This is a genomic window from Campylobacter concisus (assembly GCF_003049085.1).
GTDB classification, from domain to species: domain Bacteria; phylum Campylobacterota; class Campylobacteria; order Campylobacterales; family Campylobacteraceae; genus Campylobacter_A; species Campylobacter_A concisus_H.
The window spans coordinates 167,005-224,675 of record NZ_PIQX01000004.1 but is presented as its reverse complement, the minus strand read 5'-3'; the positions used below and the strand labels follow the sequence as shown (position 1 = coordinate 224,675).

The following is a 57,671-nucleotide window of genomic DNA, read 5'->3' as shown; positions in this document are numbered from 1 at the left end:
ATATCATAAGATGATGAAAGATGATTATGAGTCCCAAACAAAAACTTATAAAAATGGCAAGGTTGTTAAAAACCATTGGCGAGATAACATGGTCGGCTTTTCCGAGGTGGTCATAAGCTTTGGTACTAAGCGTGATAAAGAGCCAAAAGAGGGGCTAAATTCTACTGAAGTAAATTTTATAAACGCTAAAGTTTCGCTAGATAGAGTACAAAGATTTGCAAATTTATACTGTGCGAAATACAATGTAAAGTGTCTGCTTATAGCTGAGCATAATGACGAGAAGACTAGGCATTACCAGCTTATTTTTACAAATTACCTATTTGAGGAGCATAAAAATATTAGATTTGATGGTAAAGGAAAGACTAGTGCCTTTGGTAGAGGGCTACAAGAAATGGGCGCAGAAGCATTTGATGGTATTGCAAATCGTGGATTAAAAGGCAGTAGACTTAGACATAAAAATTTAAAGCAAATGCACCAAACAGAAAGAGAGTATAAGAGTGAAAAAGAGTTAAGAAATAGCATTAGAAAGCTTATAGATAAAGAAATAATAGATCATGCAGAAATAGTAAACAAATTTTTTGGTGACAAAATTGATTATTTTAAGTTAAAAGTTGACAGCAAAAAGGCTTTATTAGATGCTCTTACAAATTTAGTCCTAGAACAAGCAAGAGAAAAGATAAAAATAGTCACTAATGCCGAGTTAAAACAAAACATCGAAGTGCTAAAAGAGCAACTGTTAGATAAAAGTGAAGTATTGGCAAGAAATAGAGTGTTAGAGCAGTTGAATAGAAATCTGATGCAGGAAAATGAAAAACTAAAAGAGACTAACACTGCTCTAAATAATCAAGATGAAACTATAAGAGACCAAACCTTGCAAATAATCGATCTTTCATCCAAGCTAAATCAAAAAGAAAATGAAAACGAAATGTTGCAGGATGAATTAAAAAGCCTCAAAGCCGATAAAGACCAAATAGATGTTCTAAAGCAAAAAGCTGATCAAAGCGATATATTGCAAAATAGGCTTAATGAGACTTACAAAAAAATAGAGAGTGTAGAAATGACAAATCGATTCTTATTACAAAGAAAAAGTGAATTGGAAATGTCGCTAAGCAATGAAGAGATCTTAAGAGAAGACAATAATACAAAACAAAATTTGATTGATGAGCTACAAGTCTCTATAAAAGGCAAAGATCAAAAGATATCTGAGCTTGAAAACAAAATTACCCAAAAAGATAGCAAAATAGATGCCCTAGAAAACAAGATGACTATCCTAGAGAGCTTTAAAACGAAGGCTATAAATTTCATGTCCAAAATAAGTCGTTTAATACCAAATTTTAGTAGCATGCTAGACAATGAGCCTCCAGAGATAAAAAATGAGATAAAAAGTAGGATGTATAGTAGGAATGAAATAGATATGTAGTGTAATTTTTCTTTGAGATTTAGATTAAATTTTTAGATATAATCTAATATTTTCTAAACTTCTCATAATTTTTATTATAAAGAAGTTTCTAAGGGCTTCAAGATGACTGAAGAAGACGTAAAACTCAAATTTATAACACCCGCCATCGAACAAGCTGGTTGGGATAAAATGAGTCAAATTTCTATGGAGTATCAAATAACCGATGGCAGAATAAATTTGATAAACAACGTCGCAAAAAGGGATAAGGTCGGTATTAAAAAAGCCGATTATGTCCTAAGTTATCAGTTAAATTTGCCGCTTGCCATCGTAGAAGCGAAAGATGATAGTCACGGTGTTAGGCATGGACTAGAACAAGCCAAAATGTATGCACAAATGCTTGATGCTCCATTTGCATATAGCTCAAATGGCAGTGGCTTTGTGGAATTTGATTTTTTGTCCGGCTCTCAGCGTGAGTTAGCTCTAAATGAATTCCCAACTCCATATGAGCTTTGGCAACGATTTTTGAAATATAAACATTTTTCATCAAGAGCTTTTAAAATCATACAGGAGCCATATTTTTATGACCAAGGTGCCAAAAAACCAAGATATTATCAGCAAGTAGCCATAAATAGAGCCATTGAAGCCGTTGCTAACGGCAAAAAGCGACTAATGCTGGTTATGGCGACAGGTACCGGTAAAACCTATGTAGCTTTTCAGATTATTCATAGGCTATATCGCGCTGGCGCAAAAAAGAAAATTTTATTTTTAGCAGACAGAAATATCTTGGTTGATCAAAGTGAAAGCGGCGATTTTAAACCATTTGGTAACAAAATGACTAAGATAAAAGACAAACTACTTGATAGTTCGTATGAAATTTATCTATCGCTTTATCAACAGCTAGTAGACGAAGACGGCAACGAGCCGTTTCGCGAATTTAGCCCAGATTTTTTTGATTTAATCATCATAGACGAGTGCCACCGAGGATCTGCCAAAGAGGACTCACAATGGCGTAAAATTTTAGACTATTTTAAATCCGCTACCCATATCGGCCTTACGGCCACGCCTAAAGAGGATAATGAAATATCAAATAGTTCATATTTTGGGGAGCCTATCTATACTTATAGCCTAAAACAAGGTATAAACGATGGCTTCTTAGCTCCGTTTAAAGTTATCCGTGTTGGTATTGATGTGGACTTAATGGAGTATAGGCCGCCAGAAGGCATGCTTGATGATTACGGCAATGAGATACCAGATAAAATTTACAACATAAAAGATTACGATAGAAATTTAGTTTTAACTAATAGAACAAAGCTTGTAGCTAGTCGCGTAAGCGAATTTTTAAAAAGCACCGACCGCATGGCTAAAACTATAGTCTTTTGCGTAGATATAGAGCACGCACAAAGGATGTGTGAAGCATTACGAAACGAAAATAGTGATTTAGTAAGACAAAACCCCAACTATATCGCCCAAATTACCGGCGACGTACCGAACGTAAATGCTATGGTAGAGAGATTTTCAAGACCAGACGAGATATATCCTGTTATAGCTGTTACGTCAAAGCTTTTAACAACCGGAGTTGATTGCAAAACATGCAAAGTCATTGCGATAGATAGTTGTATAAACTCCATAACCGAATTTAAGCAAATCATAGGCCGCGGTACGAGGCTTAGGGAGGATTTTGGCAAGACGCATTTTACGATTTTGGATTTTAGGGGTATTAGCCGTCTTTTTGCGGATCCTAAATTTGATGGAGAGCCGATAAAAGAAGACGATTTACCAGCAAAAGAAAAATTTATAGAAGAAAAACCGCCAAAGCCAAAAGAAGATAAAGAAAAAAGCGGTGAAAGAAAAATCGTGATCAATGGTACTGAAGTCAAAATATTAGACGAATTAGAGCAAATTTACGATCAAAACGGCAACCTAATTGCCAGTGACTTTAAAGACTTTTCAAGGCAAAACATCTTAGCTAAGTTTAAAAGCCTTGAAAATTTCATAACAAGCTGGGACGCGCAAAGTAAAAAACAAGCTATTATCAATGAGTTAAAAGATCACGGCGTATTGTTAGATGAGCTAAAGATAAAGCCTGAGTTTGCGAATTTAGATGAGTTTGATCTGATCTGTCATATAGCTTATAACAAACCACCGCGCACTAGAAAAGAGCGTGCAGACGGCGTCAAAAAGCGAGACTTTTTGAGCAAATATTCTGATAAAGCAAGAGTGGTTTTGTTAAAACTTATTGATAAATACGCAGATAACGGAATAAGCGACCTAGAAAACATAAATGTACTAAAAAATGATCCGTTTAGAGATATGGGTGGGATGCTAGAAATAGTAAATGAATTTTTTGGTGGAAAAGAGAAGTATTTTGAAGCCATAAAAGAACTTGAAAAAGAAATTTACGCAGCATAAGGACGAAGATGAGTTTAGGAAATTTTATAAAAAGACTACAAGACATTATGAGAAATGATGCAGGTATCAACGGAGATGCCCAAAGAATAGAACAAATAACGTGGATATTGTTTTTAAAAATTTACGATGCAAAAGAGAGCGAATGGGAGATCGATGATGATAACTATCGCTCTATTATGCCAACAAATTTGCGTTACTCCAGCTGGGCGATAGATAACAAAGACGGCAAGGCATTAACTGGTGACGAACTTTTAAATTTTGTAAATAACGAGCTTTTCGTAACTCTAAAAAATATAACTATCACCCCACAAACCACTACTCGCCAAGCCATCGTAAAAAAGGCATTTGAGGACAACAATAACTACATGAAAGACGGAGTTTTGCTTCGTCAAGTGATAAATGTGATAAACGAGCTAAATTTTGAAAATTTCAAAGAGAGGCACGCGTTTGGCGAAATTTATGAAACGATATTAAAAAGCTTACAAAGCGCTGGAAACGCTGGAGAGTTTTATACGCCACGCGCCGTGACAGACTTTATGGCTAAGATGATTAAGCCTAAAATCGGAGAAAGAGTTGCGGATTTTGCTTGCGGAACCGGTGGATTTTTAACGTCGGCCCTTAAAGAGCTAGACTCGCAGATACAAACTGCAGACGAGAGAGAAATTTATAAAGATAGCGTCTATGGTATCGAGAAAAAGGCGTTGCCATTTTTGCTAAGCGCGACAAATTTATTATTGCACGACATAGACAATCCGCAAATTTATCACGATAACGCATTAGAAAAGGACATCAGAGACTATACGCCAGAGGATAAATTCGACGTTATTTTGATGAATCCACCATATGGCGGCAGCGAAAAAGATAACATAAAAAGCAACTTTCCTATTGAGCTTAGAAGCTCAGAGACTGCGGATTTGTTTATGAACGTCATAATGGCTAGGCTAAAATTTAAGGGTCGCGCAGCTGTTATCTTGCCGGATGGATTTTTATTTGGTACCGACAATGCAAAGGTGGCTATAAAAACTAAACTCTTAAACGAATTTAACCTACACACTATCGTACGTTTGCCGCATTCAGTCTTTGCGCCATATACGTCAATTACGACAAATATTTTGTTTTTTAACGCTAGCGAGCCGACAAGTAAAATTTGGTTTTACCGCCTAGATATGCCTGAAGGACAAAAAAATTTCAGCAAGACAAAGCCTATGAAGTTGGAACATTTTGCACCCGCTATCTCATGGTGGGACAATCGCGAAGAGATCAACATTGATGGCTTTGATAAGTCAAAATGCTTTAGCATAAACGAGATCAAAGAGCGAAACTACAATCTTGACCTTTGCGGTTTTCCAAATGAGAGCGAAGAGGTAAAAGACCCGTTTGTGCTAATAGCCGAATACCAAAAACATAGAACCGAGCTAAATACCGGGATCGATAATACGATCTCTAAAATTTTAGAGATCTTAAATCAAAAGGCGTAAGATGACGGCACAACAGCTAAAAAACTCCATCTTAAATTTAGCAATCAGCGGTAAATTAGTACCGCAAGATCCGCATGACGAACCGGCATCTAAGTTAATAGAGCATATTCGCAAGGAAAAAGATAGGCTTATAAAAGAGAAAAAGATCAAGCCGTCAAAATTTGATAGCATTATCTTCAAAGGTGAAGATAATTTACATTATGAGAAGATAGGCAAAGAAACTTGCTGCATCGAAGACGAAATTCCGTTTGAGATACCGCAAAGTTGGAGCTGGGTGAGACTGGGGGAAATTTCATCGCTTATAACTGATGGAACTCACAAAACACCAACATATGTATCAAATGGTATTCCGTTTTTAACTATACAAAATATTTCAAAAGGTTTTTTTGATTTTTCAACAATAAAATACATTAGCAAAGAAGAGCATGAATGTCTTTGTAAAAGGGTAAGACCACAGCAAAATGATATTTTATTTTGTAGAATAGGAACATTAGGGGAAGCGATAAAGTGCACTTTAAATTTTGATTTTAATATTTTTGTTAGTTTAGGACTAATTAGACTACATGATGCCAGATTTGTAGATTACGTTGTAAAATTTATAAATTCGTCTGTTATGCAAAAATGGATAGAACAAAATAAGGTTGGTGGCGGAACACATACGTTTAAAATTAACCTTGGTAGTACGTATTCTATCCTCCTCCCCCTCCCCTCTCTCTCCGAACAAAAACGTATAGTAGATAAGCTTGAAGAGATATTGCCACTTGTTGAAAAGTATAAAGAAGATAAAGAAAAGCTAGACGAGTTAAATTTAAACTTCCCGTCAAAGCTTAAAAAATCCATACTTGACTATGCTATCAAGGGTAAGCTCGTAGAACAAAATTTAGAAGATGAAAGCGTAGAAATACTTCTACAAAAGATAATACAAGAAAAACAAAGACTAGTTAAAGACAAAAAGCTAAAAGCCGATAAATTCCCTCAATCTACTATTTTTATAGGTGAAGATAATTCCCCTTATGAGAAGATAGGCAGAGAAACTCGCTGCATCGAAGATGAAATTCCGTTTGAGATACCTAGTAGTTGGACGTGGGTGAGGTTGGGGGAAATTTGCGATATTATTAATGGTTTTACACCATTGCGATCAAATATGGATTTTTGGCAAAATGGAGATATTCCTTGGTTTACAATTGATGATATGAGAGAATGTGGTAGGCAAATATCATCAACTAGACAATTTATCTCACAAAAAGCTATTGGAGAAAATTCTAAACGTTTGCTTCCACCAAATTCTATTCTACTATGTTGTACGGCTTCGATTGGAGAATACGCCATAACAAAAATTCCACTTACTACCAATCAGCAATTTAATGGCATTGTTATAAAAACTAAATATAAAAATTTTTGTAATGCTAAATTTCTCTTTTGGGTGATGCCGACACTAAAAAGTACACTTTTAAATTTAGCAGGCAAAACTACATTTGAATTTGTTTCTGTTCAAAAAGTTTCTCAAATTTTAATCCCTCTTCCGCCACTACCTGAACAAAAATGCATAGTCGCAAAGATAGAAGAGCTTTTAAAATTCGTAGATATTTTGCAAAGTAGCCTAAAGTAGGCTACCAGTCTATCACACTATCTATTAGCTCACGCTGCTCGGCGGCCGTTCTGCGGAGATAAATTCGCGTAGTTTGGATGCTTGTATGCCCCATCAGGTCAGCTAAAAACGCTATGTCGTTGCAACTAGCTAAGAAATTTTTAGCGAAAAGATGACGAAACGAATGTGGATAAATAACTGACTCGTCAAGTCCGTAGATCCTAGCAAATTTCTTAAGCTCACTAGCTATTCCACGCGGTGTAATGGTTTTACTAAATCTATTTAAAAATATAAAGCCACTTTCTATGCTGCTCTCATCGAGCCACTTTTTTGCCGAGGCTTGCAAGGATTTGGGAATATAAATTCGCCGCATTTTTGCACCTTTTGAGTATATGTCAAAGTAGCCAAGCACAACATGCTCAGCTTTAAATTTAACTAGCTCGCTCACACGCACACCAGTGGTTGCTAAAAATCGCACGACAAAATACCACTTTTTGTGCCCGTCTTTTAGCAGGCAAGCTTTAAAGTACTCATAGTCTGCTTTGCTAATAACGTTTTGTAAAAAACTTTTTTGCTGTACTTTAACAAAACTTAATTGTAGCTTGGGCTTTTTTATACTTTGAAGGTAACAGTTAATCGCACGAAGTCTCAAATTTACAGTCTTTGGGCTGTTGTTTTCTATGAGATAGAGTTTGTAAGCTTGCAGGTTTTGTCTCGAGATATCATCGTAGCGATCCAAAAATTGCTTCAAGGCAAAAAGGTAGGCAAAAATAGTATTTTGCGACAAATTCTTGTTCGTTAGATAAGTTTGAAATTGGGTAATCATAGTAAAGTCTCCTTCACTATGATTGTAAATTTAAGGTTTTAAAAGAGGCAATAGCAACTCAATTTTTTCTACTATCCGTTTTTGCTCTTGAAGTGGCGGGAGGGCTATGACTATAGTTTTTATAGCGTTTAAACTAATGCCGGAAATAATCCCTGACATCTTTTGCATAAAGCTATCTATAAAGATTTGACTTTGTAGGTAGTAATATATAAATCTAGGTTCAATTAGTAGCGGATTAAAACAACATAGTTTATTGCCAAAACATACATCACAATCAAGATGGCCTATCTTTTTACCTGCGCTTCCGCCCTCCACGCAGAGCAAAACACTATTTCTTGGAGCAATCTTAAATTTGCTTTCTTCAAAAGGAATTTTTACGCCATTTTCATAGTCTATCGAACCATCAAAGCCGACATCTTTTGTGGCTATATAGCATCTGCCGTCTTCTAAATTTGTATATTTCGTCAGCTTTTGAGTCTGGTTTATACTATCACCGGTGTAAATTTGGCAAATTTCCCCCAACCTCACCCACGTCCAACTACTAGGTATCTCAAACGGAATTTCATCTTCGATGCAGCGAGTTTCTCTGCCTATCTTCTCATAAGGGGAATTATCTTCACCTATAAAAATAGTAGATTGAGGGAATTTATCGGCTTTTAGCTTTTTGTCTTTAACTAGTCTTTGTTTTTCTTGTATTATCTTTTGTAGAAGTATTTCTACGCTTTCATCTTCTAAATTTTGTTCTACGAGCTTACCCTTGATAGCATAGTCAAGTATGGATTTTTTAAGCTTTGACGGGAAGTTTAAATTTAACTCGTCTAGCTTTTCTTTATCTTCTTTATACTTTTCAACAAGTGGCAATATCTCTTCAAGCTTATCTACTATACGTTTTTGTTCTTGTAGTGGCGGGAGGGGGATTAGAATGCTTTCCCAACTAGTTTTGTTTACTATTGGAGTAGCCGTTCCTGTGGCTTTATCTTGTAGCTGCTCAAAAAAATAAGACGACAATAAGTAATAAAAAATAAATTTATAGCTACTAAAAAATGGTGTTAGCGAATTTATTTGTTGATTAAAGGATACAATTCTATCATTAAAATAACATTTACCTAGAGACCCTCCTATACAAACCATTAAGATAGAACCTTTTTCGACAACCCTCCCTACTTCGGTTCCCTTTTTGCTTAACTTTTCATTATTATAATCTATTCCAGAATTTGTAATGTCAGCAGGCTTAATAAACGGCATATAATCTCCGTAAAAATCTCGCACCTGTGTAGAAGGAGTTGAGCCAGTTTGAGTCGCCCCCATGCTACCTAATCTCACCCATGTCCAACTACTAGGTATCTCAAATAAAATTTCGTCTTTAATAAAACGAGTTTCTTTGCCTATCTTCTCATAATGTAAATTATATTTACTTGACAAAGAATAAAATTATGGTAGAGACCATAAGAACAGTGCGTATTATTTAGTATGTAATAAATTAATAATATTATAATTTCAAAGACAATAAAATACCCAAAATAAAATTTCTAAAAGCATATAGGATGAAATTTATAGGCATTATACTTCTACTACTAACAAGCATATTTTTAATAGCCTGCTCTGCAAATCAAGCAAGCAACAAGATAAACAACTCTGAACTAGAAAATTTAGCTAGTAAATATGGTGGGGTTTATGTGTTTAATCAAAAATTTGTTGAGGAGATAGAGAAAAGAGAAGCTGAGAGAAAAGAGCTAAGCAAATCGCTTGGCGACAAGATAAGGTCAAACCCTAGAAAAATAAAACAAGGGGATAAATTTATAACTATATATGATGTTGATATGACATTGGTAAATGAAAAACCCCCACGAATTCTCTCTAATGGCAAACAATACCATACAATTAACACTTACCAAAAAGCTGTAAATTTATCAAAAACATATATTGACAAGGTGATAAACCATATAGGACAAGAGAATTATTATAAATCTACACCAGATATTAATGTGTGGTCTTTTTATATTGATGATAACAATAACATAGTGCCTATTGAACTAACAGTAACATATAACTACAAAGTCAAAAAATATGGCTTATTTGGTGATGAAGGTAGAGGCTTTTCTTTATCAAAAGGCGAAATACGTACTGCAAAGGGTGGAAATAAATTTATCCTTAATAACAACAAATTTGAAAAAGTGAAATAAAAATGAGCCAAATTTCAACCAAAGAATAAATAATAAAATTTAAAGACTACGCTGATATAGCTGATGCAAGTTATGCAATGCTTCACTGGGTAAGCGAGAATGAGAAAAATGGACTAGATGATCTTTATAGTAAGGTTGGCAAAGACAATGCCCCTGAAAACATTGTAAATTCTTACAAAAAACAAGAGATAGAAAAGCCTGTTTGGAGATATGCAGATGGTATCAAAAAAGGTGATGAGATAACTGAGGACAATCAAACCAAACAGTCAAAGATAAACAATCGTAATTCTGGCAAACCAACTGCCTACGCCCTAACCATAGAAGCTCGTTTTAATCAAGATATGATAATAACCAAACCAAAAGTAAATGAGCAAAGTGAGCCAAAAATAAAATCCATAGATAACGAAGTTCAAAGTTTTATCGCTACACCTGACGACAAACCACCATATATTTTTGTAAATAAAGAAAACTACCACCAAATTTCTCTTCGCACAAAAGACTTTGTCAATCGCTACGAGCTAGTCCATCACATCAAAAATACATCTATCACTGGCTTTAGCTCGACAGTCTTTTATGATAGTAAATTTAAAAACTACATCATAGGCTTTAGAGGAACTGAGCTAGGGTTTAAAGACCTAGTATTTACCGATGGCATGATAGCCCTTTTTGGTACAGGACTAAACCAAATAGCCTCTATGGCTATGCTAAAGAGCGATATGTATAATGCTATAAAAGAGTATAAATCAAACTCAGGTGATACAAGCGAAATTTCTAACCTAGTCTTATCAGGTCACTCACTAGGTGGTCACTTGGCTCAGTCCTTTGCCTTTTTATATACCAAAGATGTAAAAGAGCTATATACTTTTAATGCCCCTGGATTTGGTGGTGCATTTGCTAGTTTAGTCACTATATCTTTAAGATTTGTAAGCTTTATAGCTAAGGCAATAATGAAAGGCGTAAGGTGGGTGGCAAGACTTCTTGATCCGAATGGCTTTATAGGAGGCATCGCAAACTCTATCTTTAAAAAGATAAAGGGTATGCTAGGCTTTAAAGATGACAAGAGTACGCTAAAAGAGTGCGTAGATACAGTCAAAGATAACGAGCAAGCTTGCAAAGAACTAGGAGATAAAAAGGTAAGTTCTAATATCAATAAATCTAGCAAAGCAAGCTCAGGTATAGAGATACATCATTGCGATAGCGTAAGACATAAAATTTATGATAAAAACGATGAGGGACTATTTGACGCTAGTGATGATAGTGGCAAGGATAGCTTAAAAAGAGACTGGAACCAACTCTATGAGCCAAGCACTTCGGTGATATCTGATCTTGGATTTAGATATGGGTTAGGAGCCTTTACTAAAGATGGAAATGAGGCAGAATTTGACTATAAAAATACAGACAAGCTACATCTTATCAATGTCTTAGTCGCTTCGCACTATATAAAACAAATCGTTGAAAGCTTATGCTTAATGGAGTATCTACTAAGCAATGAAAAAAATGAGCAAAAGATAAAAGACAAAGATATAGCAGGTGCTCTAGACTACTTAAATGACTATATACAAAGTCTAAGCTTTAATGTCTACTTCTACAAAATTTCTCTAGGCTATCTACCAAAACTAGGCAGCGAAGATAAAAAAGGCTTAGTATACTTGAGAGCGTGATATATCCTATAGCTCTATATGTAAATGCTCTAGGCTTTGAGGATGAAAAAGAGGCGCCAAATTTAGAAGACCCTGTAAGCTCGCTTTTGTACTACAAAGAGAAAGATAAATTTGTAGATATGATAGATAGGGACGAGATAAAGGCACTAGACGCTAAAGATATAGCTAGTAAGGTAAAAAGTGGCGATGCAGATCTTTTCTTTGCTATCTACTCGTTTAGATACTTTATGCTAAGCAAAAAGGTCGATCTAGCGGCATTTAAAGATCGTATGGGCTATATATCTGACTTTTTTAAGATAGTAAGCTCGCATGTAAATTCTAACTCAAGCGAAAAAAAGCTAGAAGAGTACATAAACGCAAGGCTAGAAATTTATAGAAGTGCTTATGAGCTGAAATTTGAAAGCTTTAAATATGCGGACGACAATAAACACTATGTGGCGATAGCCAAGACAAATACGGAGAAAAAGATCTATCAGGGCATAGTGCTAATGCATAACTTTAAGCTGATAGACAACGTGGCAAAAGACGCCAAAAATGATGTGGCAAAAGAGTACTTAAATGTGATAAGACTTGAGCCAAACGAGCTAATGCATATCAGTGATGGCAAGGTAGATATATTTTTAAGAGATAAGAGTATATTTGACATAAATAAAGTTAGCTCTGATCTGGATATAGACTTTACAAAGCTAAAAACGCAGGTTTATATCATAGACAAGCCACTAAGCACCGCCACCGAGCAATCAGACTATCCACTATACTTTAAAAAAGAAGAGGACGGGGAGGAGTCAAATTCTAACCTGCTAAGCTTTGCTCACCAGCCAAGAGATGAGGATAAAGACAAGGGAAGACTAAGTGTTACCTATAAAAACTCACAGGCTAGCATACTAAACTACTCACTAAAGTCTAAATATAGATCTAAAGCCAACAAACAAAGAGACCAAAGAGTCGCTTGAAAAAGCAAATGAGAGACTAAGCTTAGAAAAGCAAAGTAGCGCTCTAAGTGCTAGCGGTACTGCGTTTGCTAATCCAATAATAGAAGATGACGTGGTAGTTTGCCCACATGGTGGTCACGTGATACTAAAAAGTAGAACAGGCAGAAGCATAAGGTCAGACGATCAAGGTGTGATACTTGATGTGGACTTTATAAGCTCACCAATAGTTGGCTGCTCAGCACATAATCCTTGCACCAATGTAGCATACGTGCCAAGAGCGGCGCTAAGTCTAAAAAGCATGCATAACAACTATGCTGTTATGCAAGATCTAGTACCAGCGTGCCTAAGTAACACTAGCTCACCACTAAGATGCATAAAAAAAGAAAATAGGATAAAGCTAGCTCATAGCGTAGGTAGTCCAACATCTGAAAACAATAATGCTGCGGTGCTAAATCCAAATTTAAATAGTGCTCACATAAGACTTCATGTAAAATCAGCTCTTAATCAAGCAGACAACCTTGCTGTTTGCATATATAAGCTAAATGATGTGGAGCATAAAAACCAAGAGGGATTTAAAGAGATGGAGCTAAATTTAGATGAAGGTAGTGATGTTAAAGACAAAAAGCTAAAAGAGCATCTAAGCCCTCACTTTAGAGAGGATAAATTTAGTATCTCGTCATTTAACTTCAAATACTCGCTCATGGATAAGAATTTCATCTTTATAACGCCTAAATATATAGAGGCTATATACAAAAATACAACGCTTCCAAAAAGTGGTATAGGATTTTTTCAGTTTGTAGATGATATAAGCGATGAGAGTAACCTTATCTATGTCAGTAAATATAATGACGATATAAATACAACAAAAACAGTAGTGGTGGCTTAATAGTCTATGTTTAGTGAAAAATCAAACGCCACCTTGAAACAATCTGTGTGTCTTCTGAAATTTTCGCTACAAAACCTTTAAATATTATTAAGAAAATTTTATCTATTCCTTATAAAAAGCTTAGACATTTTATCTGTAAAAGCTAGTTTTTAGAGATAATGATTTGTCTGAGCTTTTATATTTTTATTCTATTATGAGAATAAAAATATTGGCCGTCTGCCAAGACCTTACAGCAAACTCAATTTGAGTTTGCTAAATAAGTATTATTATACATACTATGAAAAAAATTACTTGATGCTTGTATATTGATAGATGATATTATTTTATGAGTGTGTCAAGAAGGAAAAATGGTTTCTTGGTAACTTAAAATAAAATAAATATTTTTTAATATTAAAATTTATTTTTAATATTTACTTAAATAATAGATATAACGAGTTGGTTTTTTATAATTTCCACACAAGCTCGCATGATTCTTGGTGTCTTTATAAATTTTAAAAATTTATGAAAAAACATGCTAAAATTACCTCAAGCTTAAAAATTTGCTACATAAAATTTTATTTTGCTACAAACTTTAAGCTATATTTTATGAAAGGTGACTGCAATATAATATTGTAGAAACATCGTAGTTTAGGTATTTATGGTGTCACGGGGGAGACTTGAACTCCCGACCTCCGGCTTATGAGATAAATTTTTAAATATCACTTAAAGCCCTGCTACATCACCATTACAAACAACTTTTTCCAATAAGCATTAGTCGAGTGTCCCACTTTTGTTCCACTACAGAAGCATGGTGCATTTAAAAAATCGTAATGGAATTTATTACTACCGAAGTGTCATCACCCCAAAAGCAAGAAAAGTTTTTAATTGTTCAAGAGAGTTGTGTTTCTCCTTGGGGACTTGTTCCATATTAAAAGCCAGAAAATCTGCTAGAATTTATGATAGATATATTTATCTCATAACAAAGGCAGTGGATATGAAGCTAAATCAAGGAATTATAGATTCATTAGTTGATAGTTTTATGCAAGTAAAGGTAGACAAGAGCATAAAAGAGCATTCGCTTTATGATAAAAAGATAGATATTGACTTTGCAGATGCACTAAATCAGCACTTCAAAGAAGCCTTAAAAAACGATAGCTTTCCTGAATTGCTCAAGCAAAGCAATGAGGCTTTGATAAATAAAGCCAAAATTTTATCTAACAACTTAGATGAAGCTATAGACCAAGATGATAAAGCCAGTATAGCTCAAACCTTGCTTGAGAAACATATATTATCACTAAACTACCTTATATCAAAGCTTGATAAAAGCACAAACCTCGTTTCTAAAAAGCTTAAATTTTTAAACAAACAAGATGAAAACCATAGCTTTGAATCAAACAATATAGATAGCTTTCAGGATAATATTGAGACCCTTGATGAGACACATGGACTACCTCTTAATAAAGAAGGCATAAAAAAATTTAACTAAAAATTTCTCACATGCCATAATAACAACTGCCAAGCAACAATATGGACTCAACACACCTATTAAACTAATAAAAACCAAAGATGATGAGAGGAGTGTAGAGCAGATACTAACTAGCGGTAGTCACATCATAGGTAAACGCATAAAAGTAGGTGATAAAAGCTTTAGTGTAGGTATTTTAAATGATGAAATAAGACAAGAATATGAGATAGTACCATGCTCTACCAGCCAAAGAAAGGCAGAGAGTAAAGAGATCATCACACTAAAAACAGCATTTGAAAATTTTATAGCAAATACTAGCATTAGTCAAAAATGGTCAAATAGCACCATGGATCTGGTAAATATTGTAGGAAACATACTATTTAAATTTTTTAACCCAAACAAAGATATTGCGGCCATATCACGAGATGATTTACTTAAATTTAGAAATACTTTGGCCCTCATACCAACCAAGCTAAATCAAAAAGCTAAATACAAAGACAAAAACTTAGAGCAAATCATACGCATAGGTAAAAACGATCCCAAGCTATCACAAGTAACCATACAAAAGTATATGATAAGGGTTATTCAGTTCTTTAAGTATTGCTATAACAGTGACTACATAAGTAAGAGCATCGTAAATGATCTAAATGTAAAAGTAGAGATAAATCCAATGGAGCGTAAGGTGCTACCTTACAGCAAGGATGAAGCCAACACTATCTTTAAAATAGTCCAAAATTTTAAAGAGACTAACACAACATCTAGCAAACGCATAAGTGCAAATGATTTATACTATATAACCATGATAGCAGCATATAGCGGTATGAGAATAAATGAGATAGTTCAGCTAAGAGCACGTGACATCGTGCAGCATAATAATGTGCTTTGCTTTAACATAAATAGAGATGATGGTAAGAGTACTAAAAATATAAATTCCATAAGGCTTGTACCAGTGCATAGCAAGCTAATAGAGCTTGGATTAATGGAGTTTATAAAGCAAAGAGCTAGTTCAAATAAAAGCATTTTTAAAGTAAGTAATAAAGACTTTTCTGAAATTTTTAGATCACAAATACAAAGAAAACTAATAAGTAGCGACAAACAAAAGACTTTTTACTCTTTTAGACACTATTTTATAGATACGCTTGTCCAACAAGAAGTAGAGCCAAATATCATAGCTCAAATAGTAGGACATGAGAAACAGTATAAAATTTTACTTGGAACATATGCTACAAATATAAATGCTAGTGTATTAAAAGCAAAAGTTGAAATGGTAAGTTACTAATATATCTCATAATACATTTTATTACGTAACTTTACTTCACTATACCTTACTATACTTAACCATACTTCACATAACTTTACTATACGTAATTTACGTTACTATACTTAAGTATACCTATTTTACGTGATTTTACCTTATGTAACATTGCATAAAATTATGCTACCATACACTTTAATTATCTAGATTCACCCCTATTAAGCATCAACATTTTTATATGTTGATAAACTTACTTAGCAAGCTCAAATTGAGCTTGCTGTAAGGTCTTGGCAGACGGCCAAAATTTTTCTTTGGCCGAGCAAAAGAAAAATATAAAAACTTAGACGAAACTTTATCCACTAAATATGACTTTTGGTAATAAAACGTTTAAATTATAACTAAGGATTTAATAAAAAACTTGAGAATATTTAATATCTAGCAATAAGAATTTTTAAAGAGCAAATAGATCGTTTTATAATGGTTCTTTAAATTCCTAATGAAATGTAGATGCTAGGCTACCAGCAAGATAAGCCTATTAGTATAATAAAATCAACCAGCTACACTAAATTTAAATATCCATTTATTATCGACCTTATACTATAGGTACTTAGTAGTCTATGTATTTGGTTTTAGGCTAAGCCGTCTGGTAAAATGTCTTAAAATACTATTATTGATAAAAATTTATATTAGAATTGATAAAAACAAGATCAATATATGAAGATAAAAATTGCGACGAGTTTTAAGCTCGTCGCAAAGCTTTCTTAGAAGTCGGTATGAATTTTTTGGTCTACCTCTATTTTAACGGTATGCCCATTGATTTCATACATACTTTCGTAGGTCCTATTGCCACTATTGGTATCTGTTGTTCTTTTCCATTCATGGTTATCTAAATTAACTCTATCGTGATCATCGCCCAAAATTTTTAATCTAACGTCTTTATTGTCAGTTATATCTAAAACATTTTTCGGACTAATCGTTAGATTAACTGCGCCGTTCGCTCCGTCATCTCCAAGCTTAATTTGTTCAAATTTATAAACTTTATCGCCCAGATTCGCTACATTATTTAGATCTACGCTTTCTTTAAATACTAAAGTATCCGTACCGTTGCCGCCGTACATTCTATTGTTATTTGCGTTAAATTCTACCGTATCATTACTGATATCTTGCTCTACTTTTATAGTAAACGAAGATGCTACGCTGTGATTTGAACCACTTGAATCAGCCGTTTGAGCCACCACTTTTACGTCATAGGCTTTTTCCGGATTTACGTTTATTTGAGTCGAAATGTGACCGTTATCTATATCGGCTTTAGTTAGTCCTTCTAGCTCTTTCATAACAGTTTTGCTATGATCGTTCGGATCTGTATAAGTAAGAGAAATTTTATCTCCCTCTCTAGCGTCTTCCGGCAAATATAGCGTTACGTTATGCAAGCCCTTGTTGCTCGCATCTTCGCTTTCGCTATAAGAGCTTATATATTGCATTTTTTCTAGCTCGACCTCGTTAGTAGACGTTTGCTTGTATTCGCCTTTACTGTTAGTTAATTCAGCTTCTGCGCTATACTTATGGCCTACACTCACATCTATATCTTTTAGATTTAACGCTCCTCCTTCAAGAGATATCTTGTTACCATTAGCACTTTTAGCAACAAGTTCACCGTTTTCTTTTTCAAGCGTAAAATTTTCGGTTCTGGTGACTTGACCGTCGGTTTTTATAGTAACGCTAATCTTATCTCCGGCCATAACGTTGCTTGGAAGCTTTAGACCAAGAGTAGTTTTACCGGCATTGCCGTCTATCGCCGCTTCGTCTCTGCTTAGAACTTTATTGCGACTTAAGTCCTCGGTGAATACCGCTTCGAGTTTTCCGCTAAAGCCCATATTTAAATTTATATTCTTATTGTCTATCGTTTTATCTTCGCCGTATGCGTCGGTTAACGTAGCTTTTACCGTAGTCGGAACCAATGCTGGAGCCGGATTTCCCGAAGTTGGCGCAGTATATGCAAGCTTAACGTTAGGAATTTTTATCGCGTTGTCTACTACGTCTAGTGTTTCGCCGCTTGACGAAACTGCCTTTATTTTACCGTCTACGCTTTTTAGCTCGTATTCTCTAGGCGTAGATTCTGTGCTAATCTCTACTTTTAATTTATCGCCGATAGATGCGTTGTAAGGTATAGTCACAGTTGCCGTAGTTGTATAAATATTGCCATCTTCGTCGGCTTCTACGCGGTCTATTGTGCCATCCCTATTTAGATTATCTTCGTCGAACGTTACCTTAATAGGCTTATCATTTAGTCCTCTCTCTAACTCTATAGGTTTTTCTCCGGTTGTGCCCTTATTAACCCCAGTGCTATCTTCTAGCGTTACTTTCGTAGTCGTTTGTGTACCAACTTGAACGTTTACTGGAACTTTGATAAGCCCTTCTTCGATATTTACTGGATTACCGTTTTTATCCACAGCACTTATGGAGCCGTCATTATTTTTAGTAAGAATGTACTCTAGCTTTCTATTGCCGCTTGGCTCGCTTGGCTCATTTTTTATATCTACCGTTAGTTTATCACCGGTTACTATTTTGCCAACAGGTAGTGTTATAACAGCATTCGTCTTGCTTGCTGTTCCGTCTTGATTAGCTTCGGCTCTACTTAATTTAGCGTCCCTATTAGTATCCTCCTCATAAGTTACCATTAACGAATTGCCGCCGCCGGAAGCTTTTTTAATATCGTTTGTTGAATGCACAGCTACGCCTTTACCTTCGTAATCGACTACCTCGGCGCTAACTTTCGTAGGACTTACGGAATTAATAGGAACAGAAACTTTAACTATTTTATTATCGTCGGCTTCTATCGGCGTACCTATTTTGTTTTTAGCGGAATCTATTTCGGTAATTTCAAATTTTCCGTTCGCATTTTTCTCGATGAGGTATGATTTCTCGGAATTATCACCTATCTTAAGTTTTAATATATCGCCGTTAACAGTATTTGACGGAAGCTTAATGCTCGCCGTCGTTTCATTTGCCGTAGTGGCTATAACCCCGTCGTTATTTTTGTCTTCGTCGAACTTAATTAACATATCGTTATTTAAGGTATCCATAGATATATTATTTTTAGCCTCTGCAACCGCTCCGTTTTTATCGGTAACGCTAACCGAAATCTTCGTGTCGCCGCTCGTTTTTAGTTCTATATCTTTTATAGTTACCGCACCGTCTTTTATTTCTAATTTTTCGCTTCCTTTAGAAAGAAACAGATTGCCGTTTGAATCTTTTTCAACGATATAATCCTTTTGGGTTCCATCTATATCAATAGTTACCTTGTCTTTTTCCAAGATATTATTCGGAAGCGTGATTTTGGCGGTAGTTTTATAGATCGCTAGATTACCTCCGCTTGCGCTTTCAGGTCTTGAGAGTAGCGAATTTTCGTTATCGTCTTTATCAAAAGCTATTGAAACTCTATTTAGATTAGAGACTGTTACTGTGGCTTTAGCCTCCGTACTCTCATCTACAGCTACACCATTGTGGGTAGCCGCTGAGAGTACTTTGGCTGTTACTTCGGTTTTCTCGCCGGTTTTCATCAATACGTCTTTTATAACAAAACCTTTTTTATCCGAAGAAAGTTCCATTACGTTGTTGCTATTTTTGTCCTCCGTTATTTTGCTAATCTTTGAACTTTTACTAGCATCTTCTCCTTTTTTGTTAAGTTTGTGAATAATGTAAGTTGTTTCAGTTGCATTTCCGTTAGGATCTTTGATGGTTACTTTTACTTTATCACCATTAACAGCATTTGATGGAATTTTTATAGTAACGTCGGTTAGGTAGTCGCCATTTGTGTTTTTTCTAGCATCGTTTCTGCTTACGCTTGTACCGCCTTTTGCGTCTTCAAATATTACTTCTGGAGCCTTGATGTTCTCTATCTGGGTAGTCGCCTCTTTGCTTACGTCCGTCGTTACCGCATCGTCATTCGTTCCTTTTCGGTAGTCTAAGGTAGCCTTTACGGTAGTTTTTTCGCCGGCTTCTAGCCCTACGCCTTTGAGTATATATTCGTATTTTTGATTTGAAGTCGGTTGAGCGGACGGGAATTTACTTTCTAGGTCAGGATAATTGCTCGGGTTATTTGACGTTATAGAGTTTAAAAATCCTTTTGTGTCCGTGTGGATAGTGTATTCTCTCGTTTCGGTCGTCTCTTTGATAGGATCTTTTATTTCGAGTTTTAATATATCGCCGTCTCTTACGTTTTTAGGGATCGAAATGATTGCATCTATTTCATTTACCTTGCCGTCCTTCATACTGTCTGATCTTGATAGCGCGTTGTCGCCGCCATCTACTTTTACGCTTTGTTTTTCGGCAAATTCTACGTATATGCCCTCTTTTTCGACTATAACTTCGTCTTTATTAGATACGTCGCTTTTTTTCGTGCTTCCGTCTTTTTCTAAAACTACGGCATTTTCTATAGTCGTCTTAAAATCTCTAGATACCGGTACGCCTTTTAGCGTAATACTTTGTTTATCTGCCGAAATAGTCGCCGTTATACCGGAAGCTATCGGAGTCTCAGTAGTATCCGAAAGATCGCTTAGTTTAAGCTTTATATTAGACGTAATGTCTGTTGTAATATCAAATTTTAAATAATCGTCAGCCGCCTTAACGCCGTAAGGAAGCTCGATCTTTGCCGTCGTAGTTTTTAGATTACTATCGCCGCTTCTGTTTTCATAAAAATTTAGCATTCCGTTGTTATTAGAATCTTCCGTGAAAGTAACCCTTGGAGCGACTTTAGGCGTAACATAGTCTTTTCCTTGATCGCTAGCATTGCCGTATTCGTTTGTTATCGTAGCGGTAACGATCGTTTGATCGAAATTTCTAACTTTAGGATTAGGCGTTACAGTTTCGGTGGAGCCGTCCGATTTTATATTTTCAAAGCTATTTGAACCGTTTAGCATAAAGCCGTTGCCTTTTAAGTCGTCTAAAATTTCTTGAGTAATTTTGACGTTAAATGTTTCGTTGTTGCCTCCGCCGGAGATTTTTATATTTAGTATATCACCTACCTTAACTTTCTCACTCTCTAGCAGATTGGTTTGATCTGGTATAGTTATTTTTACTGGAGAAGTATCTCTAGCCCCATTTTCTTCACGAGATAAAATACCATTATTATCTACGTCTTCTGTAAATTCTACTACCGGTGGCTTAGGTTTATCGGATACTAGTTTTACTTCGTCGTATGCACTTTTGCTAGTATTTTCTACCTTGTCGGTAATAGTCGCATCCACTCTAGAAGTTTGTCCGTTTCTAACTGGAACGTCTAGCGAGTATTTATTGCCGTTATCTATCATAGCTTGAGTTATAGTTATTTTTTGCGTCGTAGGACTAGGGCTCGTTGGATCCTTGATAGTTATGTTTAGCTTATCACCAGCGGTTACATCGCCTGGAAATTTTATCTCGACTTTTGAGGTATCTATCTTGCCGTCGCTCGCGTTTTCGGGATTATTTAGTATACCGTCACTCGTATCGTCAGGGTTTGTAGGATTATGTTTAGGATTCGGCGTATCTTTCGCGTTCTTATCTTCGACAAACGTAACAATCGGTGCTTCAGCCGTAGTATCGGTAGTTATCGTATCTCTTCCTTCACCGCCCTTATTTCCGGCCTGATCTGTTATATAGGCACTTACGGTAGAAGTTTTTCCGTTTTCAACAGGAACGTCAGGTATAACATAACCGTTGTTTTTTATTTCAGGAGTAATGGTTTTGGTTATATTCTGGGTCGTATCGTCTGGCTTAGTAATAGTAATTTCTAGCGTATCTCCTACATTTGCATCCGCAGGAACGGTAATTTTAACAGGAGTCGTATTCGGATCTTCGTTTGCTTCATTTTCGCTTTTATTTAAAAATCCGTCATTATTTGCGTCTTTCGTAAATTCTACGGTTGGAGTAGTCGGAGCAATCGTATCGGTAGTTATCGTATCTCTGCCTTCACCGCCGGTGTTTCCGTATTTGTTAGTTATAGTGGCGGTTACTACAGAATTTTTGTCATTTTCTACCGGAACGTCGGTCAAAACGTGTCCGTTATCTATAATTTGCTGTGTTATAGGTACTTGTCTAGATTCGCTAGAACCATTTGGTTTATAAATTACGATATTTAAAGTATCTCCAATTTCGACGCTGCCGTCGTTAGGAACGGTTATTCTTACCGTCGTTTTGTTTTGATCGCCGTCGATATTGTTTTCGTCTTTATTTAGTAGGTGGTCACCATTTTCATCTTCCGTAAATTTTACGGTCGGAGTAGGAGGTATAATGGTATTTGTCGCATCCTGCGTATCCAATCCACCTCCCCTTATTGCAGAATAATCACTTATATAACTACCTCCATTATCCGGTAAATTGCCATAATTAGCATATATGTTACTAATGTGGCCTCCTTCTGCAAAGCTAGTAGAAGATAAGCTTACACCATCTCCACCATTACCACCTGCTTGTGGACCACCTGCAGCAGTTTCTTCTAGAGCATTAAGATCTGTTCCTTTTAAGATGGCTTGTTGTAAAGCTGAGATATCAGCTACTGTTTCGTTATTGTTAGAGTCTTGGTCTAGAGTTAGAGTGTCTTTACCTATTAAAGTTATATCTTTACCATCAGTTTGAGTTATTGTTACTTTAGAGTTAGAACCCTCTGTAACTATCTTTTCACCTTGGTATACAATATCTCCTACACTTAATTGTCTTACCTCTCCTGTTAAGTCATTAAGTGCTCTTGCTATTCCTCCATTTACGCTTTTAACTACTCCGGCTTCTTTAGCCATCATATTCTCCTTATTGTTTATAGTATTTGAAATTTTGAATGAATTATATAAATTTTAGAAGTATATGTCTATTGTACTGGGGTACAGTGTGAGGAACTATTTAACACATATCATAAATATCATACCAGTCAACATGTATATCTTAGTGTCTTAATATATAGTATAAATATATCAATTATGGCTTTTTAAAATATAATATCACTTTTATACATATTGAAAATCATTATATATTTCTATATAATTACTCAAATATTTTAAAAGGAGTTTAAATGCAGAGAAAAATCGCGCTTAGCCTCGTTTTGGTCGGCGTTTTGGCTGCCGCGCAAGACGAAGTAGGGCTAAAATCGCTAGAAGGCGTAACCGTCACGGCGCAAAGATCGTCTCAAAGCGTAGACGAGATAAGCAAAAGCGTCTCGGTAGTAGATAAAGAGACGATAGAAAGAAAGCTTGGCAAAAGCGTACCGGAGCTAATCAGCGAGGCGCCGGGGGTTTCAATCGTAAACGAAGGCATGGACTCGGGTACCGTAAACGTGCGAGGTTTTAGTTCGTCTGATTACCGCGTGCCAATGTTCGTAGACGGACTTAGATTTAGAGGTAGGCCGGCGTTTGAGTATTCGATATTTACGCCCGATCAAATCGAAAGGATAGAGATAATAAGAGGCCCCGCTAGCACGCTTTACGGTACAGATGCCTTTGGTGGCATAGTAAATTTAGTCACCAAAAGAGCTAGCGGAGACGTGCACGGCGACTGGGCGCTATCTGATACGTATCTAAGCACCCAGTATCAAAGCGCGAACAAAGGCGTGCAAAACCGCTTACAACTCGGCGTAGTCGGACACGGGTTTGACGCTTTGCTGGGCTTAAACTACAAGCACGGCAAGGACTACGACACTCCTGCGGGTAAAATCCCAAATACAAGGTATAACTACCGAAGCCTTGATTTTAAAGGCGGATATAGCTTTGCCGATTTTCACAGGCTTGAGCTCGTAACTAGATACACAGAGTCGCAGCGCGGCGTAGTCGGTACGGCGGTCGGTGCTCCCGGAACGGCGAATAAAAAAGGCTTTCAAAAATACATAAAAGAAGCGCCTCTTAGAGAAAAATACGTAGCGCTAAACTACGAAGGCAACATAAACGACAAATTTATATTAGATTCTAGCTTGTATTACAGAGAGCTTTATACGCACCTAAATATAAGGCCCTACATCGGCTCGTTTTCGCCTAGGCAAGTCGATAACTACGTAAACGGACCGAAGGTCTACGGCGGTAAATTTATCGGTAAATTCGTAGGCGACAACCTAACCCAAACCTACGGCGTAGATTTTTATTACGAGGACTGGGATAGCGTGTATCAAAGCGTAAATAACGGCCCTAGATTTCGCAATAGGCTAAGAACCAAACAGCTTGACGTCGCCGGGTTTGGATTGCTTGAATACGCGTTTAGCAACGACGCGATTTTAAGCGCAAATTTACGCTACGACCGCATAAAAACGTCCTTTGATATGGATAGCTCGATGAGTCCCGCCGTAAGAGCGCTATACGAAAACGCCAACGATAGAAAAGACGGCAGAGCCAGCTACGGCCTGGGACTTATTTATCCTATCGCCCAGGGGCTTGAGTTCATAGGAAATTTCTCGACTTCGTTTAGGGCTCCTATGAGCGGCGAGGTTGCTCCGATACTTACGTTTTCAGGCAGCGAGGCGTATCTACCGAACCCTGATCTAAATATCGAAAAAGGCGTTACCTACGAGGCCGGACTTCGCTATACGGATAAAGCGCTTAGATCAAATTTGATATTTTACACGGGAGATTATAAAGACCTGATAGTCGAGCGAAACTGGCAAAGCGGCGGCGTGACCTACTATCAATCGCAAAACGTAAATAGAGCCAAGATAAGCGGAGCGGAATTTGACCTCGCTTATAAAATTTTATCAAATTTGGAGTTTAAAACAAATCTCGCCTACACGCGCGGCAAAAACAAGCAAACCGGCAAACCGCTTCCGGAGATCGCTCCGCTTAGTGGACGCGTAGCCGTTTCTTATTCGCCGGAGTTTTTGGCAAATTCTTACATAGAGTATAGCGGCGACTGGGCGGCGAGAAAGACGCGTATAGATGATAGCGTAGAGCGCGAGCGAGCGGGATATTTCGTACATAACCTATACTTTGGCAAGAGCCTTGGCAAACTAGGCTTCTTAAAAGATTTTAGCCTAAATTTCGGCGTCGAAAATATCTTTGACAAAGAATACGCTCCAAGCCTAAGCTACGAGCTAATCAGCCAGCCTAGAAGCGCTAGCAACCCGCTAATAAATCCGGGTAGAAATTTCAAACTAGGCTTTAAGGCTAGCTTTTAAAATTTAAATTTACCGAGCGGGTTTTAAACAAGTCCGCTCAAAAGCCCTAAAATTTACTAATTTAAGGATCAAATTTGAAAAAAATCATATCCGCTTTATTGCTGCTGGCAGCGACGCTGGGCGCGCTTGAATTTACCGATCAAAACGGCAATAAACTCCACTTCGACCGCTCCGTTAAGAGCGTAGCGCTGTTTCCGGTGCCGCTAGCTTCGTTTTCCCTTAGCGTCGAAAACAACGTATCTCGCCTAGCCTCCGTCCATCCGATGGCTAAGAAAAATATCGAGCGCGGAATGCTCGGAAAAATGATAAAAGGCGCGGCTAGTATCCCCGCAGGCGGTATAGGAGAGGATTTTACTCCAAATATCGAGGAGCTGCTAAAACTATCTCCGGATCTTGTCGTGCAGTGGGGCATGAGAGGCGAAAAGATCATCGAGCCGCTGCAAAAAGTAGGGCTAAACGTAGCTTTGGTAAATTTAAGCGGCACGGAAGAAGATCCGCTTTTTTGGTTTGGGATGCTGGGTAAAATTTACGAAAAAGAGCAAAAGGCGGAGCAAATTTTACAAAATAGAGCCGAGGTAAGAGCTAAGATCGAAAATTTCGTAAAAGGGCTTAGCAAAAAACCGAAGGTTCTTTTTATATTCGGCCGAGATAAAAGCTACGAGGCAGCCGGCGGCGGGACGTATTTTGACTACGAGATAAAGCTAAGCGGCGGAGTAAATGCGGCGAATTTCGGGGGATTTAGAATTTTAAATAAAGAAGAAATTCTCACGCAAAATCCGGACGTTATCTTGCTTAGCAACTTTGACGAGCTAACTCCGCGGGACTTTTTTAACGACAAAATTTTAAAAAACGTAAAAGCAGTCAAGCAAAAAGCCGTCTACAAAATGCCTCTGGGAGGCGATATGTGGGAACCGCCTACGGGCGAATCGCACCTGGGCTGGGCGTGGTTTAGCGTGCTGTTTTCTGGGCAGGCGCATATAAATTTAAAAGACGAGATGAAAAAGAGCTACAAGCTGCTCTATGGTTACGATCTAAACGGCGATGAGATAGCTAAAATTTTACGCTTCGATCTAAACGGAGAGAGCAAATTTTACGAGCTTTTTAGATAATGAAAAAATATCTGTTTTTATCGCTTTTTCCAGCCTTTGCGGTCGTTTTTTCGCTGCTTGCGGGTAGGATTTCGCTTGAGGGGCTAATTGACTATTATCAAAACGACAAAGAGACGCTTTACGCTTTGATATTTGACCTGCGCTTGCCTAGGCTGATAGCGGCATTTTTGATAGGCGCTAGCCTTAGCGCGGCGGGCGTGATATTTCAGGCGATGTTTGCAAATCCTTTGGTAAGCCCGAATATCCTGGGCGTAGGCAGTGGGGCGGGATTTGGCGCGGTAGTTTGCATTTTAGCCTTCGGTAGTCCCTTAGCCACGCAAATAGGCGCTTTTATTTTCGGCTTTTTAGCCGTCATGATAGCTTACGTCCTAGGCGTTTTGGCAAACAAAAACTCAAAGCTCATGCTGGTGCTTGCAGGCATTATCACGGGCGCTATCTTTGAGGCGCTGATTTCGGTTGTCAAATACGTCGCCGACACGCAAGAAAAGCTACCTAGCATCGTATATTGGCTAATGGGAAGCTTAAGCGCCATATCTTGGAGCGACGTGGCAGCGCTTGCTCCCGTTTGCGTTAGCGGGCTTGTGCTTCTTAGCCTAATGGGCTGGAAGCTAAACATTTTATCCCTAGGCGGCGAACATGCAAGCATTTTGGGCGAGAGTAAATTTTTAGGCTTTATCTTTATCGTACTTGCTACGCTGATAACGGCCGTAAGCGTAGCGATAGCGGGTATCATCGGCTGGGTAGGGCTTTTGATGCCGCATGTTACGAGGCTGATTTACGGCTCCGATAACTCGCGGCTAGTTCCGATTTCGGCGATTTTAGGCGGTATATTTTTGATGCTAACCGACGTTGTGGCTAGAAGCGTGAGCTCGGCTGAAATCCCGCTAAGTATCCTAACCGCGCTTATAGGCGCTCCGATGATCGGCGTCATCATCGTTAAAAAGGGCAAAAGATGGTCTTAAGCGTAGAAAATTTAAGCTTTTCATACGAGCGCAAGCAAATTTTGCAAAATTTGAGCCTTAGCCTAAAAAGCGGCGAAACGCTTGCAATTTTGGGCCCAAACGGTATAGGCAAATCTACGTTTTTAAAGATTATTTTAGGGCTTTTGAAAGCAAAAGGCGGCCAAATCTTGATTGACGGCCGCGATCATGCCTCTCTTAGCGGTAAAGAGCGCGCCAAACTCGTAGGATACGTGCCTCAAAGCGAAAATATCGCTTTTAGCTTTAAGGTGAAAGATCTGATTTTGATGGGCGTAAACGCAAACGTCGGTATGTTTTCAAGGCCGAGCGCAGAGGATAGGGCGATGGCTGAGGAAGCCGCACGGATAGCGGGCGTTAGCGAGTATTTAAATTTAAACGTAGACGAGCTAAGCGGCGGCATGATGCAGCTGGCGCTTATAGCTCGCTCGCTCGTACTACGGCCTAAAATTCTCGTCATGGACGAGCCTACGTCATACCTCGACGTCTTTCATCAAAATGCCGTTTTAAGCCTAATCAAAAAGTTAAATAGCGAACAAAAAACTTGCGTGATCTTTACCTCGCATCATCCCGATCACGCGCTTGCGTCGGCGGATAAAACCTTGCTATTAAACGGTCCCTTAGGATATGAATTCGGCGCAACGGATCAAATTTTAAAGGGCGAAAATTTAACCAAACTTTTCGGCATAGATTTTATAAATTTAAACGTCGAAGATAAAAGGAGATTGCTGGTTAAATGGAATATCGATTAATTATAGAGTGCTTAGGCCTTTATAATAGCTTTTACAGACCATAAGCCATAAAACTATTATTAGGTGTTTGTAAATTTACTTAATCATTTTAGCTTGAAATAGTCTTATGTTTTATTGCAGAAAATTTATACAAAAATAGACAAATAGGTCATTTTACATAGATTAAAAAGACAAACAATTATAAAAGTTTAATGATAGAAAAGAATATCCCAAAGGAATTTCCTTTGGGATTAAAAAAACTAGTTAAATTTTAAATCTCGTGTACTACTACGTCTTTAATTTCTAAGGTTACGGTGTGACTTCCTTCTGTTTTTGTATAGACTGTATAACCATCGCTATTAGGGATAGCAGATTTATTCCATGTGCCTATACCTCCTTGTAGCGTTACATGATCGTCACCATTACCATCTATTCTTAACTTGTTATTACTATCAGTCATATCTAAAACGTCTTTAGCTGATAGATTTATATTGTTATTGCCTTGGGTTAAATCTAGTTTTTCGAAATTCTTAACTCTGCTAAAATCTATACTGCCGTCGGCGACTTTTAACGTATCATATCCGGCTCCGCCGTCGATAGTAGAGCTGCCGTCTATGCTTGCGTTTTTACCGATAGAGACGGTGTCATCACCTTCGCCTGTATTTATTTTTGCTTTGGTTAAATTCGCTCCAGAATTTATATTTATCTCGTCATTGCCTTTGCCCATATCAACATTAGAGTTTATGATAGAGCCATCTACATTTAGAGTATCTTCTCCTCCGTGAGTTTGTATTTCGGCGTTTTTGACAGTAGCACCGGCTTTAACGTTTATGGTATCTTCTGAACTATAATAATCCCTATGATCTGATCTTATATAAGTTTTATGCTGGCCATAGAAAAGACTCGGATCTTGGTCGCCAAATACCGCGCCAGACTCTATATTTACTTCATTTTTACCCTTGTCTAGTCCGATCTCTGCTTCGCTAAACGTACCGCCTCTTACATTCACCGTATCATTACCGTCGCCGGTATAAATTCTTGTGCCGGTTAAATTTGCTCCGGCATTTATATTTACTTCGTCGTTACCGCCATCCATATTCACTTGAGAATCTTTAAGCGTAGCATTATCTATTGTTAAAGTATCAATGCCCTCGCCCATATCTGCTTTGACTGTTACTTTAGCTCCTCCGTGCATCTTTATCTCATCGTCTCCGCCGTGAGTTTGAAGATGATTGGTATTAGTATAAGTAAAGTCGCCCGCTATATCTATAACGTCTTTGTTTTGGCTACCCATAAGGCTCTTTACTCTAGCTTCGCCACTTTGATGGAAATTCATATATTGCTTGCCTAGAGATTGAGAAGCTTGTATCGTTACATCTTTTAGTACGGCGTTTCCGGTTATGTTTAGAGTAGCTTTATCTGTTGATTTACCGCCTTCAAACTGCAATGTAGTACCATCCAACTCGGCATTATCTTTGATTTCTATCTTATCATTCTCTCCAGCTCCGGTGTTAAAATTACCGCCTTTAACCTTAGCATTACCGTTTACGGTTATAGTGTCATCTCCGGCTTCTCCTAGGATAGATGTAATATTTATATTAGCATTGCCGCTTATATTACTACTATGCTTTGGATATCTCTAGAAAATTTACTCCTCAACTCTGGAACCTCATTTACTATCATCCCTTTTATCTCTGGGTTGCTATTTGCTATTTCTAGTAAAAGACCTAAGCTTTTGTCATTAAGGTCTCTTAGTTTGATATTTTCTTTTTGCAAGCTTTCGGTTTTACGTATTAGAGATTGATTTTCTCTATCTTGGCTCTTTAACAATGCATTTTGTTCATCTATCTTTGATTGCTGATTGGCATGTGCTTTTAGTCTGTTTTTAAGATGTGTTATCTCATTATCTTACTCAGCTTGGGTCTCTCTTAAATCATCTAGCTCTTTTTCTAGCTGCTCTTTTTCTTTTAAGATTTTTGTGCTTTTCTCTCTATCCTCCTCTATGATTTTACTTTGTTCTGTTACTTGCTCAGCAAGAAGTTCTACCTTTTCTTTTAGCTGTTCGTCTGATGTGATGGTTATATTCTCTTGCATTTGTTCAAAAACAGAATTTCTAAGACCTGCTATTAAAGCTCTTTTTTCATTTGGCTCTAACCTAAAGTACTCGTCGCCCCACAAAGACTCTTTCTTTTGCATATACTTATTTGCTTCCGTTTCTATAAGCTTTTGAATTTTCTCTTTTAGCTCTTTCTCACTCTTATATTCACTTGCTATTTGGTGCATTTTGGTTAAATTCTTATGTCTATTTTTACCTGGCTTACCGCGAAGTACCTGACCTTCAAATGCCTCCGCTCCCATATCTTGTAGCTCTTTACCAAATTTTGCTGTTTTTGACCTGCCGCTAAATCTCAAATTTGCATGCTTCTCAAAGTTGTAGTTTGTAAAAAAGATATGAAAGTGCTTGGTCTTCTCGTCATTATGCTCGGCTACAAGCAGACACTTTACGCCATACTTTGCGCAGTATGCATTTATAAATCTCATAACTCTATCCATCTGTATGTTTTCATTTATAAATTTCGACTCTTCTTCGTTTAGCCCTTCTTTTGGCTCTTTCTCTCTATCTGTGCCAAACGTGATGATAATCTCACAAAAGCTACGCATATCTTTGCGCCAAGACTTTTTTATAACAGTATCTTTGCCATTTCGCTTTTGCGTATAGGACTGCGCGGCATAATCTTCTTTAAAGCTATCCTGAAAGCCTTTAAGTAATTTCTTTACAAAAGCCATATTATGCAGCTCATCATCTTTGCTGTTAGCATCTCTCATATTACCATTGCCATTAAATTCACTTAGGAGTTTGTAACGATTAGTAGCGATTGGATTCTTGTTGAGATACTTTATATGCTCAGTCTGATTTTTCTCACGGCACGCATGTGCAAATCTACCTATAGCCCTACCATATGTTAAAAAACCCGACCGTACGTTTAAAACTAGGTTGTGATCGTTTATTGTATATGCATTAGCCATGGCAAATCACCTCACCATATAAACATTCTTTCGTACTAGTAGTGCTAGTTACTATTAATGAAATTTTTTTCATTTTTATCCTTTTAAAAAGTATTTATAGTAATTACACCAATTTTGAAAAAAATCGTAGCTAGAAATGCAAAATTTTGTAAAAAAATTCATAATTAAAAAAAGAATAAATTAAGAATAATGAAAGGATGCAAGCTAAAAGTAAGTATTCATAGGGGTTTAGGATAAAAGTTTCAAGTAAAAATTTTTAAAAAATGAATTTTTATTGTATTAAAAGGGCGATGACTCTATCATCTTTGGAATTTTTAAGAGGCTGTCCCACTTTAGTAATTAAGTGTTCCACTCTTAAAGGAAATTTTAAAGAAAGGGAAAGAACAAAAGTATCACTGCTAGTGCCTAAAATAGTGTGTTCTGGTGTCACGGGGGAGACTTGAACTCCCGACCTCCGGCTTATGAGACCAGCGCTCTAACCAGCTGAGCTACCGTGACACTTTAAAATAAGTTTCGGATTATATAATTTTTAAACTTATTTGTAGATAAAAACTATCTTTATCTACAAACACAAAGTAAAAGCACCAAGAATCGATAAAACGTCTATTTTACGAAATAATTTTGAGCTAGAGATTTATCCTCGGGTGTAATACTAAATTTCTCGCTATCGATGCTAACTTCAAATTTATTTTCTCTGCTTGCTTTTGTATAAGCTAATGCAAGCCTTGCAGCAAGCTCTTTATCGGCTTTGCTAGCATTTTTACTTATGAAGCTAACAGCTCCCACGATGTCATCGCTCTCTTTAAATTTTACTTGATCAAATTTATCATTTGGATGCGCTAAAAGAGCGTTGTTATCGCTCTCGTCACGGCCTATTATCATTTTTGCACCATCTGGCAAGCGCAGATGCCTACCAAGCTTTAGCCACGTCACATCGATATCTCGCATCTCTTTATCAAAATTTAGATAATCCTTTATCTTCACAGCAAAGCTCTCGATCGTTAGCAAGCACCCACCTCCAGGCGTTGCAAAGTCCTCAAAGCCAAATTCCTTTGCCAAAGCAAGCTGCGGCTTTCTATCGCGCCCGCTTATATCAAGCAGCTTCTCTCTATCGACCCAACCCTCGCGCTCTGGCTTAGTTGGCGGCAAAAGTTTAGCACACATCGGGCGAAGCACCAAATCATCCTCGTCATCAGCTAGACGCTTAACCTGAAAGAGTGCGTCTCTGCGCTGACTCATCGGCCTTTGACCCACGACTTCACCAGTGATGATGAAATTTGCATTTTCACTTTTTAGCATATTTAGAGCTGTTTTAAACATATATCCGTGACAATCAATACATGGGTTAAACTGCTTGCCATAGCCGTATTTTGGGTTAAAAAGCACATCACGAAGATACTCATTTCTCATATCAACCACTTTTAAGCTAGCCCCAGCCAAAGCTACGCGGCGTCTTAAAATTTCATGTTTTTCTTCATCTACGCCAAATCCAGTATCCATATAAAGTGCGACCACTTCGATATTTTGATCGCTTATTAATTTCATTGAGAGCATGCTATCAAGCCCTCCGCTAAACAAAGCTAAAGCCTTCATTTTTGTCCTGAAAGTAAAATTTAAAGCCTAAATTTACTAAATCTAGGCTTTTATGAAGTTTATTTAGCAGCGTTAATTACGATTTTTTTAATCACTTCGCTCGCAGCTTTTAGACTGCTAACTGGCAAATACTCGAAGATGGAGTGAAAGTTATTTGCCCCTGTGAATAAATTTAGCGTTGGTACACCTTTTGCGGATATCACAGCGCCATCATATCCGCCGCGCATCGGCTTTATATTTGGCGTGATATTTAGCTCGCTAAAGGCATCTTTTGCTAGTTTTATCGGAAGTGAGTTTTCATCTTTTAAAAATTTAAAGACGTTTTCATAGCGTGTTTTTAATGTGATCTCACAACGTTCTCCATAAATTTTGTTAAAAGAATTTGCCATGTCGCTTAAAAACTCAAGCCTTTTTTGAAATTTTACCTCGTCAAATTCTCTTATGTCGATCTTAAGCGTCGTTTTTGCGCTGTTTCCGCTAAGCTCTTTCACCCAAAAATAGCCCTCTTTGCCCTCGGTGCACTCTGGCACTTCGCCGCCTGGCAAAAGAGAGATAAATTTATGCGCAAGAAGTAGCGAATTTACAAGCTTGCCCTTTGCGTTCATCGGATGAGCCGAAACGCCTTTAAAGACCATCGTGCAGTCAGCCGCGTTCCAGTTTTCGTATATTAGCTCGCCTATCTCGCAGCAGTCTAAGCAGTAGCCAAAGTCAGCTCCTAGCAAATTTACATCAAGCGCCTTTGCACCAAGCAAGCCCTGCTCCTCATCAGGCACAAAGCAGATCACGATCTTGCCATGCTTTATATCAGGATTTTGCATAAAAAAGCTAGCCATATTTACGATACTAGCGATCGCAGCCTTATCGTCAGCGCCAAGCAAGCTAGTGCCGTCAGTCACGACTATCTCGTCGCCAACGTATTTTTTAAGCTCTGGGTTGTCGCTAAATTTAAGATATATGCCCTGCTCTTCATTTAGGCAGATATCGCCGCCTGTGTATTTTACTATCTTCGCTTTTGTATCGTTTTTTTGCTCACTACTTGTATCTAAGTGCGCAAAAAAGGCGATACTTTGGGCGTTTTCGCAGTTTGCGGGGATCTTTGCTATCAAGATGGCATTATTTTGCAAGATGATATCTTTTATACCAAGCGAGCTAAGCTCTTCTTTTAAAAACTTAGCCAGCTCGTACTCGGTTGGGTTAGAAGGCATGACACCTTTTAACCCATTTTCTTTATTTGTTGTGGTGTTAAATTTTGTGTAGTTTAAAAATCTCTCTACGATATCCATTTTTCATCCTTTTAGATGACAAAAAATGCAATCGCTACAACAGAGACAAACATACCTAAAAATGTTCTTTTAGCGATTTCAACTGGGCTAACCATAGCAATGCCTGCACAAACGATAGCAGCACCGGCAATCGGAGAAGCCGATCTACCTAAAGCACCAGCAATAGCTGCTGCCATACCAAGCTTGTCTTGTTCAAAGCCAAGTGCAGCGGCATTTGTTGTGACAGCTTCGTTAAATGCAAATGTAGCAGCGTCGCCTGAACCTGTAACTATACCCATGATAAATGGTACAAACGTTCCGCCAAATTTAACGTAACTTTGATCTGTTTTTAGCCATGCGATGACCACATCAACGGCTCCACATGCCTTTAAGCCAGCGACAAAGACACCAGCTGCGATGATGATACCCATAACATCGGCATAAGCATGGCCCATTCCGTTAAAAAATTCTTTTGTGATCTTCTGCGGATTTGTAAGTGTAGCAAAGATAGCTATGATGGCACCTAGTATCATTGCCTCAGCAACGCCCATCTTTGTCCACGCAAGAAAGCTATAATCTTTCGCAAGGCTTGTTCCGCCAATAACCAAGATAACAAGTGGAACTAGAGGCATAATGGCGTAGATGAAATTTACTTTAAATAGCGGTTTCTCTTCGCTAGCAGCACTACTTTCAAGAGTAAAATTTGTATTTTTTTGATAGTCTTTAAGTAATATCGCAACAATAACTAATGCGATCACTACGATAACAAGAGCAGTAAATGCACTTGGAATTTGCACTTTTATGACATCTTGAACTGTATAGCCCTCAACCGTTTTTTTAACAAGATCAGCTACATAGACGTTGTGAGCCGATCCCGGGCTTAAGACTCCACCAAATGTACCCGCAAAAACAGCAGCACCAGCCATAGCTGGGCGGATACCTGAAGCCATTAGAAGCGGTATAAGCGTTGCACCAACAGCAGCGGAACATCCTGCAGCTGAAGGGATAGCGATATTTATAAAATAAGTTAGCACGGTTGTTGCGGGGATCAAGATAAAACCCACATTTTTAAGTGGCTTTGTAAGAAGCGCAACAAGGTGTTTATCGCACATCGTGTATTTCATAACAAACGCAAAACCCATACTGGCACAAATTGCCTTTATAAGCCCTGCTTTAGTCATATAGTCAGTAAAAGCACTTAGTGCCCCCATCGGTTTTAGTGCGATTATACAAAGCACCAAACCAACACCTATTAGCACCGTTCTTGTCTCTTTTTTTAAGACAAGAAGTGCCACAACAGCTGCAATGCCAAGAATGGCAGCAATTAGCTTAAATGTTTCCATACCTCTCTCCTTGTTTAGATTTTAAATTTAGTTCCAACTTCTATTTTTTCTATCTCTTTTTGATACTCAAATTTTAAAATTTCACTATGTCCTATGACCTCAGCCTCGTTGTCCGCTATAAGCAAAGCTGTGCCCTCAGGCAGTGCGTAGATAGTATCTTTTGGATTAGCTATTAAAAATTCCTCCAACCTCTCCTCCCTGCTCTCACCGTTATGACCTGCTAGCTTGCCACTTATGAAGTGCGGATTGATCTGATATGGGAAGATATTTAAGCTATCAAAGGACTTTGGCATGATGATAGGCATATCATTTGTCGTCATCATCGTCTTGCCAGCGATATTTGCACCAGCTGACCAGCCAAAATATTTTGCGCCATTTGCCACAGCTTCTTTTATAGGCTCGACTAAATTTAGCTTATAAAGCGTGTAAAGCAGCATAAAGGTATTTCCGCCACCAACTGCGATACTGCTAGCATTTTTGATAGCTGAAATTTTATCCTCGTAGTGATGGATTGATTTTATATTGCTATTTTTTAATCTATCAATTACTTTTTGCTCATACTCGTCATTTGTTCGCCTAACTCCAGCGTAAGGGATAAATAAAATTTCTTCCTTGCCGCATTCACCTAAAAATTCCTTAACCCAGTTTTTGCAGTGCCTTAAATAGCCAGTATCTTGATAGCTTGAAGCACTGATTAGTAAAGCATTTTTCATTTTTTTACTCCATTTAATTTGTAAGCAGATCTTAGATAGACATCGACTCCAGCCACCAAACACTCCTCATCAAAGTCAAATTTGCAGTTGTGATGGCCTGCTTTTAAATTTGTTCCTATCATCATATAGCCACTCTTTGCGCCCCTATCTTGCAAAGCTCTCATAAAGTGAGCAAAATCTTCGCAAGCACCAAAATCAAGTTCTTTTACGATCTTATCATCATCTATAAAAGGACTTTGCTTTGCAGCTTCATAGAAAATTTCAGTTACTTCTTTGTCGCTATCGGCTCCGTTTGTGCCGCCAGTTTTTACGACTTTACTCTCTACGCCATAAATTTCACTCACACCTTTAACGATATCCATGCATCTTTCATACATAAAATCATTTAAATTTGTATCTTCGCCTCTTGTTTCGCAAGCTAGATAGCCATTTGGAGCGATGACATTTCTGCCTTCACCCGCTTTTAAAATGCCCACATTTATCCTAGTTACACCTTTTGCATGTCTTGTGATGCCATGCATATTTAAAGCCATTTGTGCTGCAGCCAAAAGAGCGTTTGCGCCGTCTTGTGGTGCTCCAGCTGCGTGAGCCGAACGACCCGTGATATGCACATCAAATTTTGAAGTTGCAAGTAGCTTGTTTGTTCCACATATGATGCCTCTATTGGTTTTTGCTTGAAAGCCGATATGACCGCCTAATAGATACTCTACACCATCAAGCACACCAGCAGCTTCCATAGCCACAGCTCCTCTTGTGCCCTCTTCTGCTGTTTGGAATATAAATTTAAATTTGCCGTTAAACTCATCTAAATTTTCAGCTATAAGTTTTGCCACACCAAGGCCTATCGATATGTGTCCGTCATGCCCACAAGCATGCGTGATACCAGCGATATCTGCGCCAAAGCCCTCTTTAAAAGGTCTATGATCAGCGTCTGCGCTCTCTGTCACATCAACACTATCAATGTCAAATCTAAATGCTGTAAATTTACCAGGCCTTTTCGTATCTATAAAGGCAGTTAGGCCTGTTAATCCATCTTTCATATAAGGAAGATATTTTGCCTCTTCAGGGCTTAGGAGCTTTTTGGCTCTTTCTATTGCTTTTTCGCATTGCTCTTTCGAGCCAAGACCAAGCCTTGCATCAGCTTTAACGACTTTTTCACCAAGGCTTATTTCATAACCAAGGTCACTAAGCCTCTTTGCTAGCACAGCGGTTGTAAAAAATGTAAACCAGCCAGTCTCTGGATGTGAGTGAAAATACCTGCGATCCTTGATCAGCTCATCTTTTAAAGAAAGAGTCAAATTTGCTATCTTATCCATAGATTTCTCCTTATTCATTTGATAGTTTAATTAGTGCATTTGTTAAAATTTGTGTAGCTTTGAAAGCATCATCAAAATTTATAGCTTCTGCTATATTGTGACTGATGCCGCCAACGCAAGGTATAAAAAGCATGCCAACGCTACTTGCAAGTTTTGTTAGATTCATCGCATCGTGTCCAGCTCCGCTTGGTAAATTAAGCGTTTTTATGCCAAGTTTAGCAGCCTCTTCACTTAGTAAATTTATAGCATGCTCACTAAGTTTTACTGGCTCATCACTACTTAGTTCTCTTATCTCATAACTAAAATTTAGCTTACCGCTTAGCTCTTTTATAAAATTTCTAAGCTCTAAATTTAGCTCTTCTAAGCTTGTCTTATCAATATCTCTTAGATCAACTCCAAGCCTCGCCTCGCCTGGCACGACGTTTAAAACGCCCGGTTTTGCATGTGCGTAACCAACGGTTGCTACAGCAGTTTTTTTGTTTTTTGCAAATTTATTTGCAGCGATGATGATATGTGAGGCGGCAAGCAGAGCATCATTTCGCATATTCATCGGCGTTGCACCGCTGTGATCTGCCTTACCATGAATAATAATTTCAAATCTAATAGGAGCAGCGATACCGCTTACTACACCAACGCTTATGCCACTTCGCTCAAGCACCGGACCTTGTTCAATATGCAGTTCTAAATATGAATGAAGTGAGTGTTCTTTTAAAATAGAATCATTTAAATTTTGTGGCTCAAGTCCAAATTTACTCATCGCCTCAAAGAGCGAGATGCCGTCTTCGTCTTTTAATTCATGAAGCCTTTGTAGACCAAGTTTGCCACTTATTATCTTACTACCAATGGTCGCTGTCTTAAACCGACTTGACTCTTCACAGCAAAAGCTAATCAGCCAAAGCGGACGCTTTAACTTAATGCCAGCCTCTTTTATCGATGTTAATGCCTCAAGTCCAGCCATAACGCCAAGCGTACCATCATAAAAGCCGCCATTTGGCACGCTATCTATGTGAGAGCCCACACAAACTGGCTTCTCGCCTGGCTCACAGCCATCATCATAGATGGCAAAGATGTTGCCAATATTGTCAATTTTAAGTTTAAAGCCATTTTCTTCTATTAAATTTATAAGAAAATTCCTAGCCTCCAAGTCTTCTTTGCTAAATGCAAGCCTTGTTAGCCCTCCACCTTTTAATGCTCCAAATCTACTTATAGCATTAAAATTCGCCTCAAATCTTTTAAAATTTATCATAATAAATCCTTAAAAATAAAACTAATCTTAAAAACATTTATTACTTTGAACATTTTACATTTAGTTTTATGATTTAAAGCTGAATAAGTGTTAAATTTTGAAATCTAATTTTTTTGTAGTTTGTTGTGTAAGCCTTTAATAATCTCTGAAATTTTTTGCATTATTTCGATTTTATTTGGCTTTTGTGATTTTCTAGTATCTTCGCGAAACTTTTCGTAGTATTTTAGTTTTAGCTTTAAAATAGCCTCTTTAAGGCTCTCTTCACTAGAAGCTACGTTTGAGCTCTCATCAACATAAATTTCTCTAACAAGTACCGCATTATCTTCAATATTTGGCAATAAAACAGCCTGAAAATAATCTTTATGATGCAAGAAGAATTTCTCCTCAAGTTCGTTTAAAACAATAGTTTCGTAATTTTTATTTGCAAGCATGCTCTTTAAAACACTAAATTCCAAAATATCAGTTTTATCTTTTTTTTGAGCCGTTTGTTTATTTATCGTTGTAGCATTTGTAAAATTTTGATCTTGTCTATTTATATATCTTTGTCCGTGAAGACTAAAAGTATTTAGCTCTATTTTGAGTAAATTTGAGACCAGCGATTCGTAGCTTTTTGCAATTATTGGCTTTAGAGAATTTGTAAATTCCACTATCTCTTCTAAACATTTTTGCTTTTGCACTGGGCGCGTAATATCATATTTTTTTACAATTTGCTCAATATAAAACTCACCAAGCTCAGTCCCAGAGCCAAACATCTCTTTTAGCTCGTCGCTTCTACCTGCAAAAACCATATCCGCAGGGTCTGCACCATCTTTTATAATTACAACGCTTCCATCTATTTCGTTTTGCACTAAAAGACGAGATGACTTTATAGCGGCATTTATACCAGCCGAGTCACCATCAAAACAAAGTACTACGCTTATCTCGCCTCTTTTTAAAAGTGGCAAGTGATTAGTCGTAAGAGCAGTCCCAAGCACAGCAACGGCGTTTGTAAAGCCCGCAAAATGAAGCATGATAACATCTAGATATCCCTCTGTGATGATAATCTGCTTCTTTTCAAAAATGCTTTGTCTAGCTAAATGATAGCCGTAAAGCAGCTTTGACTTGTCAAAAACTATGCTTTGTGGAGAATTTACATATTTTGCAGGATGATCTGAGATCGTTCTACCGCCAAAGCCGACTAGCTTTGCTGTATGTGCATATATAGGGAATGTGATACGCTCGATAAAACTAGCATAAATTCCCTTCTCGTTTTGCTTTACGATTCCAACTTCAAGCGCCTCTTTTGGCTCGATATTTTCATTTTGTAAAAGCCTAATGGTACTAGCACTCTCCCCTGCCCAGCCAAGCTCAAATTTCTCTATCATCGCGTCATTTATGCCACGAGAATAGATATATCTCACAGCGGCTTCATGCTTGAAAAATTCGCTCCTATAAAAGGCGTTTGCTTTTTCTAAAATGTGCTTATTTTCTTTTTGTGTTGGGGCTTTGTCGCTTGTGTATTCGAGGCTAAAATTTACAAGGCTAGCTATTCTTTCGATAGCTTCTGGATAGGTAAGTTTCTCATAATCCATTACAAATTTAATCGCATCTCCGCCGGCCTTGCAAGCAAAACAGTGAAAAATTTGCTTGCTTTGACTTATGCTCATGCTAGGATTTCTATCATCGTGAAATGGGCAGACGCATTTATAGTTTGCACCCATTTTTTTGACTGGCAAATAGTGCTCTATAATGTCAACGATATCGATTTGATTTTTGAGTTTTTCTATGGATTTTGGATCTATCATAAGCAAAATTATACAACCGCTTTGTTATAATTAAAGTAAAATTTTATTACAAAGTATGAGCGTGGATATTTTTTTCATTGGGCATAGAGATCCGATATTTAGCCTTATTATTTTATTTAGCATTATTTTGATGATAGCTGCATTAAGCTATGCTTGGGGTATCTTTTCAAGCAAAGATGAGAAAAAACGCATTGAAAAATTTATAAGAAAATTTGATAGCAAAGATGGCATAAGTAGCGAGCATAAACAAATGCTACAAAGCCCAGAGATAGACGCCCAAAGCCTTTGCATGCTAGGGCAAACTTTTGCCAAAAATGGTGATTTTGAAAAATCAATTAGTGTTTATCTCATCGCACTTGGCAAAGTTAGAGATAAAAATGAAAAAGAATTTATTCTAAACGAGCTTGGAGAGGTCTATTTTAAGGCCGGATTTTTAAAAAAAGCTAGCGAAGTCTTTGAAAAAGTGCTTGAACTAAGCCCAAGAAATGTGCTTGCACTTCGCTTTTTAACGATGATAGATGAAAAACTTAAAAACTACAAAGAAGCTCTTTATGCGCTAAATTCTCTTGAAGAGCTTGGTGTAAATGTAAAAGATCAAAAGGCCTATATAAAGGCGATCAGCACGCTTGATGATAGAAATTTAAGCTTTAGTGAAAAGGTAGAAATTCTCTCCCGTCTTAGCCAAAATTTTGAGCTTTTAAGACGTATGATCTTAGCACTTTTCATAAGGCACAATGAAAATTTAGAAAATTTAAAAGATTTTGCTCGTTTTGAAGATGTGATCGATCTGCTTTACAATCTAAAAACGCCTATAAATTTAAGCGATCCAAAATACAAATCCCTCTTTTACGCAAAGGGCGATATAGATGAGCCATGTGAAATTTACGGCTTTGAGCTAAATGCCATAAAAAGGCTAAAAGACGCTAAATTTGAGGCGGCTGGGCTAAGCTTTAACTACGTTTGCAAAAGCTGCAAAAACTCATTTCCCATGCACTTTTACCGATGTCCGGTCTGTCACGAGCTAGGAAGTGTCAAAATTTTATCCCACATCACAGAAAAACCAAGTGAAGATAGTAACACTTTTTAGCGACGGCTCATGTCTTGGAAACCCTGGAGCTGGCGGCTGGGCGTATATATTGAGATTTAACGAAGCGCAGAAAAAAGCAAGCGGCGGCGAGGCATATACGACAAATAACCAAATGGAGCTAAAAGCTGCGATAATGGGGTTAAAAGCGTTAAAAGAGCCTTGCGAAGTAAGGCTCTTTACCGATAGCTCATACGTGGTAAATAGCATAAATGAATGGCTTTCTAACTGGCAAAAGAGAAATTTTAAAAACGTAAAAAATGTAGAGCTTTGGCAGGAGTATTTAGAAATTTCAAAGCCTCACAAAGTCGTGGCAAGCTGGGTTAAGGGGCACGCTGGACACCCTGAAAACGAGGAATGCGACCAGATGGCAAGAGATGAGGCATTAAAAATAAAAGATGAGAATGAAAGATGAAAATTTTAGAAGAATTTGAAGAGAATCTTAGATATAAATTTAAAAAAACTGAACTTTTAGAAGAGGCGCTAACACACAAGAGCACCAAACAGGCGTTAAATAACGAAAGGCTCGAGTTTTTGGGCGATGCGGTGATGGATCTACTCGTGGCTGAATATCTTTTTAAAAAATTTAGCAAGATCGCAGAGGGCGATATGAGTAAGCTAAGAGCCGCACTTGTAAATGAAAAAAGCTTTGCAAATATGGCAAGGCATCTAAAAATGGGTAAATTTTTAAGGCTAAGCACGGCTGAAGAGAATAATGGCGGACGCGAGAAAGATAGCATTTTAAGCGACGCATTTGAGGCAGTGATGGGCGCTATCTACCTTGAGGCTGGACTTGATAAGGTGAGAGAAATTTCGATCGCTCTGCTTGAACTTTGCTATCCACAGATCGACTTTGCACACCTAGAAAAGGACTACAAAACCGCTCTTCAAGAGGTCACTCAGGCTAGTCTTGGTGTCATACCAACATACGAACTCATCGGCACGTCAGGTCCTGATCACAAGAAAGAATTTGAGATAGCCTTGCTACTAAATGGCAAAGAAATTTCACGCGCCGTTGGCAGCTCTAAAAAGCAAGCCCAACAGCTTGCAGCAAAAATCGCACTAGAAAAAATCAAAAAATAGGAAAAATTTTGAATACTTTTGGCAAAAAACTAACTTTAACAACCTTTGGTGAGAGCCACGGAGTGGCGATCGGTGGTGTGATAGATGGACTTCCAGCTGGGCTAAAGATCGATACAGATTTCATCCAAAGTGAGCTTGACAAGCGTCGCCCTGGACAAAGCAATTTCACAACCGCAAGAGATGAAGCCGATAAGATAGAAATTTTTAGCGGCGTCTTTGATGGCATGAGTACTGGAGCACCGATAGGTTTTGCCATTTTTAACAACAACCAAAAATCAAACGACTATGAAAATTTACGTGAAATTTTCCGTCCAGGCCATGCAGATTTTACATATTTCAAAAAATATGGTTTTAGAGATCACAGAGGCGGCGGACGCTCAAGCGCAAGAGAAACGGCCGTTAGAGTAGCTGGTGGGGCTTTTGCGCAGCTGCTTTTAAATGAGTTTAATATAGAAATTTTAAGTGGAGTGCTTGGTATAGGCAAAGTTTTTAGCGATAAAATAGACTTTAATTTTGCTAAAAATTCTCAAATTTATGCTCTTGGCAATGAAGAAGCGATGAAAGAAGTGGTAAATAAAGCTAGAAGCGAGCACGATAGCGTGGGAGCTGTGGTTTTAAGCGTGGCTAGAGGAGTGCCAGCTGGTCTTGGTGAGCCCCTTTATGATAAGCTAGATAGCGCGTTAGCAGCTGCTTTGATGGGCATAAACGGCGTAAAGGCCGTTGAGATAGGTGCTGGCGTAAATGTAAGCTCTATGATGGGCTCAGCAAACAACGACGAGATGGACGAGCTTGGCTTTTTGAGCAACAATGCTGGTGGCATACTTGGCGGCATAAGCAGTGGCGCCGAGATCGTACTAAAGAGCCATTTTAAGCCTACACCTTCGATATTTAAAGAGCAAAAGACGCTAAATTTAGCTGGCGAGGCGGTTGATTTTGAACTACGAGGTAGGCATGATCCATGCATAGGCATACGAGGAAGCGTCGTTGCAACCGCGATGATAAGGCTAGTTCTTGCGGATATGCTCTTACTAAATACAAGCACAAAGCTTGAAAATTTAAAGAAAATTTACGGTTAAATCTATAAAAATAAGTAAATTTAGTGGCCCAAAAAAGCCACTAAATTTTTAGAATCTATAAGCAAACTGAAGTTTTGCGCTACTTTGATCTTTTTTACCAAAAGATTGTGCTATGCCAAAATTTATGAGTGTTGCATAAGTTGGCGTATATCTTAGACCGACCTCAACCTCTGGGCTTGTGCCTTTTTGGGTTAGGCTGATCTCCTCGTCTTCTTGGATCACCGCTATTTTTGACTTGGTGTTAAATTTATACTCAGCACTAATTTTTCCATAAGGATTAAATTTACCAGCATCATAGGCTATTTTTGAGTAAATTTTAGCTCTACTTGATGTAACGCTGCTAAATTTTAATGTGCTTTGTCCGATATCTGCCTCATCGCTACCGACATAAGAGAGTGCGTAGTTTAGCCCACCATCAAGCATAAAACTACCAAATTTTATCTTTTTGCCGACGCCAAAGCTAGCATTGTAATATGGCATTGAAGTTTTATAATCTACATCTTTTGCATCAACCTTGGTTTGACTCCTACCAGCTTTTGCCATGATATCTATATAAAAATCACGTGGTAATTTTAGCCTTGAAAAAATACCAAATCCATAGTTTCTAACTCTACCATCTATTTTGGCATCTTCATCGCTGTTATCAAATGTTGGCATAGCAAAGGCCCCAAGCATAGACTCGCCATTTTTATTTTTACTTTGCTAGAATTTACATCACCTCTATCTGTTAAACCAATATAAACACCTGATTGTCTACTTTTTTCGATATTAGAACCAATTATATTAACTTCGTTGTGCGTTGCATTTGCTCTGATTCCACTAGTAAAATTTATCCATTTTACTTATTTTGTTTCTAAAAAATTTTTATTAGAAATTTTAGCCTTAAGATCGATTTTTCAAAAACGAACTTTTACTAATTTTCATCTATAATCACTCCATGAAAAACGAAGCACAAAAATTTTATGCCGTCATTGATCTAAAGTCATTTTACGCCTCAGTTGAGTGCGTGGAGCGAGGTCTTGATCCGTTTAAAACCGATCTAGTCGTAGCTGACGATAGCCGTGGCAACGGAAGTGTTTGCCTAGCCGTTAGTCCAGCCCTTAGAGCTAAAGGTGTGAAAAATAGATGCAGGCTTTTTGAAATACCAAAGGCTATAAATTTTATCATCGCACCGCCTAGAATGCAGTTTTACATCGACTATGCGGCTAAAATTTATGAGATATACCTAAAGTATGTCTCAAAAGATGATATCTATGTCTATTCTATCGATGAGGCCTTTATCGATCTTACTTCTTATGTTAAATTTTATAATACCGATGCAAAATCCATAGCCAAAAAGATAATGGATGAAATTTTAAAAACTACTGGTGTGACGGCTACCTGTGGCATGGGCACAAATTTATACCTTGCAAAAATCGCCCTTGATATCCTGGCTAAACACAGCGATGATGGGATTGCATTTTTAGACGAGCAGCTTTATAAAGAACGCCTTTGGACGCATCAACCGCTAGATGACTTTTGGCGTATCGGTAAGCAAACTAGGCTAAAGCTGGAAAAACATGGAATTTTTTGTATGAAAGATATAGCAAATGCTCCGCGAAGCTTACTTGAGAAATTTTTTGGAGTTGATGCATATATAACGATAGATCACGCAAATGGCATAGAGTCAACGACAATAGCTGACATAAAAGCATATAAACCAAGTACAAAATCCTACTTTAGCTCTGAAATTTTACCAAGAGACTACGAGCGTTGCGAGGCAGTAGTCGTACTAAAAGAGATGGCTGATAGGCTAGCGCTTAGGATGATCAACAAAGAAGTAATGGCAAGTGGAATAACGATAAATATAAAATTTGCCGACAAGCTTGAGCCACTACAACGTGCAAGCGTTCGGTTTAAGACACCAACAAATGTTTCAAGCATGCTGATGAGTTCAGCCGAAGAGTTGCTCTTAAATAAGATAAAAAATGTTGGGCTCATTAGGCAAATTAGCATTAGTGCAAACGATGTAGTAAAAGAGAGTCTAGCTCACTCTAGTCTTTTTGAGGATGACACTAAAGAAAAGGCGGTTTTAAAATCCCTAAATCTCATAAAAGAAAAATTTGGTAAAAACTCGGTTTTAAGAGCGATCGATCTACTGCCAGAAGCCACTGGGCAAGACCGAAATAAAAAGATCGGAGGGCACAAAAGTGGCGAGTAAAGATAGAGCAAAAATTTTTAGCTCGTTTAATCCCCTATCAACCTTAGAGCGAGCCTTGCGACAAAAAGAGCGAGAAAAATGCGAAAAACTAGAGCTTGATGAGAACAAAGTCGATGAAATTTTAAAAAAGATAAGCGAGCTAAGGCTGGCTGATGAAGTATATGTGAGCTATCATGACGGCTACACCTATACAAGTGCTAGAGGGCTAATCTCTGACGTAAATTTCAAAAACAAAACTCTTATGGTTGTAAAAACTAGGATCAAATTTGAAGATATAAATGACCTAAAAATAATTTAGCCCCCAAGCGAGGGCTAAATTTATATAAATTCTACAAAGATTGTAAAATTTTTGGTTTAGAAAACGCAGTTATTGGTTTGATCTCGCCTTTATATTTTTCAAGATCAGCTAGTATCGTATGTCCGCAGTTGCTTTGAGCGATACTAGACGTACCTTTGTCGCGTGTTAGGACATTGATGCAGCCGTGCTTACAAAGGCTTCTTTCGCCAAGTACTTCAGGATCATACCATGCACCTTCGCAAATAGCGATGACACGCTCTGGGATGATGTCAGTAACAAGCGCTCCTACTAAAATTTCACCCCTGTCGTTAAAGACTCTCACTACATCACCAGTTGCGATGCCTTTTTTCTTAGCGTCGTTTGTATTTATTAACATCGGCTCTCTTGCGCTCACTTCAGCGTAGTTTCTGATTATTGAGTTATTTAGCTGAGAGTGGAGGCGATATCTTGAGTGTGGGGTTGTGATGCTAAATGGATATTTCTTAGCTTTTTCACTACCAAGCCACTCAAACGGCTCGATCCAAGCAAAGTGTGGAGCAAAGTCTTTGTAGCCAAATTTAGCAATAGTTGGAGAGTATATCTCTATCTTGCCTGATGGCGTGCCAAGGCGATTTTTGTGTGGGTTTTCTCTAAATGCACTAAGTCTTGTGTAGTATTTTGTCTCTTCATTGTCTTTGTCAAATTTGACATAGCCCTCTTTCCAAAACTCATCAAAGTTTGGCATTTTAAGATCTAGTGCTTTGGCTTGTTCCACCGCATCTGCGTAAAATTCTTTTGCCCAGCCAAGCTCATCTTTACCCTCAGTAAAGACCTCTTCTCTGCCCCAGCGTTTGCAAATTTGTGAGCATATCCAGTAGTCGCTTCTACTTTCTCCCATTGGCTCAACTACTGGTTTGTATGCCACGATGTATTCGCTTGATGGGACACTTTGGTTGATGTCATTTCTCTCTACCTCAAGTGCCACTGGTAAGACAATGTCGCTTAATTTAGCTGTGCTTGTCCAAAATGGCTCAGCTGTGATAACAGTATCAAATTTACGCCACGCTTTTACGGCGTTATTTACGTCTTGATGCCTTGTAAACATCGATCCAGACGCCATGTAAGCCACTCTCATGTGTGGTAGCTTGATCTTTGAGCCGTCATAGTCTATCTCTTTGCCAGGGTTTTGCAAAGCCTCGATCGATCTTGAAGATGGGATGGTGACGTTTTTAAATTTCTTCCAAGGAGCGCCATCTACGTTGTCGTATTTCTCGCTTATGCTAGTGCTGATGCCTTTTAGTGACGGAGCGATCTTGTCTGTAGCGCCATTTGAGTGGTAGAGGTTAAACTCGAAGCCAAGTCCCTCTTTGCCTATCTGACCTAGCATCGCGCTAAGTGTTACGATACCCCAAAAGCTCATCTCGCCGTGATCTTGTCTTTGAAGTGATCTGCCTGCGATGATGACGCTTGGCTCTTTTGCAAGTGCTGTTGCAAATTTTGCGATATCCTCAGCTTTTACACCACAAATTTTGCTAGCCCAGTTGATATCTTTGACTACCTTGTCGGTTGTGCCAAGCAGGTAGTCTTTAAATTTATTAAAGCCAACTGTGTATTTTTTGATAAATTCTTCGTCATAAAGCTTGTTTTCATATAGATAGTGGCACATGCCAAGCATCATTGCTACGTCGGTATTTGGACGAACGATGATAGCTTCAGAGTCAAGGTATCTTGTGGTGTCGTTTTTAAAGACGCAAACGCTATAAGTTTTTATGCCTGCCTCTTTTATCTTTTTGATGCCAAGATAGCCATCATGTGTTGGTGGTTGCCATGAAATTTGATCAGTTACAAGTGGGTCAGTGCCCCAAAATACAACATTTTTAGCGTTTTTAGCGATAGCCTCCCACTTTGTCGGAGCATCATAAACGGCGCTGTTGCCTAGGACGTGAAGCATGATAACAAGGCCAGCACCCGTTGAGTAGTCGCCGCTCTCTTCTACATATCCGCCAAGCACTTTTAGCATCCTGTGACCAACAGTCCTACCCCAGCTGATCTTGCCGCTACCGCCCCACCAGTAGCACTCGCCGTAGATGCTCTCAGGGCCATACTTATCAAAATTTTCTTTTAAGGCTTTTGCTGCTAGATCAAGTGCAGTCTCCCAGTTAACGCGCACAAATTCCTCTTTGCCACGAAGCTCGCTCTTAGCTGCGCCTTTTGCCTTTAGGTAGCTCTTTCTCACGTATGGATAGAGCACGCGGCTTTCGTTTTGGATGAGGTCTGGCAAGCTGTTGTTCATGGTATTTGGGAATTTATCGCCCTCAAATGGATCAACAGAGACGATTTGATTTGAGTTAGTATTTGCCCAAAATAGACCAAATCTATTTGCTCCAAAAGTTTTCTTTTGGTCAAAAATGGTTTTTGTCACACCTTCAATCCTACTTGCTTGTGCCGCAGTGGCTGCAAGTGCAGAAAATTTTATGAAATCTCGTCTTTTCATATTTTCTCCCTTATGAAAATTTATTTTACTTTTTTGGCATTGTGTTGTAAGTATTTGAGCACTAAATTTAGGTCAGTTTCATCTAGTGCTACAAATTTCGCATCGACCATTCCAGCTAAATTTGCTGGCCACTGAGCCGCTGTAAAGCTATTTGGCTCATGAAGCCTATGACATGCGGAACAAGTCTCTTCGTAAATTTGTTGTGCTTTTACGTAAAGCTTTTTTGCATCGCCACCAAGTGCATCATTTGGCACTTCGTAAACACCCTCTGCTTGGTACCAAACCTCGCCGTAGTCATCTTCAAGATCTTTTACTTTTTTGAAATTTGCCTCACTCTCGTCATTAAAAGCTACAAAGATTTCTGGATCTTCTATACTTCTTTGAAGTTGGGCTAAGTAATTTGCCGAAACTACGCCACTAACCTTGATCTTGCTCGTTTTATCGCCTTTTTCGACGACTTCAACTGGTGTTAAAACCTCGATCTTTCCGATCATCTTGCCATCTAGCGTTATATTGGCATCTTTTGCGATGACATCGGCACTAAAAGCAAGACTACATGCTAAGGCAGGGGCTAAAAATAGCATTTTCATGTTGCAATCCTTAAAAATAAAATTTAAAAAAATCTTATAACCTAATGGCTTAAAATTACATTGTAATATTTAGCTTTATTTAAGAAAGTTAATATTTACTTTTGTTAAAAATAAGATTTAGCAGAAAATTTATCAATGGGTTTTATCGATTGTTTTGATGGCTAAAAATACAAGCAAACACAAGCTCTGTAAAAATTTTAATTATGGATCTAGTGAAGTAAAAATTTAACTTTACTTCACTAGCTACTATAAAAAGTATGGCAAAGTTTTTATAAACTTAAAAACATAAATTAGTAAACCTCTTACAGTATTTATAAATATACTAAAAGTTACTACTCTACATTGCTGGCTATGCTAAGACTTTCTAGAGTTTTATCATTTTAAAATTTTTGTCAAAACGCCTTATTGTCAATTTAACAGCTTTGCTTATCGCCTAGCTCGCACGCCTTTTTTCGCATTTGCTTTGCCTTTTTCGCGTCTTTTTTTTACTTGCTCGTATCTGTTTTCGTTGAAATTTCCCTCATACAGCCACGCCGCTCTCGCGCAGCCGCCTACGTAGCCTAGCTTACACGAGCGCTCGTAATACTCCATCATCTCGCCAATATCGCCTCCCATTCGCTCTATCATCCAACCCACGTTGTAGCATCCTGGAGCGTATTTTTTGTTGCATAGGGTATTGTTTATCGCAAACGACTGCACCTCGTCGCCCAGCTCTTCTTGTATGAAATTGGCTAGCGCCAAGCAACCGGGCAAATACTCGTAAAGGACGCAGCTAGCCTTGTAATACGCGCTAATCTTAGTCTCGCGCTCGATCTTATCTGCGGCTTTTACTAGGTTATTTTTATAAAGTTCGCCCAGATAAAAGCAGCCCTCGCCGTCTCCTTTGGCGCAGGCTAGGCTAAATAGCCCCTCCGCCGCGCCGTAGTCTTGCTTTAAATTTGCCGCTACCATGCCCGCTTGTACGCACTCTTTGGTGGCGTTTAGGTCTGGATTTTTGCATTTTTTGAGCTTTTCTAGCGTATCTGCGGCTAGCAATGGCGAAAGGCCGGGCTCGCTAGCAAATAAATTTATCGCCACAAGTAGCGCAAATAATAAGATTTTCATTTTTATCCTTTAAATTTACCTAACCCCTCGCTTTGGCGATGCAAGCGGCGACGGCATCCATCAAGGCGCCGCGAAATCCGCCGTTTTCAAGCGCGGCAAGTCCCTCTATCGTGGTTCCCGCCGGCGAGCAGACCTCGTCTTTTAGCGTGGCCGGGTGCTTGCCGCTTTGGATTAGGCGCACCGTCCCTTCTACGGCTGCCGCAACGGCGTCGTAGCAAAGCTGCCTAGGTAGTCCGCCCCGCACGCCCGCATCCGCCGCAGCCTCGATAAAGGCGCACGCATACGCCGGTAGGCTTCCTGCGATGCCCGTAAATGCGGCAAACCCAGCCTCGTCTATCTCGTAAATTTTACCGATTTTAGCGATTATCTCGCGTACGCTCTCTTTCTTAGCCTCGCTAAATCCCGCGTCAAAGCAAAGAGCCGTGGCCGACGCGCCGATGCTGGCTGCGGCGTTCGGCATCGCACGAGCGATATAAACGCCCTCGCCAGCGATTTGTCTAGCGCGTTTTATGTCGAAACCCGGCGCCAAAAGAAGCAAAATTTTGCCCGCAAGCTCGGGCGCGATCAGGCGCAAGATAGCCTCGTAGCTAGCGGGCTTAGTAGCCAGCACGACCGTGTCCGCTTCGCGCGCTAGATCCGTTTCGTTCGCGGCTATTTTTACGCCAAATCTCTGCCGTAAGGCTTCGTTTTTGCTTCTGGCGCAGGCTAGGATTTCAAATTTTGCCTCTTTTTCGCATTCATGCAGGCTTGCTTTTTCATCCGTTTGCGCTAAATTTTCCGCCCCGTATGCCTCGCTACCGCCGTCAAATTTTTGATCGTCTTCGGCAAAGCTTGCCCCGTCAGGTTGCGCTCGCCAAAGCGCCTCTATCATCGCGCCGCCCATATTTCCGCCGCCGATGAAGCCGATTTTTACGCTTTTCATTTCGCCGACTTTTTTAGAGTGCCGATTTTGACCGCCTTGCCCGCGACCGCGTCACGTACCGCCGCACTATCCGCCCAGATCGCACCCGTGACCTGCCCCGGCGCCAAGGTATAAACGCCGCCCGTCTGCGCCTCGTCGCTAGCCTTAAAGTCGTTGCCCGCAATCAGCTCATAGACGTCCTTCGTGTCGTTTTCAAATTTGATCGCCGCTTTTAGCGTCGGCTCCATTTTCTGCTTCGCCGCGCCCGCGTACTGCTCGAGCATATTTTTACTAAGCTTGCCGTAGACGTAGCAGTCTTGGCTTAAATATATCCGCACGGCGCGCTTATCCGAGTTTTTGCCGCCCTTTTCGCCCTTGCCGACGCTAACGCTCATCTCATAGGCGGTTTCTCCAGTCGGGAAATCCTTAAATTTAGCGTCCGGGACGAAAATGCGAACGTTGTCAGTTACCGTCTTAGTTTCGTGCGTCTGCGGCGTTATATCCTTTAGCACAATCGTGGATTTCACGTCCAAGCTTTTATCCGAAATAAGCGCGGAGATCGGTATGCGCGTAAGTAGCGTCGTCTCGTAGCAGCCGCCAAAAATAAACGCTGCGGCGAGAGCGAAGATAAATTTTAGTTTTTTCATCGGTTTCCTTTAAATTTTCGCCGATTTTAGCATAAACTAGGCATTTTCATATTGATTATATTAAAAGTAAAAATAAAAAAGTAAGTATGGCATTTTAAAGCATAAATAGTTTTAAGGTTGATAAATTTTAGATGAGAGAGAATGGCTCTATTTCGTCTTGAACAAAGCCAACTTAAATAAATAATGCAAAAAAAGTATGAGAAATTTATGTAAATTTTTTGCTGTTTTTAGAGTTTAATTATTAGCCCCTTTACAAAGGGGCTAAAATGATAAAATTTGATTAGAGTTTTGCTTTTCTTTTGCGTTCTGTTGGATCTAAATAGCGCTTGCGAACGCGGATATTTATAGGCGTAACTTCGACTAGCTCGTCATCTTCTATCCACTCTAACGCACGCTCAAGGCTTAGCTTTCTAGGTGGCACAAGTTTGATCGCATCGTCGCTACCACTAGCACGCACGTTTGTTAGGTTTTTACCCTTGATAGGATTTACATCAAGGTCGTTTGGACGGCTATGCTCGCCAATGATCATACCCACATAGACTTTTGCTTGCGGATCAAGGAAAAGCACACCACGATCTTGTAAGTTAAATAGCGAATAAGCAAGCGTTACGCCGTTTTCCATCGAAACTAGAGCACCATTTGTTCTATGCTCGACTGTGCCGCTTAGTGGTCTAAACTCCAAAAAGCTGTGGTTCATAACGCCCTCGCCTTTTGTATCAGTCAAAAACTGACTTCTAAAGCCGATAAGCCCACGCGCTGGGATCTCAAACTCGATCCTTGTTTGGCCATCGCCTGTTGGATTCATAGAGACCATTTCAGCCTTTCTTTTGCCTAGTTTTTCGATGACTGTGCCTGTCGTATCATCAGGTGCATCGATAACCAAAAGCTCGTATGGCTCGCATTTTACGCCGTTTATCTCTTTTACGATGACCTCAGGTCTGCCAAGTAAAAACTCATAGCCCTCGCGGCGCATATTTTCAGCCAAAATGGTAATCTGAAGCTCGCCACGGCCACTTACTTTAAATTTACCCTCACCGATATTTTCATACTTCATCGCGATATTTGTCTTCATCTCATTTGCAAGGCGCTCATCAATCTTATTTGATGTGACGTGTTTGCCCTCAGTGCCTGCTAATGGGCCGTCATTTACAGAAAATACAACGCTAAGTGTTGGCTCTTCGATGTGAAGAGGATCTAGTGGATGAGGATTATTTGGATCAACGACGCTATCGCCAACGTCAAGCGCATCAAAGCCAGCGATCGCTACGATGTCACCAGTGCCAGCCTCATTAATATCGGTTCTTTCAAGACCCATAAAGCCAATTAACTTTGAAATTCTACCAGTTGTCTTTGTGCCATCAGCCTTTGCAAGCATGACATTTTGGTTTTTAGATATCTTGCCGTTAAAAATTCTTGCAATACCGATCTTGCCGACATAGTTGTCATAATCAAGCGTGAAAACTTGAAGCTGAAGCGGGTTTTCATCGCTACCGCTTGGAGCTGGCACATGAGCCAAGATAGTCTCAAAAAGTGGCTGCATATTTACATTTTCATCACTTAGTTTTAGCTTTGCATAGCCATTTTTCGCAGCTGCATACACAACTGGAAATTCTAGCTGTTCGTCATTTGCATCAAGTGCTACAAAAAGGTCAAAAATTTCATTTATAACGCGGTCTGGATCGCCTGCAGGTTTATCTATCTTATTTACAACGACGATTGGGCGAAGTCCTAGTGAGAGCGCCTTTTTGACGACAAATTTAGTTTGTGGCATAACACCTTCTTGCGCATCAACAAGTAGCAAAACGCCATCAACCATCTTAAGAACGCGCTCTACCTCGCCACCAAAGTCGGCGTGGCCTGGGGTGTCAATGATGTTGATCTTTGTATCTTTGTAGCGAATAGCAGTATTTTTAGAAAGAATAGTGATGCCACGCTCTCTTTCGATGTCGTTGCTATCCATTACACGCTCGCCAAGGTTTTGATGCTCATTAAATGTTCCTGACTGTTTCAAAAGCTCATCAACCATTGTTGTTTTACCGTGGTCGACGTGTGCGATAACGGCTATATTTCGTATCTTTTCCAAATTTTTCTCCGTTTATTAGTTTGCTATTTTTCTTTTGTCAGTTTTAAAATAGGGGCAGATTATAGCTAAATTTTTATAAATTTTAAGCTGATATCAAGAAATTAATTTTTGGAATAGATTTTGCATGTTTGGCATTAAGTTTAAAAATTTGAAAGGTTTAAATGCAAGCTTATACAGCGAAAAATAACGTAGATTTGCTGGCTCCTGCTGGAGGTAAAAAGCCCTCTGTTTCTAAAAAATCTCAAAACAACGGCGAATTTTTGTCGATGGTTTTAGATGCAGCTGCGAGCAAGGCAAATAGCGGCCAAAAAATCACTGAAAAAGATGTCAAAGAGATAGTAAAAGCGGTTACAACTCAAAAAGAGACGCTGCAAAAATCTCAAAGCGAAAGCGCGGCAAAAATTTCAACTGCACTTGAAGAAAATTTGGACGAAAATACAAAAAATGAGCTCTATGAAAATGCAAATTTTATGCAACTTTTGCAAGTTTTAGAAATTCTAAATGGCAATGAAAAAGTAAGTAAATTTCCAAATTTCAGCGACAAAATAGCAAATTTCTTAAGTGTACCTGAAAACGTTGAAGAGCTTAGCAATGTTAAAAGCGTTAGTGATCTTATCGACCTTGCTAAGAAATTTGACCTTGGCCTTGAAAATATAGAAATTTCAAATGAAGACGTGCCAAAACTAAACGAGATGTTTAAAAATTTAGGCAAGAAAGAATTTTTCACACCGATAAAGACCGAAGAGAAGCCTTTTTACCTAAAAGAGCTAAAAAATGAGGTCGAGCAAACCATCATAAAAAACGAGCCAAAAGAGGTCGTAAAGCTTGATACTTTGTTAAAAGAGGTAGTGGCAAATCCAACTAATGAAACTAAAAATTTAGTAAAAGAAGAGCCTAAAAAGCTAGATAGTGAAGTAAAGCTTGATGATGAGATAGTGGATGTTGAGCCAGAGGAGCAACCAAAAGAGCCAAAAGTAAAGGTAAATTTACACGAGCAAAAGGCGCAAAAAGCTCCAACTCTTGAGTCGCTACTATTCCCTGAGAGAGAACAGCAAAAAAATGAGAATTTAGAGAGCAAAGAGACATTTAGTAGCGATAATAAATCAGAGCTAAACCAAATGGTAAAAGATATCGCAAATAGCGCTAAACACCAGCTTCAAACAAAGGCTGAGATAAAAGAGACGCTTAGTAACTTCTCTTCTACGCTAAAAGAGCAGGTGCAAAACTACAAAGCTCCGATCACTCGTTTTAACATAACGCTTAATCCTCTAAATTTAGGAGAAGTTGAGATCACGATGGTAAATCGCGGCAACAACTTACATGTAAATTTTAACTCAACCACGGCTACGATGAATCTCTTTTTGCAAAATCAAGCCGAGTTTAAAAATAGTCTTGTGAATATGGGATTTACCGAGCTTGAGATGAATTTCTCAGATCAGAATCAAAGACAAGATAAAAAAGAACAAGCAAAAAACAAATACAGCTCAAATCAAAGCGATGAGAGCGAAAACACTCAAGCGGAACAAAGCTTGCTTGAGCTAGTAATACCAAGATATATTTAGGAGAGATCATGGCTTCAGTTTCAGATATAACTACACAAACAACTCAACAAAAAAACGCCGAGAAAAAGGCAAAAGCAAAGCAAGATGCGGCAGCTGGCACAGGAACTAACCCAAATGCGCAGCTAGATAAAGATGCATTTATGAAGCTACTTTTAACAGAGCTTCAGTATCAAGACCCAACAAGTCCTATGGATACTGAAAAGATGCTTACGCAAACTAGTCAGCTAGCTTCACTAGAGATGCAACAAAATACAAACTCAGCTATGAAAGAGCTTGTAAATCAGTTAAAATCAAATGCAAATGCCTACGCCATATCAGCTCTTGGAAAAATGGTCTCAACTGGTTCAAACTCAGTTTTACTAACAGATGAGCAAAAAACTGTAAATTTTGCACTTTATTTTAAATCAGATCTTGCAAATGGCAAGCTTGAAATTAAAAATGCAAATGGAGAGGTCGTTCGTTCAATCGATATAAAAGATCTAAAATCAGGAGTTCGCAGAATATCTTGGGATGGCAAAGATGATTCTGGAAAACAATTACCAAACGGTGCATATACAGTCTCTGTTAATTACACTGGAAAAGATGGTAATTCATACAAGACTCAGGTGGGTAGCTATCCGGTCGAGGCAGTAAAATTTGTAGATGGCAAAGCCATGATAAAAATCGCAGGCGAATATGTGCCAATGGATAAAATATCTGAATTTTACGAAGGATAAAAGCCATGATGAGAGGTTTTTACAACGGAATTAGTGGCATTAAAACACAAAGCTTTGGCATGGATGTTTGGGCAAATAATATCTCAAATATCAACAACGTAGGTTTTAAAGCTTCAATCCCTGAGTTTAAAAATTTAATCAATCAACATATGGCTTCAACTGGAAGTGGTCCAACTAACAATCAAGTAGGTCTTGGAGCTACAAAACAAACGACAGCTTTAAAGATGACAAATGGTAGTTTTCAAAATACTGATAATAACTTCGACCTAGCCATAGGTGGTAAAGGCTTTTTTGGTGTCGTTGATAAAAATGGTAAAAACTACTACACAAGAACAGGTAGCTTCGATATAGATGGGGCTGGAAATTTAGTAGATAATAAAGGCAACTTGCTTCTTGGTACGTTAACAAGTTTTACTCCAGTCACTCCAAGTGCTAATGCTCTTAGAAAATATGGTCAAACAAAAGGTACCACTCAAGCATTTACTGCAAAAGAAGAAGATCTAAAACTAGGCGATACTGGCTCACAAAAAGGTATAAATTTACCTCATTTTTTATATATGCCAGCCAAGCAAACAAAAAATATAAATTTAAAAGGCAACCTAGACTCAAGCCTTATAACAGATAAGCGAACAACAGCCATTGATGCGGCAAATTTTAATTATACACTCGATAATACAAACAAAACTATCTCACTAAATGGACAAATTCCGCTAAGTCAGACAAGATTTGGTGCAAAAGCAGGTGATAGCGTAGTAGTAAAAGTAAAAGATGGTGATGGTAAATTTAGTGAGTTTTCAACCACACTAGAGAGCGATGGCAGCTGGCATATAAACAATAAAAGCCTAAAATTTATGAATTTTGCTAGCTTAGATGTAAAAGCAGAAGTTACATCACTAGTTGAAGTAGCTAATAAAGAAAAACTAAGCTCAGAGATATATAACAGTGATGGTACAAAGAGCTTAGTAACTATAAATTTTACAAAGCAAATCCCTCAAGGTGGCGATCAAACTACCTGGAATGCCACAGCTACGATAACTGATGCTAATGGTGTTGTACAAAATACAGCTATGGGAACACTTACTTTTGATGGTAGCGGCAGGCTTATTACAAATACATTAACAAGCGTTGGAAACGTAGCTTTAAATTTTCTTGGCAATGGAGATGCAAATGTCTATAATGGCATAACAAGCTCGGCCAATTCAAAAAAAGACTTTGTCATAAAAGCAGATGGCTACGCTGAAGGAAATCTCTCAAAATATAGCGTCGATGACCGTGGAAATATCATGGCAAATTTTGACAATTCTCGCTCATTTATAGTTGCAAAAATAGCTCTATTTCACTTCCAAAATGAACAAGGAGTATCAAAAGTGGGTGACAATCTCTATGAAGCAACTCCAAATTCAGGTGAGGCATTTTTTTATAAAAATAAAGCTGGTGAGACTATTTATGGCTCACAAATCCTTGCAAATAAACTTGAAATGAGTAATGTCGATCTTGGTCAAGCGCTAAGTGAGGTTATAGTCACGCAAAAGGCTTATGAGGCTAGTGCAAAAAGTATCACAACAAGTGAT

General features: G+C 38.5%; 41 protein-coding genes, 1 tRNA gene and 2 pseudogenes (2 of these 44 only partly in view). 23 read left to right on the top strand and 21 right to left on the bottom strand.

Going from position 1 to position 57,671, the window contains the following annotated elements:
* From CVT13_RS06520 to CVT13_RS06505, 4 genes are all read left to right on the top strand, one after another.
* Positions 1–1,420: the 3' portion of a hypothetical protein gene (locus CVT13_RS06520; protein WP_107812005.1), read on the top strand. 263 nt of this gene lie to the left of the window's left edge; 1,420 of the gene's 1,683 nt are visible here — the last part of the coding sequence; its start codon lies off the left edge, out of view; its stop codon occupies positions 1,418–1,420.
* 102 nt (positions 1,421–1,522) lie between these two features.
* Positions 1,523–3,808 (top strand): EcoAI/FtnUII family type I restriction enzme subunit R, encoded by a 2,286-nt coding sequence (gene hsdR / locus CVT13_RS06515; protein WP_107812004.1) that lies wholly within the window; start codon positions 1,523–1,525, stop codon positions 3,806–3,808.
* A gap of 8 nt (positions 3,809–3,816) precedes the next feature.
* The gene (locus CVT13_RS06510) at positions 3,817–5,286 is read left to right on the top strand and encodes a class I SAM-dependent DNA methyltransferase (protein WP_107812003.1); all 1,470 of its coding nucleotides are present in this window, start codon (positions 3,817–3,819) and stop codon (positions 5,284–5,286) included.
* A gap of 1 nt (position 5,287) precedes the next feature.
* Positions 5,288–6,895, top strand: a complete 1,608-nt coding sequence (locus tag CVT13_RS06505) for a restriction endonuclease subunit S (RefSeq protein WP_107812002.1) — start codon at positions 5,288–5,290, stop codon at positions 6,893–6,895.
* A 1-nt stretch (position 6,896) separates the two neighbouring features.
* Here CVT13_RS06505 and CVT13_RS06500 read toward each other — a convergent pair whose 3' ends face one another.
* On the bottom strand, positions 6,897–7,700 hold the full coding sequence (locus CVT13_RS06500) for a tyrosine-type recombinase/integrase (protein ID WP_107812001.1): 804 nt from the start codon (positions 7,698–7,700) through the stop codon (positions 6,897–6,899).
* 30 nt (positions 7,701–7,730) lie between these two features.
* A complete protein-coding gene (locus CVT13_RS06495; RefSeq protein ID WP_199907281.1) occupies positions 7,731–9,122 on the bottom strand; it encodes a restriction endonuclease subunit S in 1,392 nt (463 codons plus the stop codon).
* A gap of 122 nt (positions 9,123–9,244) precedes the next feature.
* Between CVT13_RS06495 and CVT13_RS06490 the strand changes: the two genes are divergently transcribed.
* The 6 genes from CVT13_RS06490 to CVT13_RS10415 all read left to right on the top strand — a co-directional run bounded on the left by CVT13_RS06490 (position 9,245) and on the right by CVT13_RS10415 (position 16,085).
* A complete protein-coding gene (locus tag CVT13_RS06490) occupies positions 9,245–9,883 on the top strand; it encodes a tRNA 2-selenouridine synthase (RefSeq protein WP_107812000.1) in 639 nt (212 codons plus the stop codon).
* A 77-nt stretch (positions 9,884–9,960) separates the two neighbouring features.
* A complete protein-coding gene (locus CVT13_RS06485) occupies positions 9,961–11,544 on the top strand; it encodes a hypothetical protein (protein WP_107811999.1) in 1,584 nt (527 codons plus the stop codon).
* The gene (locus tag CVT13_RS06480) at positions 11,541–12,497 is read left to right on the top strand and encodes a hypothetical protein (protein WP_107811998.1); all 957 of its coding nucleotides are present in this window, start codon (positions 11,541–11,543) and stop codon (positions 12,495–12,497) included. Before CVT13_RS06485 ends, CVT13_RS06480 begins: the two co-directional genes overlap by 4 nt.
* A 91-nt stretch (positions 12,498–12,588) precedes the next feature.
* Positions 12,589–13,362 (top strand): hypothetical protein, encoded by a 774-nt coding sequence (locus tag CVT13_RS06475; RefSeq protein ID WP_159071109.1) that lies wholly within the window; start codon positions 12,589–12,591, stop codon positions 13,360–13,362.
* Positions 13,363–14,335: 973 nt separating this feature from the next.
* Positions 14,336–14,827 (top strand): hypothetical protein, encoded by a 492-nt coding sequence (locus CVT13_RS10420; protein ID WP_234411988.1) that lies wholly within the window; start codon positions 14,336–14,338, stop codon positions 14,825–14,827.
* A gap of 325 nt (positions 14,828–15,152) precedes the next feature.
* Positions 15,153–16,085, top strand: a complete 933-nt coding sequence (locus tag CVT13_RS10415; protein WP_234411987.1) for a site-specific integrase — start codon at positions 15,153–15,155, stop codon at positions 16,083–16,085.
* A gap of 737 nt (positions 16,086–16,822) precedes the next feature.
* Here CVT13_RS10415 and CVT13_RS06465 read toward each other — a convergent pair.
* Positions 16,823–22,831 carry a retention module-containing protein gene (locus CVT13_RS06465; RefSeq protein WP_107811996.1) on the bottom strand — a complete coding sequence of 2,003 codons (6,009 nt, stop codon included), beginning with the start codon at positions 22,829–22,831 and terminating at the stop codon, positions 16,823–16,825.
* A gap of 269 nt (positions 22,832–23,100) precedes the next feature.
* On the opposite strand from CVT13_RS06465, the gene CVT13_RS06460 reads away from it, so the two are divergent.
* The 4 genes from CVT13_RS06460 to CVT13_RS06445 all read left to right on the top strand — a co-directional run bounded on the left by CVT13_RS06460 (position 23,101) and on the right by CVT13_RS06445 (position 28,020).
* Positions 23,101–25,182, top strand: a complete 2,082-nt coding sequence (locus CVT13_RS06460) for a TonB-dependent receptor (RefSeq protein ID WP_107811995.1) — start codon at positions 23,101–23,103, stop codon at positions 25,180–25,182.
* Between the two features lie 74 nt (positions 25,183–25,256).
* Positions 25,257–26,291: an ABC transporter substrate-binding protein gene (locus CVT13_RS06455; RefSeq protein ID WP_107811994.1), complete on the top strand. Its 1,035-nt coding sequence runs from the start codon at positions 25,257–25,259 to the stop codon at positions 26,289–26,291.
* On the top strand, positions 26,291–27,253 hold the full coding sequence (locus CVT13_RS06450) for a FecCD family ABC transporter permease (RefSeq protein ID WP_107811993.1): 963 nt from the start codon (positions 26,291–26,293) through the stop codon (positions 27,251–27,253). The genes CVT13_RS06455 and CVT13_RS06450 overlap by 1 nt, the downstream gene beginning before the upstream one ends.
* Positions 27,244–28,020: an ABC transporter ATP-binding protein gene (locus CVT13_RS06445; protein WP_107811992.1), complete on the top strand. Its 777-nt coding sequence runs from the start codon at positions 27,244–27,246 to the stop codon at positions 28,018–28,020. The genes CVT13_RS06450 and CVT13_RS06445 overlap by 10 nt, the downstream gene beginning before the upstream one ends.
* A gap of 250 nt (positions 28,021–28,270) precedes the next feature.
* Here CVT13_RS06445 and CVT13_RS06440 read toward each other — a convergent pair whose 3' ends face one another.
* The 11 genes from CVT13_RS06440 to dnaG form a co-directional block, all read right to left on the bottom strand.
* On the bottom strand, positions 28,271–29,461 hold the full coding sequence (locus CVT13_RS06440) for a hypothetical protein (RefSeq protein ID WP_159071108.1): 1,191 nt from the start codon (positions 29,459–29,461) through the stop codon (positions 28,271–28,273).
* A gap of 149 nt (positions 29,462–29,610) precedes the next feature.
* The gene (locus CVT13_RS06435; protein WP_159071107.1) at positions 29,611–29,775 is read right to left on the bottom strand and encodes a hypothetical protein; all 165 of its coding nucleotides are present in this window, start codon (positions 29,773–29,775) and stop codon (positions 29,611–29,613) included.
* A gap of 132 nt (positions 29,776–29,907) precedes the next feature.
* The gene (locus tag CVT13_RS06430) at positions 29,908–31,026 is read right to left on the bottom strand and encodes a hypothetical protein (RefSeq protein WP_107811989.1); all 1,119 of its coding nucleotides are present in this window, start codon (positions 31,024–31,026) and stop codon (positions 29,908–29,910) included.
* Between the two features lie 421 nt (positions 31,027–31,447).
* A tRNA-Met gene (locus CVT13_RS06425) sits at positions 31,448–31,524 on the bottom strand.
* Positions 31,525–31,629: 105 nt separating this feature from the next.
* A complete protein-coding gene (locus tag CVT13_RS06420) occupies positions 31,630–32,619 on the bottom strand; it encodes an argininosuccinate synthase domain-containing protein (RefSeq protein ID WP_107811988.1) in 990 nt (329 codons plus the stop codon).
* A 59-nt stretch (positions 32,620–32,678) separates the two neighbouring features.
* A complete protein-coding gene (gene pepT, locus CVT13_RS06415; RefSeq protein WP_107811987.1) occupies positions 32,679–33,902 on the bottom strand; it encodes a peptidase T in 1,224 nt (407 codons plus the stop codon).
* Positions 33,903–33,913: 11 nt separating this feature from the next.
* Positions 33,914–35,224 (bottom strand): C4-dicarboxylate transporter DcuC, encoded by a 1,311-nt coding sequence (dcuC, locus tag CVT13_RS06410; RefSeq protein WP_107769952.1) that lies wholly within the window; start codon positions 35,222–35,224, stop codon positions 33,914–33,916.
* A gap of 14 nt (positions 35,225–35,238) precedes the next feature.
* Positions 35,239–35,937: a dipeptidase PepE gene (pepE, locus tag CVT13_RS06405; protein WP_087577336.1), complete on the bottom strand. Its 699-nt coding sequence runs from the start codon at positions 35,935–35,937 to the stop codon at positions 35,239–35,241.
* A complete protein-coding gene (locus CVT13_RS06400) occupies positions 35,934–37,253 on the bottom strand; it encodes an amidohydrolase (protein WP_107811986.1) in 1,320 nt (439 codons plus the stop codon). The genes pepE and CVT13_RS06400 overlap by 4 nt, the downstream gene beginning before the upstream one ends.
* A gap of 10 nt (positions 37,254–37,263) precedes the next feature.
* Positions 37,264–38,499 (bottom strand): M20 family metallo-hydrolase, encoded by a 1,236-nt coding sequence (locus CVT13_RS06395; protein ID WP_107811985.1) that lies wholly within the window; start codon positions 38,497–38,499, stop codon positions 37,264–37,266.
* Between the two features lie 104 nt (positions 38,500–38,603).
* Positions 38,604–40,283 carry a DNA primase gene (gene dnaG, locus CVT13_RS06390; protein ID WP_107812028.1) on the bottom strand — a complete coding sequence of 560 codons (1,680 nt, stop codon included), beginning with the start codon at positions 40,281–40,283 and terminating at the stop codon, positions 38,604–38,606.
* Positions 40,284–40,338: 55 nt separating this feature from the next.
* Between dnaG and CVT13_RS06385 the strand changes: the two genes are divergently transcribed.
* Genes CVT13_RS06385 through aroC form a run of 4 tightly spaced genes read left to right on the top strand, consistent with a single transcriptional unit; the run spans position 40,339 to position 43,526 of the window.
* On the top strand, positions 40,339–41,370 hold the full coding sequence (locus tag CVT13_RS06385; protein ID WP_234411986.1) for a tetratricopeptide repeat protein: 1,032 nt from the start codon (positions 40,339–40,341) through the stop codon (positions 41,368–41,370).
* Positions 41,348–41,782, top strand: coding sequence for a ribonuclease HI (gene rnhA / locus CVT13_RS06380; protein WP_021090299.1), 435 nt, complete (start codon positions 41,348–41,350; stop codon positions 41,780–41,782). The genes CVT13_RS06385 and rnhA overlap by 23 nt, the downstream gene beginning before the upstream one ends.
* Positions 41,779–42,450, top strand: a complete 672-nt coding sequence (gene rnc / locus CVT13_RS06375) for a ribonuclease III (RefSeq protein ID WP_107811983.1) — start codon at positions 41,779–41,781, stop codon at positions 42,448–42,450. Before rnhA ends, rnc begins: the two co-directional genes overlap by 4 nt.
* Before the next feature lie 8 nt (positions 42,451–42,458).
* A complete protein-coding gene (gene aroC, locus CVT13_RS06370; RefSeq protein ID WP_107811982.1) occupies positions 42,459–43,526 on the top strand; it encodes a chorismate synthase in 1,068 nt (355 codons plus the stop codon).
* Positions 43,527–43,574: 48 nt separating this feature from the next.
* Here the strand turns inward: aroC and CVT13_RS06365 are convergent.
* A pseudogene (locus CVT13_RS06365) lies at positions 43,575–44,207 on the bottom strand (autotransporter outer membrane beta-barrel domain-containing protein); the annotation flags it as partial.
* A gap of 256 nt (positions 44,208–44,463) precedes the next feature.
* Here CVT13_RS06365 and CVT13_RS06360 point away from each other — a divergent pair.
* Together CVT13_RS06360 and CVT13_RS06355 are read left to right on the top strand one after the other, a co-directional pair.
* Positions 44,464–45,726, top strand: a complete 1,263-nt coding sequence (locus CVT13_RS06360) for a DNA repair protein (protein ID WP_107811980.1) — start codon at positions 44,464–44,466, stop codon at positions 45,724–45,726.
* Positions 45,716–46,024, top strand: a complete 309-nt coding sequence (locus CVT13_RS06355; protein WP_234411985.1) for a YolD-like family protein — start codon at positions 45,716–45,718, stop codon at positions 46,022–46,024. Before CVT13_RS06360 ends, CVT13_RS06355 begins: the two co-directional genes overlap by 11 nt.
* 31 nt (positions 46,025–46,055) lie before the next feature.
* On the opposite strand, the gene CVT13_RS06350 is transcribed toward CVT13_RS06355, so the two are convergent.
* The 6 genes from CVT13_RS06350 to typA form a co-directional block, all read right to left on the bottom strand.
* The gene (locus CVT13_RS06350; protein WP_107811979.1) at positions 46,056–48,497 is read right to left on the bottom strand and encodes a molybdopterin-dependent oxidoreductase; all 2,442 of its coding nucleotides are present in this window, start codon (positions 48,495–48,497) and stop codon (positions 46,056–46,058) included.
* 20 nt (positions 48,498–48,517) lie between these two features.
* Complete coding sequence (locus CVT13_RS06345) at positions 48,518–49,087, bottom strand: hypothetical protein (protein ID WP_107811978.1); 570 nt, start codon at positions 49,085–49,087, stop codon at positions 48,518–48,520.
* Positions 49,088–49,513: 426 nt separating this feature from the next.
* The gene (locus CVT13_RS06340; RefSeq protein WP_107811977.1) at positions 49,514–50,191 is read right to left on the bottom strand and encodes a sel1 repeat family protein; all 678 of its coding nucleotides are present in this window, start codon (positions 50,189–50,191) and stop codon (positions 49,514–49,516) included.
* Positions 50,192–50,210: 19 nt separating this feature from the next.
* On the bottom strand, positions 50,211–51,113 hold the full coding sequence (proC, locus tag CVT13_RS06335) for a pyrroline-5-carboxylate reductase (protein WP_107811976.1): 903 nt from the start codon (positions 51,111–51,113) through the stop codon (positions 50,211–50,213).
* Entirely contained in the window at positions 51,110–51,739 is a 630-nt protein-coding gene (locus CVT13_RS06330; RefSeq protein ID WP_107811975.1) for a hypothetical protein, read from the bottom strand. Before CVT13_RS06330 ends, proC begins: the two co-directional genes overlap by 4 nt.
* Positions 51,740–52,019: 280 nt before the next feature.
* Positions 52,020–53,822, bottom strand: a complete 1,803-nt coding sequence (typA, locus tag CVT13_RS06325; protein ID WP_084109967.1) for a translational GTPase TypA — start codon at positions 53,820–53,822, stop codon at positions 52,020–52,022.
* A 1,175-nt stretch (positions 53,823–54,997) separates the two neighbouring features.
* Here typA and CVT13_RS10675 point away from each other — a divergent pair.
* From CVT13_RS10675 to CVT13_RS06310, 3 genes and pseudogenes are all read left to right on the top strand, one after another.
* Positions 54,998–55,384 (top strand): annotated as a pseudogene (locus CVT13_RS10675) (flagellar hook-length control protein FliK); the annotation flags it as partial.
* Between the two features lie 8 nt (positions 55,385–55,392).
* Positions 55,393–56,100 carry a flagellar basal body rod modification protein gene (locus tag CVT13_RS06315; RefSeq protein ID WP_021090228.1) on the top strand — a complete coding sequence of 236 codons (708 nt, stop codon included), beginning with the start codon at positions 55,393–55,395 and terminating at the stop codon, positions 56,098–56,100.
* Between the two features lie 8 nt (positions 56,101–56,108).
* Positions 56,109–57,671, top strand: partial view of a flagellar hook protein FlgE gene (locus CVT13_RS06310; RefSeq protein WP_107812026.1) — the 5' portion only. Its footprint extends 36 nt past the window's final position; only the first 1,563 of its 1,599 coding nucleotides appear in the window; its start codon is at positions 56,109–56,111; its stop codon lies off the right edge, out of view.

Coding starts and splice junctions, on each gene's coding strand:
- CVT13_RS06460 (WP_107811995.1), top strand. CDS start 23,101: ATGCAGAGAAAAATCGCGCTTAGCCTCGTTTTGGTCGGCGTTTTGGCT.
- CVT13_RS06400 (WP_107811986.1), bottom strand. CDS start 37,253: ATGGATAAGATAGCAAATTTGACTCTTTCTTTAAAAGATGAGCTGATC.
- CVT13_RS06510 (WP_107812003.1), top strand. CDS start 3,817: ATGAGTTTAGGAAATTTTATAAAAAGACTACAAGACATTATGAGAAAT.
- CVT13_RS06420 (WP_107811988.1), bottom strand. CDS start 32,619: ATGAAGGCTTTAGCTTTGTTTAGCGGAGGGCTTGATAGCATGCTCTCA.
- CVT13_RS06360 (WP_107811980.1), top strand. CDS start 44,464: ATGAAAAACGAAGCACAAAAATTTTATGCCGTCATTGATCTAAAGTCA.
- CVT13_RS06430 (WP_107811989.1), bottom strand. CDS start 31,026: ATGGCTAATGCATATACAATAAACGATCACAACCTAGTTTTAAACGTA.
- proC (WP_107811976.1), bottom strand. CDS start 51,113: ATGAAAAGCGTAAAAATCGGCTTCATCGGCGGCGGAAATATGGGCGGC.
- CVT13_RS06485 (WP_107811999.1), top strand. CDS start 9,961: ATGCTTCACTGGGTAAGCGAGAATGAGAAAAATGGACTAGATGATCTT.
- rnc (WP_107811983.1), top strand. CDS start 41,779: ATGAAAATTTTAGAAGAATTTGAAGAGAATCTTAGATATAAATTTAAA.
- CVT13_RS10420 (WP_234411988.1), top strand. CDS start 14,336: ATGAAGCTAAATCAAGGAATTATAGATTCATTAGTTGATAGTTTTATG.
- CVT13_RS06450 (WP_107811993.1), top strand. CDS start 26,291: ATGAAAAAATATCTGTTTTTATCGCTTTTTCCAGCCTTTGCGGTCGTT.
- pepT (WP_107811987.1), bottom strand. CDS start 33,902: ATGGATATCGTAGAGAGATTTTTAAACTACACAAAATTTAACACCACA.
- CVT13_RS06395 (WP_107811985.1), bottom strand. CDS start 38,499: ATGATAAATTTTAAAAGATTTGAGGCGAATTTTAATGCTATAAGTAGA.
- hsdR (WP_107812004.1), top strand. CDS start 1,523: ATGACTGAAGAAGACGTAAAACTCAAATTTATAACACCCGCCATCGAA.
- CVT13_RS06345 (WP_107811978.1), bottom strand. CDS start 49,087: ATGAAAATGCTATTTTTAGCCCCTGCCTTAGCATGTAGTCTTGCTTTT.
- CVT13_RS06315 (WP_021090228.1), top strand. CDS start 55,393: ATGGCTTCAGTTTCAGATATAACTACACAAACAACTCAACAAAAAAAC.
- CVT13_RS06330 (WP_107811975.1), bottom strand. CDS start 51,739: ATGAAAAAACTAAAATTTATCTTCGCTCTCGCCGCAGCGTTTATTTTT.
- CVT13_RS06490 (WP_107812000.1), top strand. CDS start 9,245: ATGAAATTTATAGGCATTATACTTCTACTACTAACAAGCATATTTTTA.
- CVT13_RS06500 (WP_107812001.1), bottom strand. CDS start 7,700: ATGATTACCCAATTTCAAACTTATCTAACGAACAAGAATTTGTCGCAA.
- CVT13_RS06445 (WP_107811992.1), top strand. CDS start 27,244: ATGGTCTTAAGCGTAGAAAATTTAAGCTTTTCATACGAGCGCAAGCAA.
- CVT13_RS06350 (WP_107811979.1), bottom strand. CDS start 48,497: ATGAAAAGACGAGATTTCATAAAATTTTCTGCACTTGCAGCCACTGCG.
- CVT13_RS10415 (WP_234411987.1), top strand. CDS start 15,153: ATGGATCTGGTAAATATTGTAGGAAACATACTATTTAAATTTTTTAAC.
- dcuC (WP_107769952.1), bottom strand. CDS start 35,224: ATGGAAACATTTAAGCTAATTGCTGCCATTCTTGGCATTGCAGCTGTT.
- CVT13_RS06340 (WP_107811977.1), bottom strand. CDS start 50,191: ATGAAAATCTTATTATTTGCGCTACTTGTGGCGATAAATTTATTTGCT.
- pepE (WP_087577336.1), bottom strand. CDS start 35,937: ATGAAAAATGCTTTACTAATCAGTGCTTCAAGCTATCAAGATACTGGC.
- CVT13_RS06465 (WP_107811996.1), bottom strand. CDS start 22,831: ATGGCTAAAGAAGCCGGAGTAGTTAAAAGCGTAAATGGAGGAATAGCA.
- dnaG (WP_107812028.1), bottom strand. CDS start 40,283: ATGATAGATCCAAAATCCATAGAAAAACTCAAAAATCAAATCGATATC.
- CVT13_RS06385 (WP_234411986.1), top strand. CDS start 40,339: ATGAGCGTGGATATTTTTTTCATTGGGCATAGAGATCCGATATTTAGC.
- CVT13_RS06505 (WP_107812002.1), top strand. CDS start 5,288: ATGACGGCACAACAGCTAAAAAACTCCATCTTAAATTTAGCAATCAGC.